This is a genomic window from Nocardioides marmoraquaticus, assembly GCF_054777915.1.
Genome location: NZ_BAAHAA010000014.1, coordinates 56,249 through 103,717 on the forward strand (window position 1 = coordinate 56,249; position 47,469 = coordinate 103,717).

Genomic DNA, 47,469 nt, shown 5'->3' on the forward strand with positions numbered 1-47,469 from the left:
GATCCAGGCCGAGGTGATGTTCTGGCCGGGCGCGAAGATGTCGACGCAGGAGCCGAAGTTGGAGAACGACGCGCGCGCGTCGGTGTTGGTCGTCGCGCCGACCGTGATCGCCGAGGGGGCGCGGGCCGGGGAGACGTTGCAGGCGTTCTGGTTCTCGTTGCCCGCCGCGACGACGGTGGTGACACCGGCGCCGGTCATCCGGGCGATCGCCTGGTCGGTGGCGGTGTTGGCGCCGCCGCCGAGGCTCATGTTGGCGACGCCGCCGCCACCCTGGCCGGCGACCCAGTCCATGCCGGCGACGACGCCGGCGTTGGAGCCGGAGCCGTTGCAGTCGAGCACGCGGACCGGGATCAGCGTGACGTTCTTGGCGACGCCGTAGCGCGAGCCGCCGACGGTGCCGGCGACGTGGGTGCCGTGGCCGTTGCAGTCGGCCGTGCCGCGGCCGTCGCTGATCGAGGTGGCGCCGGCGCCGACGCGGCCGCCGAAGTCGGAGTGCGAGGCGTTGATGCCGGTGTCGATGATGTAGGCCTTCACGCCCGAGCCGGTGGCGTTGTAGGTGTAGCTGCGGCTCAGCGGCAGGTTGCGCTGGTCGATGCGGTCGAGGCCCCAGGTGGGGTTCGACTGGGTGGCCATCGTGGTGACCTTCTGGTCCTCCGCGACGAACGAGACCCGCGGGTCGTTGCGCACGTCGTCGAGCTCGGCCTGCGACAGCTCGGCGGAGTAGGCCTTGAGGTTGGTGAACCGGTCCTCGACCTGGCCGCCGCTGGCCTCGGCGGCGTTCGCCGAGCCGTTGACCTGCTTCGTGGTGGCCTTCGCGTCGAGGAAGACGAGGTACTGCCCGGAGATCGCCTGGCCCTCGGCCTGCACCAGCGGCGCAGCGGTGTCGTCGGAGGGAGCCGCGGTGGCGGCGGTGGAGCCGACGGTGGAGAGCGCGGCACCGGTGAGGGCCAGCGCGGAGAGGGTGGCGATGCCGGCGCGACGGGTGGAGCGCCGGGTGGTGTGGGTGGTCATGCGGTGGCAGTGCCTTTCGTTCCGACCCCGGGAGGTCACGGTTGGTCACCGTCCCGAGAAGGACGATCGGCGAGCTCGGCGTGCGTCGCTGTCGACGATCACAACCCAGCCCGTCCGATCTGGGGAGGCTCAGACTTGGTCGTTGCACGAACCTGCAGATGTGATCTTCGCTGCAGGAACGTGACTTGTCGGTGGTCGACGGCAGCATCCAGCCATGTCCTCCCTCGACGTGCTCGCCGACTGGTCGCCGTGGGTTGCGTACGCCGACGCGCGCGCCCACGCCCCGCGCGAGCCGGGGGTGTTCCTGCTGCGGGAGCCGACCGGCGAGGTGCGGTACGTCGGCACGGCCGGCGAGCGCGCCGGGGCCGGCCGGCCGCAGGGCCTGCGCGGTCGGCTGACGGTCTACTGGACCGGGCGCGGCCCCGTCTCCGGGCTCGGCGAGGCCGCCCTCGACCGGGCGCTGGCCGACCCCGGCTTCGTCGAGCAGCAGCTCGCGCTGCTGCGCGACGGCGACGCGCGCACAGCCCGGCACTGGGCGCAAAGCGCCGTGCTCCACCTCGGGCTCGAGGTCAGCTGGGCCGTCACGCCCGAGCGCGACGACGCATCGTACCTCGAGAAGCAGGTGGTGGCGCTGCTCCGGCCGCAGGGCACGCTGTGGTGAGCCTCAGGTCTCGCCGGCGAAGCGCGAGGCGAGGGCGAGCAGGTCGCCGTCGCGACCGGCCGGCCCGACCAGCATAAGCCCGGCGGGCATGCCGTCGTCGGCGGAGAGCCCCATCGGCACCGACAGCGACGGCACCCCGGCCAGGCTCGTCACCACGGTCCAGCAGTCGGTGTAGGGGCGGGCCAGCGGGTCGGTCAGCTCCTCGGGGCTCGCCGCGCCGAAGAGCATGGGCGCCGTCGTCGGCATCGTGGGCGAGACGAGCAGGTCGACCTCGGCGAGCGCCGCCGCGACCTCGCCCCGCAGCCGGTCGCGCGCCTCGGCGGCCGACGTGACCAGGTGCCCGCCCTCGCGCAGCAACCGGTCGGCGTACTCGTGACGACGCACCACCTCGGCGCCGGCGTGCGGCGTCTGCACCCGGTGCCGCAGCACGGGCAGCGCCGCGACCGAGGTCAGCACCATGTAGGTCTCCAGGGCGCCCGGCGCGCTCGGCAGCCGCACCCGCCGTACGTCGCAGCCCAGCGCGCGCAGCCGGTCGAGCGCGGCGTCGAGCAGCGCGAGCACGCCGGGGTGGTTGGCCGGTCCGCGCAGCTCGTCGGGCACCCCGACGACCAGGCGCTCGCGGCGCTGCGGCCGCAGCCGTCGGCCGGCCAGCACCTCGGTGGTCACCCAGGCGTCGGCGACGGTCCGGGCGAGCGGTCCGACGGTGTCGAGGTCGGGGTCGAAGGGCAGCACGCCGCGCCGGCTGACGAGGCTGCGCGACGGTGCCACGCCGACCAGGCCGCACTGCGAGGCGGGCTCGCGGATCGACCCGCCGGTGTCGGTGCCGAGCGAGACCGGGGCCATGCCCGCAGCGACCGCGGCCGCCGACCCGCCCGAGCTCCCGCCGGGGCTGCGGCGCGGGTCGAGTGGGTTGCGGGTGGGGCCGAAGGCCGAGGTCTGGGTCGAGGCACCCATGGCCAGCTCGTCCATGTTGGCCCGGCCCAGCACCACGGCGCCTGCCGCCCGCAGCCGGGTGACCGCGGTGGCGTCGCGGGCGGCGGTGACGGGGGAGCGCCCGGCCGAGCCCGCCGACGTGACCTGCCCGCCGACGTCGATGTTGTCCTTGACGACCACGGGCACGCCGGCCAACGCCCCGACGTGGGCACCTGCCGTGACCCGCTCGTCGAGCGCCCGCGCCTGCGCCCGGGCGCCCTCGGCGTCGACGTGGACCAGGGCGTTGATCTCCGGGTTGTCGGCCAGCACCACCGCGAGGTGCGCCTCGAGCACCTCCTCGGCGGTGCGCTCGCCACGGCGTACGGCGCGGGCCACCGCGAGAGCGCTCTCCTCCACGGCGAGATTGTGGGGGACGCCCCGGTCGGGCGCGCCGGTGAGGTCAGTACGTCGGCAGCGCCGGGTCGTCGGTGGTGCTCGCGCCGATCCGGGCGGCCGCCGACTGCCGGCCGCGCCGTACCGGCACCGACGCGGTCGCGGCGGCGAGGCCCGCGACCGGCATGTTGCCGTAGATCGACTCGATGTCGGCGGTGCGGACGCGGTAGGTCTCGTGCCAGATGCCGACGTCGCCCGAGGCCCCGACGCGGCGGTTGAACTGCCGCCACGGCTCGAGGTGAGGGTCGTCGCTGTCGCGGGCGAAGCGGGCGAGGTCGTCGAAGGAGCGCCAGTACTGCACGAGCATCGGCGACGGTGCGAGCGCCTGCCGGTAGCCGAGCAGACCCTTCTCCGGGTGCTGCTCGAGGTGGCGGAGCATCCGCGGCATCGCGGTGAAGACCGGCCACCACTGCCGCACCTTCCACGGCTTGTTGAGCCGCACCCCGATCAGGAACACGACGACCTCGTCGCCGGCGTCGCTCAGGTCGGCCGTCCACCGACCGTGCTGCACTGCTGCCACCACTGCCTCCTCCGGGTCGCTCGCGACGCTACGCCCGCCAGCGATGGATCCGCGCCGGTCGCGGGGTCAGGTCAGGTGACGTCGGGAGGAGCAGTGATGGGACAGCAGGTCAGGGTGCACAACTTCTCGGTCTCGCGCGACGGCTACGCCGCCGGCGAGGGGCAGAGCCTGGAGCGACCCTTCGGCCACGCGAGCCCGGTCGAGCTGATGTCGTGGGCGTTCGGCACGGCGAGCTGGCCGGGGCGCACCGACGGCGGGGGCAGCCGGGGGTTCGAGGACCACCTCGTGCGGGAGTTCCACCGCGACGTCGGCGCCGAGATCATGGGCCGCAACAAGTTCAGCCCCCACCGCGGACCGTGGACCGACCACGCGTGGCAGGGCTGGTGGGGTGACGAGCCGCCGTTCCACACCCCCGTGTTCGTGATGACGCACCACGAGCGGCCGTCGTTCACCCTGGGCGACACTACCTTCCACTTCGTCGGGGGTGAGCCCGCCGATGTGCTGGCGCTCGCGCTCGAGGCGGCCGCCGGTCGCGACGTACGGCTCGGGGGCGGGGCGCAGACCGTTCGGCAGTTCCTCGACGCCGGCCTCGTCGACACCCTCCACGTCGCAGTCGCACCGCTCGAGCTGGGCGGTGGCTCACGGCTCTGGACCTCGCCCGACGAGCTCGACGACCGCTACCACCACGACGTCGTTCCGCGCCCCGACGGCGTCGAGCACCACCTGTTCTGGCGCGACTGAGGTTGCTAGATCGGCAACAGGAGTTGTCATCCCGCGCGTCGTCGCGCCATGGTCTGGGCATGAGCGAGCACGAGCACCACCACGACCCCTCTCCCGAGACCGACCCCGACTACTTCGAGCCCGCGGGCTGGGAGGAGCGGTACGCCGGGGAGGGCGCCACGTGGAGCGGGCGGCCCAACCCCGCGCTCGTCGAGGAGGCGGCGAAGCTCGAGCCGGGCACCGCGCTCGACGTCGGCTGCGGCGAGGCCGGCGACGTGGTGTGGCTCGCGCAGCAGGGCTGGCGCGCGACCGGCGCCGACTTCTCCGCGAACGGGCTCGCCCGCGCCGCCCGCCACGCCGACGAGGCCGGGGTGGGCGACCACTGCGACTGGTGGCAGGTCGACGCCCGCACCTTCGACCCCGCCGGTCGTGAGTTCGACCTCGTGACCACCCACTACCTGCACCCGCCCGACGGCGGCATCGTCGACGTCGTACGACGCCTCGCCGCGGCCGTCGCGCCCGGCGGCCACCTGCTCGTGGTCGGCCACGAGCCGTCTGAGCACTTCACGAAGCTCTCGACCGCCCGCCGCAACGCGATGTGGTTCGCCGCAGACCTCCCGGCCGGTCTGCCCGACGGCTTCGAGGTCGTGGTCAGCGAGCAGCGCACCCGCCTGCACGGCCACGAGGGCGAGCAGATCGAGGTCGGCGACTCGGTCTTCCTCGCCCGCCGCACCGCCTGAGCCCGAGTCGTGTGCCTGAGAGGGCGCCATGGCGCCCTCTCAGGCACACGACTCCTGGCAGGATCGGCGGCGTGGAGCGTGACGAGCTGGCGGCCCGTCACTCTGTGCTCTACCACGTGGCCGCAGCTGAGTCGTGGCCGTCGATCGAGCGCCACGGGCTGCTGAGCGTCGAGCGGCTGCTCGACCTGCACGGCGTCGACGCGATCACCCGGGCCGCGCTGCTGACAAGGGTGAGGCGGCGCACGCACACGCTCGAGTCGTCCGAGGGCGTCGCCTGGGTCCGCGACCAGAAGCCGCTGAAGTTCATCGAGCGGCGGCTCGACCCCGGGGCGACGCTCGAGGGATTCCTGGAGGAGCTCAGCTCTCGTGTCTTCTTCCACCCGACCCGGGAGCGGCTCGAGCGGTTGCTCGGGGCGCGGGAGTATCGCGGGAAGCCGCAGGTGGTCCTGACCGTGCGCACCGCCGAGCTCGTCCGCCGCCACGGACCTCAGATCGGGTTGTGCCGCTTCAACAGCGGAGCCGTGACGCAGCTCAACCATCCCCTGCGAGGCCCCGGGTCCTGGCTGCCGATCCGGGACTACCCCTACGACGACTTCCGCCGCCGCTACTCAGCGGCGCTCGTCGAGGTCACCGTGCCCCATGCCGTGCCCGACGTCCTCGAGATGGCGGAGGACGTCGCGTTCGTGACGCCGCCGGCTGGCTAGACGTCGGCGACGAGCGGGGCGACCTCGGTGCCGAGGAGCTCGATGCCGCGGAGCAGGTCGTCGTGGGCCAGGCGCGGGTTGGTCATCTGGATCGAGATGCGGTCGACGCCGCCGAGCTGCTCGGAGACGCGGCGCAGCTTGTCGGCCACGGTCTGCGGGTCGCCCATGAAGAACGCGCCGTCGGGGCCGGAGGTGGTGTCGAACTGAGCCCGGGTCGGCTGGCGGAAGCCGCGCTCGCGGGAGATCTTGGCGAACATCTCGTGCCAGCCCGGGTAGATCGTGTCGGACGCCTGCTGGGTGCTCTCGCCGACGAACCCGAAGACGTGCAGGCCGACCTGCAGCTTCTCGGGGGCGTGGCCGGCCTGGGCGCCGGCTCGGCGGTAGAGGTCGACGAGCGGGCCGAACTGCCGCGGCTCGCCACCGATGATCGCGACCATGAGCGGCAGGCCGAGCAGGCCGGCGCGGGCGAAGGACTCGGGCGTGCCGCCGACGCCGACCCAGATCGGCAGCGGGTCCTGCAGGGGGCGGGGGTAGACGGTCTGCGCCTGCAGTGGCGGCCGGTGCCGGCCGGACCAGGTGACCGACTGCTCGTCGCGCAGCCGCAGCAGCAGCTCGAGCTTCTCGCTGAACAACGAGTCGTAGTCGGCGAGGTCGAGGCCGAACAGCGGGAACGCCTCGGTGAAGGAGCCGCGGCCGACCACGAGGTCGATGCGCCCCTTCGAGATCAGGTCGAGGGTCGCGAACTGCTGCAGCACCCGCACCGGGTCGGCCGCGCTCAGGACGGTCACGGCGCTGCCGAGGCGGATGTTCGTCGTACGCGCAGCGGCGGCGCCGAGGATCACCGGGGGAGCGGAGTCGTAGTACTCGGCCCGGTGGTGCTCCCCGATGCCGAACGAGTAGAGGCCGACCCGGTCGGCGAGCTCGATCTCCTCGAGCAGGTGGGCCATCCGCTCCTCCGGCCCGACCTGGTGGCCGGTGCGCGGGTCGGTGACGGCGGCGACGAAGCTGTCGATCCCTACGTGCATGTTGAATATTCAACCATTGGAGTGGCCATCGCGCCAAGGGGCTGGATGGTCTCGACAAGCTCGACCAGCGATGGCGCCGAGGTCGTCGTCGGTCGAGCCTGTCGAGACCCGTGGGAGCCGTCACCCCAGCAGGGCACGGAGGGTGGCGCGGTGTCGCTGGTACGCCGCCCGGCCGGCCTTGGTGACCTGGAACGAGGTCGTGCCGCCGCGGCCGCGGCCGCTCTTGTGCACGGTCAGGTAGCCGGCCTGCTCGAGCGCGGCGGCCTGCTTGGACAGGTCGGAGTCGCTGACCTGCAGGTGCTGGCGCAGGAAGCCGAAGTCGGTCGACGACGACCCGGCGAGCACGGCCATGATGGCCAACCGCTTCGGGGCGTTGAGGACGGGGTCGAGCCCGGAGAGGGCTGAGTCCTGGGCCGAGTCCGGCGAGGTCACGCGAGTCGCTCCCGGACCTCCGCGGCGGCGCGGTCGTAGGCGGTGCCGTACCACCACACGAGGGCGGTGACGGCCCCGGCGGCGAGGAGGGCCGCCGGCAGCACGCCGACGGTCTCGCCTACCAACCACGCGACCAGGGCCACCACGGCGGCCCCGCCGAAGAGCCCCGTCATGAGCCGTCTGATCTCGCGCGGCGCGTGCCCGCTGGGCCATGCGCCACGGCGACGCCGCTCCCAGGCGATGACGCCGATCATGACAAGGGCCAGGGCGAACGTCGCGCCGGCCTGCGCGAGCCCCTCGAGCCAACCGATGGACCCGGCGTAGGCGAAGGTCCAGGCGCCGAAGAGGAACGGCCACCACCAGGGCGACGGCGGGTACGTCAGCCAGGCGGCCGCCTCGCCCCGCTCGGTCTCGCGCAGCTGGGCGGCCAGCTGGTCGCGCTCGTCGGTGCTCATCGCGCGACCTCCTGGCCCGAGGAGAGGCGCGCCCGGACGCGCTCGGCAGCTCGGTGGTAGGCGAGGCGGTAGGCCTCCATCACGGCGTACGTCGCCACGGCCCCGCCCAGGGCGGCCACCCACCACGGGACGACCACGACCAGCGCCCACGAGACCAGCACGACCGCGCCGAAGACCGTCATGGCGACGACGACCGGCCAGCGCAGCTCAGGTGGCTGCGATCCGGTCGGGTAGGCGCCGACCTCGCGGCGCTGCCACCACAGGTGGGAGAGCGCGACGAAGGTCAGCACGAGGTAGGCCTGGCTCGAGCCGATGAACCCGTCGTCGGCGAGGCCGCCGTTGGCGACGAAGGCGAAGGTCCAGGCGGCGAAGAAGGCGCCGTACCACCGGCGCGGCTCCCATGAGAGCCAGGCCGCGACCTCGCCGCGCTCGCTCTCGCGCAGCTGTGCCAGGATCTGCTCGCGTTCGCTTTCCATGTCGGAAACCTTAGGCAGAAGGTTTCCGGATTGGCAAGCACTGGTAGCGGGTACGAAGCGCCTCGGCCCGGAACCACCCACCCGAGAGGACCCCATGGACGACGACAAGGCACGTCAGCTGCTCGCCGCCGAGCGCGAGGAGGTCGAGGGCCTGCTGCGCGACCTCGAGGGCAACGACGGCGACGAGCCGCGCCGTGACGACGCGGGCGACTCCGTCGACATGGCCCAGCCCATCGAGTACGGCGAGCGCGACGAGGCCGTCGAGGCGGGTCTGCGCGAGAAGCTCGAGGCCATCGAGCGCGCCGAGCAGCGCCTCGCCGACGGCACCTACGGCCGCTCCGTACTCAGCGGCGACCCCATCCCCGACGCCCGGCTCGAGGTGCAGCCGACCGCCGAGCTGACGGTCGAGGAGGCCCAGGCGCAGCGACGCGGCTGAGGCCACCGTGACGTTGCCGGCCGAGGTCCTCGCCATGGCGGCCCGCGGGCCCGACTGGCAGGCCTGGGTCGAGGGGCTGCCGGCGCTGCGCGACGACCTGGTCGCGCGGTGGGCGCTGGTGCCCGACGGCGAGCCGATGCACGGCCAGGCCTCGCTCGTGCTGCCGGTGCGCGACGCCGACGGCCAGCCGGCGGTGCTGAAGCTCGCCTGCCCCGACCCCGACGTCGAGCACGAGCACCTCGCGCTCCGCGACTGGAACGGCCGCGGCGCCTGTCGGCTGCTGCGCGCCGACCCCCGAAGGCGTGGCCTCCTGCTCGAGCGGATCGGTCCCGAGGACCTGTCGCAGCGCTGGGACGAGGAGGCCTGCGAAGTCGTGGCCGGGCTGTACGCCGCCCTGCACGTGCCCGCCGCGCCGCAGCTGCGCCTGCTCAGCGAGGCCGCCGCCCGCTGGGCCGACGAGCTGTCGGCACTGCCCCGGAGCGCCCCGCTGCCGCGGCGCCTGGTCGAGCAGGCCGCCTCGCTGGCACGCGACCTGGCCGCCGACGACGCCACCGACGGCACCACGGTGCACGGCGACCTGCACTACGACAACGTGCTGGCAGCCGAGCGTGAGCCCTGGCTGGTCATCGACCCCCAGCCCCGCTCCGGCGACCCGCACTACGAGCCCGCCCCGATGCTGTGGAACCGGCTCGAGGAGCTGTCGTGGCCCGGCTCGCTCGGCGTGCGCGACGGCGTACGGCGCCGCCTCTTCCTGCTGGTCGACGGCGCGGGGCTCGACGAGGCCCGCGCCCGGGCCTGGGTCGTGGTGCGGATGCTCGTCAACGCGCTGTGGGAGCTGCAGGACCACCCGGTCGGTGGCGACAGCGCGCCCGACCGCACCTGGTTGACGACCTGCGTCACCGTGGCCAAGGCCGTGCAGGACTGACTAGCGTCGGCCCATGGGACAGGGGCCGGGGTGCGAGGGGGCTGAGCCCGTCCCCACGGTCGTGCTCGTCGAGGGGGAGAGCGACCGCGTCGCGCTGCTGACCCTGGCCGAGGCGCTTGGGGCGCCCGGCGCGCTCGGCGTCGAGGTGCGGGCGATGGGCGGGGTGACCAACCTGCGGGCGCACCTCGCGCGGGTCCAGGGCCCCGTCGTCGGCCTGTACGACGCCCCGGCCGCCGACTGGGTGCGTCGGGTGCTCGTCGACGCGGGCGTGCCTGTCGAGCGGTTCCACGCCTGCCACGACGACCTCGAGGACGAGCTGCTGCGGGCGCTCGGCCCCGACGCGGTGGAGCGGGTCGTCGCCGAGGCGGGGGAGTCTCGGGCGCTGCGACGGCTGGCCGCGATGCCGGCCCAGCGGGGCTGGTCGCGCGAGCGGGTGCTGCGCCGGTTCCTGACGTCGCGAGGCGGCCGCAAGGCCCGCTACGCACGGCTCTTCGTCGAGGCGCTGGTCGCTCGCGACGGGTCCGACGGGGTGCCCGCGCCGCTGCGTGCGGTGCTGGCCGAGGTGGGTATCGGTCCGGTCGTCCGCGGGCCGACCGGCGGACACGCGTAAGCCGATCGACCAGGTAGGGTTTGAGTCATGGAGCGTCGCCCACCCGACTTCTTCCTCATCGGGGCCCCCAAGGCCGGCACGAGCGCGCTGCACAGCGCCCTGGCCCTGCACCCGCAGCTGTTCCTGAGCAGCCCCAAGGAGCCGAAGTACTACATGTGCGGCGACTCGCCGCCGCCCGCCTACCGGGGCCCGGGCGACGCCCACTCCAACCAGGAGTGGATCTGGCAGCGCGAGCGCTACCTCGAGCTCTTCGACGGCGCCGGCGACGGGCAGCTGACGGGCGAGAGCACGCCGTTCTACCTCTACAACCGCGACGCGCGCCGCCGCATCGCGGTCGACCGGCCCGACGCCAAGCTGGTCGCCGTGCTGCGCGACCCGGTCGACCGGGCCTACTCCAACTGGATGCACCTGTGGATGGACGGCCTCGAGCCGCGCGCCGACATCGTCGAGGCCGTGCGCCGCGAGCCGCGACGCGTCGACGACGGCTGGGCGCCGTTCTGGCACTACCAGCGCCTCGGCATGTACGGCCGCCAGCTGGCCGACCTCTACGACCACTTCCCGCGCGAGCAGGTGCTGCTGCTGCGCTACCGCGAGCTCGTCGAGACCCCCGACGCCGCGCTCGGTCGGGTCTTCGCCTTCCTCGGCGTGCGCGGCGAGGACGTCGACCGGCTGCCGTCCGACAACTCGCGCCCCTTCGTCAAGGACGGCGTGCGCGCCCGCACCGTGGGGCCCGTGATCCGCGCGGGGGCCGCCGTGGGGCAGCTCCTGCCGCCGCAGGTGTGGCGCCGGGTCAGCAGGCCGCTGATCACCCAGCTGCAGAAGGGCGGCGAGACCGGCCGGCCCAGGCTGACGCCCGAGCAGCGCAACATCCTGCTCAAGCCGCACCTCGAGGACATCGCGCTGCTCGAGGAGGTCACCGGCGAGTCGTTCGCCGACTGGCGCACCTACCGCGAGGGCGGCTCGTACGCCTCTCGGCAGGCCGAGCACGTCGGCCGGCAGACCCTCAGCGTGCCGCCGCGCTGAGGCTGGTGACGAGGTCGTGCGCCCCGTCGGGGCGGGCGAGCTCGTGGAAGAAGCGCACCGAGCCGTCGGGCAGCGGCACCGCCGCGGCGTAGCGCAGCGCGCCGTCGGAGTCGGGCGAGCGCAGCACGCCCGCGTCGTCGTCGGCGACCAGTCGACCGTCGACGCCCGCCCGGGCGACGCCGGTCGTCTCGTGCCAGTTGTCGGCCGCCGTCGCCCGGCCGTCGTAGAGCACGACCAGCGGGTCGTGCGAGAGCACGGTCGTGACGCGGGCACCCCGGGCGTCCCAGGCGCCGGCCCGCGGGCCGAGCACGGTGCCGTGGCGCGTCCAGGCGAGGCCGTCGTCGCTGGTGAGGTACGACGTCGACATCCGGTCCTCGTGGCCCGCGTCGGTCAGCGGGTGCTCGCACAGCCACATCTCCCAGCCGCGCTCCGGGCCCACGGTGACGACGGGGTCCTTGACCGCGACCCTCTCGTCGCCGGGGAGCACCACGGTGCGTCGCCCGCCGGGCAGGTCGGCCGGGTCGCCGGCGTCGAGCGCCTCGATCCACCAGTGCTTGGAGCCGGGGGTCGCGCACGACAGGTAGAGCCGCCAGCCGTCCTCGGGCCGACGCACCAGCACCGGCCGCTCGAAGGACTCCGCCCCGAACGCGTCGCGGTGCACCGCGCACACGGTCTCGAAGTGCACCCCGTCGCCCGAGCGGGCCACCACGGTCTCGACGCCGCGGCCCTCGGTGAGCGGGCGGCGTACGCGGTAGGCCAGCCAGAACTCGCCGTCGACGAGCACGGCGGACGCGGCGCCCGACCAGTTGCCCGGGCCCGACCCGGGCGCGGGGACCACGACGATGGTGTCGTCGGCGGAGGGCAGTGGCAGGTCGAGGACGGGCACCCCCGAAGTCTAGTCGGCCGGTGTGGTTAGCCCGGGGTGCCCGGGCGCTCCGGAGCGGCGAGTGGTTGCACGGGCGCAACGGACCGCGTCGTACGGCGGAAAACGGGACCGATTCGTGACGGGGTCGACTGTCCCCGCCCCCGGCTGTGACATAAGTTACTGCCACGTACTCGCCGCCTTCCACGCCCAGGAGGCGGCTTCGCCGACCTAGGAGCCGCACCCCATGCCGGTCACCACCGACACCTCCTTCATCGACACCCGACCGGCCAACGTCGCGGTGCAGTTCCGCGACCGGGTTGCCGCGTCGCCGGACCGCGAGGCCTACCGCTACCCGGAGGGCGACTCCGAGACGTGGACGTCGGTGTCGTGGGGCGAGACGGGCGAGAAGGTCGAGCGGCTCGCCGCCGGCCTGCTCTCGCTCGGTCTCCAGGCCGAGCAGCGCGTCGGCATCGCGTCGGGCACGCGCGTCGAGTGGATCTTCGCCGACCTGGCCATCATGTGCGCCGGCGGCGCCACCACCACGGTCTACCCGACCACCATCGACGAGGACGTCGCCTACATCCTGGCCGACTCCGAGTGCCGGGTCGTCTTCGCCGAGGACGCCAGCCAGGTCGAGAAGCTCGTCAAGCACCGCACCGAGCTCCCGGCCCTCGAGAAGGTCGTCGTCTTCGAGGCCGCGGCTGCGGAGGGCGCCGACGGCGACTGGGTGATCTCCTTCGCCGACCTCGAGGCGCTGGGCGAGAAGCTCCTCGCCGAGCAGCCCGACGTCGTCAAGAGCACCGTCGACACCATCACCGGCGACCAGCTGGCCACCCTGATCTACACCTCCGGCACCACCGGCAAGCCCAAGGGTGTGCGGCTCAAGCACTCCTCGTGGACCTACGAGGGGGCGGCGATCCAGGCCCAGAACATCCTCTCCGAGGACGACCTGCAGTTCCTGTGGCTGCCGATGGCCCACTCCTTCGGCAAGGTGCTGCTCTCCACGCAGCTGGCCTGCGGCTTCGCCACCGCGGTCGACGGTCGCGTCGAGAAGATCATCGACAACCTGGCCGTGGTCAAGCCGACCTTCATGGGCGCCGCCCCGCGGATCTTCGAGAAGGCCCACGCCCGCATCGTCACCATGACCGCCTCCGAGGGCGGCGCCAAGGAGAAGATCGCGACCAAGGCGTTCGAGGTCGGCAAGAGGGTGAAGGCCCTCGAGCTCGCCGGCAAGCCCGTGCCGATCGGCCTGAAGCTGCAGTACGGCCTGTTCGACAAGCTCGTCTTCAGCAAGGTCCGCGACCGCTTCGGCGGGCGGGTGCGCTTCTTCATCTCGGGCGCGGCCGCGCTCAACAAGGACATCGCCGAGTGGTTCCACGCCGCCGGCATCCTCATCCTCGAGGGCTACGGCCTGACGGAGACCTCGGCCGGCTCGTTCGTCAACCACCCCGACGACTACCGCTTCGGCACCGTGGGCCCGGTCATGCCGGGCAGCGAGGTGCGGCTCGGCGACAACGACGAGATCCAGATCAAGGGTCCCGGAGTCATGGACGGCTACCACAACCTGCCCGACCAGACCGCCGACACCCTGACCGACGACGGTTGGCTGCGCACCGGCGACAAGGGCGCGCTCGACGCCGACGGCTACCTCACCATCACCGGCCGCATCAAGGAGCTCTTCAAGACCTCCGGCGGCAAGTACGTCGCCCCGCCCGCCATCGAGGCGAAGTTCAAGGCGGTCTGCCCCTACGCCAGCCAGTTCGTCGTCTTCGGCAGCGAGCGCAACTACTGCGTCGCGCTCGTGACCCTCGACCCCGACGCGATCCAGGGCTGGGCCGAGGAGAACGGCCTCGGCGGCAAGTCCTACACCGAGATCGTCTCCGACCCGAAGACCGTCGAGATGGTCGACAACTACGTCGTCACGCTCAACGGCGCGCTCAACCGCTGGGAGACGATCAAGAAGTTCCGCCTCCTCGACCACGACCTCTCGGTCGAGTCCGGCGAGATGACCCCCTCGATGAAGGTCAAGCGCAACGTCGTCGAGTCCAACAACGCCGCGGTCATCGAGGAGATGTACGCCTGACCCTTCGCGGCTCGCTCCGCTCGCACCTCAGGGAGCGGTCCTCCGGGACCGCTCCCCGAGGCGTTCTCTGCGGAGCCCGCTGGCGACGGAGTCCGCGCCGCTCGCTCCCTGAGGAGCCCCGCGAGGGACGAGCGGGGCGTCTCGAAGGGGCCGGCCCCGCCCCTTCGTGGCTCGCTGCGCTCGCACCTCAGGGAGCGTGCGCAGCGTCGCCCGTCCGGGAGCCGGGGGCAGCGCGGCCCGCTCCCTGAGCAGGGTCACGGGGGACGAGCCCGCGTCCACCGGTCCCTGAGGAGTCCCGCGAGGGACGAGCGGGGCGTCTCGAAGGGGCGGAGGGGTCCGGTCCCGCCCCTTCGAGGCTCGCTGCGCTCGCACCTCACGGAGCGGAGGGCGGTGTCAGTCCTCGACGCGGGTGGCCCAGTACTCCGTGGTCGGGGTGGCGGGCGTGGTGAAGCGGGCGTTGGGCAGGTAGAGCGCGTCGCGCCAGCGGGCCACCGTGGTCGGCACGTCGAACTCCGGGCTGGTGATCGTCTGCACCAGCCGTCCGCTGCGGCCGTCGGTCGACAGGCGCAGCTCGGCCACCTGGTTCAACCGGTTCTGCACGGCGAAGAGCGTGCGGCCCTCCCGCAGCAGCCCGTCGCCGTTCGTCAGCACGGCGCCGCCGAGGTCCACCTGCTCGGCCTCGCCCGTGCGGCGGTCGACGCGGTAGAGCAGGCCGTTGCTGCTGTTGACGACCAGCAGGGCGCGGCCGTCGGGCGTGGTCTCGATGCCGTTGGCGTTGTTGACGCCGGGCGTCTGCACCCAGTCACCGGTCAGCGGCACCGACGTCACGCGCGCGGGGTGCGTGCTTCCCCCGGCCCGCGTCGACGCGGTAGAGCACCGCCCGCAGCGAGTCGGTCACCCAGGCCGTGCGGCCCACCACGACGACGTCGTTGACGAAGGTCGGCGCGCCCGCGGCGGCCAGGTCGTACGTCGCCTTCGTGCGCCCGGTACGCACGTCGACGACCTTCACGTCGCCGTCGGCGCCGCCGACGACCCACAGGTCGCGCCCGCGGCCGAGCTCGAGCCCGATGGCCGGCGTGCCGTCGCCCTGGTTGATCACCCGGCCGGCACCGGTGCGGAGGTCGGCGGCGTACACGTCGCCGTCGACGCGGGAGCCGAACCACGCCACCGGCCCGCGCGCCTCGATGCCCTCCGGCTGGAAGCCGTCGGGCAGCGCGATGCGGCTCGGCGGCTCCTGCCGCGGTGGCCTCGCGGTCGCGGCGGGGGCGACCAGGGTCGCGGCGAGGACGGCGGTGAGCAGGGTGGCCGAGAGGCGTCGGGAGGTCATGGTGGCAGGTCCTTTCGTCGTCGGTCAGGTACCCAGGCGACACTGGGGACGTGCCAGGGGTGTCGTTCGGGGTCTACGTCCACGTCCCCTTCTGCGCGACCCGCTGCGGCTACTGCGACTTCAACACCTACACCGCGACCGAGCTCGGGGGCGGCGGTGCGCAGGCCGAGTGGGCCCGCTTCGCCGCGGCCGAGGCGGCGTACGGCGCCTCGGTGACGGGTCCGCGCAGCGCGTCGACCGTCTTCTTCGGCGGCGGCACGCCGACGCTGCTGCCGGCGGCCGACCTGGTGGCCGCGCTGCGGGCGGTCGGGTCGGCCTGGGAGCTCGCGCCCGACGCCGAGGTGACGACCGAGGCCAACCCCGACAGCGTCACGCCGGCGTCGCTGGCCGAGCTGCGCGAGGGCGGGTTCACCCGAGTCTCGTTCGGGATGCAGTCGGCGGTGCCGCACGTGCTGCAGGTGCTCGAGCGCACCCACGACCCGGCGAACGTGCCGCGGGCGGTGCGATGGGCGCGGGAGGCGGGCTTCGAGCAGGTCAGCCTCGACCTGATCTACGGCACGGCGGGGGAGTCGCTCGACGACTGGCGCACCTCGCTGGAGGCGGCGCTCGCGTGTGAGCCGGACCACGTGTCGGCGTACTCCCTCATCGTCGAGGGCGGCACCCGCCTCGCCCGGCAGGTGCGGTCGGGACAGGTGGCGGCGCCGGAGGAGGACGACCTCGCGGAGAAGTACGAGCTGGCCGACGCGATGCTGACCGGAGCGGGGCTGTCCTGGTACGAGGTGTCGAACTGGGCGTCGTCGCCGGCCGCCCGGTGCCGGCACAACGAGCTCTACTGGGCCTCTGCCGACTGGTGGGGCATCGGCCCCGGCGCCCACTCCCACCTCGACGGCGAGCGCTGGTGGAACCTCAAGCACCCCACCGCCTGGTCGGGCCGGCTCGCCCGAGGGGAGTCACCCGCGGGCGGGCGCGAGACGCTGACCGCCGACGACCGGCACCTCGAGCGCGTCATGCTCGAGCTGCGCCACGTCTCCGGCCTGCCGGTCTCGCTCGTGCCCACCTCCCGCGTCGACGCCGTCGTCTCCCGCGGCCTCGCCTTTGTCTCCGGCGACCGCGTCGTCCTCACCGACCCCGGCCGCCTGCTCGCCGACGCCGTGGTGCGGGAGCTGGTGGGCTGAGCGGCCCCTGATTACCCGCCCAGGCGGGTAATCGGTGACTTGTCGGCCGCCGCAACAGTCACGAAGTCACCGAGAATGTCGCCCAGTCAGGCGTCGGGGGCGGTGACGAAGTCGATCAGCTCCTCGACGCGACCAAGGAGCTGGGGGTCGAGGTCCTGGAAGCCGCGGACGCCGCCGAGGATGTGCTTCCAGGCGCGGGCGATGTCGGCCTGGTCGCGGTGGGGCCAGCCCCACTGCTGGCAGACGCCGTGCTTCCACTCGACGTCGCGCGGCACCGTCGGCCACGCCTTCTTGCCGAGCCGCTCGGGCTTCACGGCCGCCCAGATGTCGACGAACGGGTGGCCCACGACGAGCACGTGCTTGCCGACGGGGGAGCGGCGTACCGACTCGGCGATGCGGCTCTCCTTCGACCCGCGCACCAGGTGGTCGACGAGCACGCCGACGCGGCGGCCGGGTCCGGGCTGGAAGTCGCGCAGGTGCTCACCGAGGTCGTCGACGCCGTCGAGGTACTCCACCACCACGCCCTCGATACGCAGGTCGTCGCCCCACACCTTCTCGACCAGCTCGGCGTCGTGGCGGCCCTCGACGTAGATGCGCGACGCCCGGGCGACGCGGGCCTTGACCCCGGCGACGGCGACCGAGCCGGACGCCGTACGGGTCGGGGCGGCGGGCCCTTTCCGGGTCGGGGCGACGAGCACGACCGGCAGGCCCTCGAGCCAGAAGCCCGGGCCGAGCGGGAACGTGCGCCGCTTGCCGCGCCGGTCCTCGAGCGTCACCGTGCCGAGGTCGCGCTCGACCTGCACGATCTCGCCGCACCAGTCGGTGCTGACCTCCTCGACGACCAGGCCGAGGTCGGCGTCGATCTCGGTGGCACGGCCCTTGGCGGTCGCGCGCCAGTCGCCGGCCAGGACGTCGGTGCCGTAGCGGTCGTTCCCGGGGAAGGGGGGAGTCACCGGGCGACGGTACGGCGGCGCCGGGGCACGGCGGCGTACCGACACGGGGCGATCTCTTGCGCCGCCGATCATCGCGATATATCGTCGATACATCAAGAACTTCGCGGCGTGACACGACCGCCGCCAGACCAGAGGAGGACGACCTGCACGGCATGTGGAACGACGAACCGCGCCGGCGCCAGCACGGCGGCCGACGCAACGACATGGGGTGGGGCGCCTGGGGTGGCCAGGCCGGCCCGATGGGCCCGCCCCCGTGGCTGATGCAGATGTTCGGGCCCGAGATGGGGGGTCGACGGGGTCGCCACGGTGGCGGTCGTCCGCGGGTACGCCGCGGCGACGTGCGCTCGGCGATCCTCGACGTCCTCGCGGGCGCCGACGAGCCGGTCAACGGCTACCAGGTGATCCAGCAGATCGCCGAGCGCACCGGTGGGCAGTGGAAGCCGAGCCCCGGCTCGGTCTACCCGACCATCCAGCAGCTCGAGGACGAGGGGCTCGTCGAGGACGCGCCCACGGGACGCAAGGCGCTGCAGCTCACCGCCGAGGGCCGCGACCACGTGCGCGACCACGCCGACGAGATGGCCGCGTTGTGGAAGCCCTTCGAGACCGAGGACGACGTCGACGAGGTCAACTTCAAGCAGGTGATCGGCCAGACCGTCGGCGCCATCGTCCAGGTGATGAGCTCCGGCACGCCGGACCAGCGCGACAAGGCGCTGGGCATCCTCAGCGACACCCGACGCCGGCTCTACGGCCTGCTGGCCGACGGGCCCGAGGGCGACGACGCCGATCCGGAGACCGACGCGGCCGACGAGCTCGACGGGCACGAGGGGCGCTGACGCGTGCCCGGCATGCGGATCGGCGACGCCGAGCGCGAAGTCGCGCTGACGGCCCTGGGCGAGCACTTCGCCCAGGGCCGCATCACCCGTGACGAGTACGACGAGCGCTCCGACGCCGTCTGGACCGCCAAGCACGCCGACGACCTGGCGCCGCTGTTCGCCGACCTGCCCCAGGGCTCGCCGCTCGGGCCGGTGCGGACGGCCGTGCCCGGCCGGGTGCGGGCGTCGCGCGGCTTCGGTGACCGCTTCGGTGACCGCTTCGCCGGCCTGCCCACCCCGGTGCAGGTCGTGCTGGTGGTGCTGGCGGCGGGCTTCGTGGTCTCCAACCTGCCGTTCGTCCTGCTCGCCGGCCTGCTGTGGTTCGTGCTGGCCCGGCACGGGGTCGTCGCCCGCCCGCCGTGGGCGGGGCGCCACGGCCCGCGGAGGGGCTGCGCGCGGTAGCGCCACGCCCTAGGTTGTCTCGCGACCCAGCAGCGGGACCAGGGAGGCGACCGTGGCGAGTGCCAGCACGTCCGAGACCCAGGAGCGGGGGCTGGCGCGGCTCGCGCAGCGCTCCGCCGCGTGGACCGAGAAGTGGTTCCCCGACGCCTACGTCTTCGCCCTCGCCGGCGTCGTCGTGGTCGTCGCGGCGGCCCTGGTCAACGGCAGCTCGCCAGCCGCGGTCGCGCGCGCCTTCGGCGGCGGCTTCTGGGACCTGACGGAGTTCACCCTCCAGATGGCGATGGTCGTGCTGACCGGGTACGTCGTCGCGACCTCGCCGCCGGTGAGCAGGCTGATCGAGCGCATCGCCGTCGTACCGAGCAGTCCACGGGGCGCTGTCGCCTTCGTGGCGCTGCTCAGCTGCCTGGTCTCGATGCTCAACTGGGGCCTGAGCCTGGTCTTCAGCGGCCTGCTCGCCCGCGCCATCGCGCGGCGCCCCGACCTGCGGGCCGACTACCGCGCACTCGGCGCAGCGGCGTACATGGGTCTCGGCGCGGTCTGGGCGCTCGGCCTGTCGAGCTCGGCGGCGCAGCTGCAGGCCACGGCGGCGTCGCTGCCGCCCGAGCTGCTCGAGATCACCGGCGTGCTCGACTTCGGCGACACGATCCTGACCTGGCAGTCGCTGGTCATGGCGGCGGTGCTCATCGTCATCACCGTCGCCATCGCGTGGTTCTCCGCGCCCGAGGGTCGCGCAGTCAGGACCGCCGAGGACCTCCGCATCGACCTCGACGACACGGTCCCCACGCCGCCGGAGCGCACCCGGCCGGGGGAGTACCTCGAGCGCAGCCCCGTGCTGCCCGCCTTCGTCGGGCTGATCGCGCTGCTGTGGCTGGTGCTCGAGCTCGTCGACAAGCCCTTCCTGACGGTCATCAGCAGCCTGAACACCTACCTGCTGGTCTTCGTGGTGCTCGGCCTCGTGCTCCACGGCACGCCGCGCAGCTTCCTCGACGCGGTTTCCAAGGCAGTGCCGACGACGGCCGGCGTGCTCGTGCAGTACCCCCTGTACGCCGCCATGGCCGCGGTGCTGACCCGCGCGACCGGCCGGGGCGGCGAGACCGTCTCGGGCCACCTCGCCGAGCTCTTCACCAGCCTCGGCGGCGGGGGTGGCTTCGCGATCGTGATCGCGATCTACACCGCCCTGCTCGGTCTGCTGGTGCCCTCGGGCGGCGGCAAGTGGCTGGTCGAGGCGCCGTACGTCATGCAGTCGGCGACCGACGTCGGCATGAACCTCGGCTGGACGGTGCAGATCTACAACGCCGCCGAGGCGCTGCCCAACCTCGTCAACCCGTTCTTCATGCTGCCGCTGCTCGCCGTCCTCGGCCTGCGGGCGCGCGACCTCGTGGGCTTCACCTTCCTGCAGTTCGTCTTCCACCTGCCGGTGGTGCTGCTCCTGCTGTGGCTGCTCGGGATGACGTTCCAGTTCGAGCCGCCGGTGGTGCCGTAGGCGGCGTGGGTCGGTGCCGGGTGGGCTCTGCGGCACGGAAGAGGAAAAACGCAAAGAGACCTTTGCAAAGAGACCTTTGCAGTCGTAGGCTGTTCCGCTTGGACCAGCTCGACGAAGCCCTCGCCCGCACCCGCCAGGCCGACCTCGTCGCGGCGAGCGCCGTGCGCCGCAGCCGCCCCGTGCGACGACGCCGGCACGACGAGCCGTGAGCGGCCACGCCGTACGCCGCCTCGACCGGGGGGCGCTGCTGGGGCTGGCGCACCCGCTGCGGGTGCAGCTCTACGACGCGCTCAGCTCGCAGGGGCCGGCGACCGCGAGCGAGCTGGCCCGGCGGCTGGGGGAGTCGAGCGGCTCGACGAGCTACCACCTGCGCCAGCTCGAGCGGCACGGCTTCGTCGAGACCGACCCCGACCGCGGCAACCGCCGCGAGCGCTGGTGGCGCGCCACGCGCGAGTTCATCCAGACGCGCAGCCGCGACTACGCCGACGACCCGGCCACGGCGCAGGCCCACCGGTTGCTCAGCGACGAGTGGGTCCGCACCCGACGCGCCCGCCAGGACCACTGGCGCGCGACGCGGCGGCAGTGGCCCGAGGCGTGGCAGGCGGCCGCGGGCGACAGCATCAGCCACCTGTGGCTGACCACCGAGGAGGCCGACGAGCTGCAGCAGCAGCTGGTCGCGACCGTGACGGCCTGGGTCGAGCGCGCCGCCGACCGCGAGGGCGAGGCGGCGTACCAGCCCGTCGAGGTGCAGCTGTCGGCCTTCCCCGTGGGTGACCCGCCCGCCACGTGAGTCGTGTGCCCGAGGGGCCGCCATGGCGCCCTCTCAGGCACACGACCCGGGTCAGAGCAGCGGGAGCCGCTTCTGCGAGCGCGGCAGGTGGGCGTAGCCGCGGGCGACGGCGTGGGTGAGCGCCTCGGTCGGGTAGGGCCACGAGGCGGCGCCGAGCGCCTCGGCCGCGGGCACCCCGCGGGTGGCCAGGTCGCGGATGGTCTCGGCGACGACGCCGATGGCGGCGCGCTGCTCGGTGACGAAGTCGAGGTCGACCGGCGCGCCGTGACCCGGTACGACGACCGTGCCCGGCCCGCACAGGCCGGTCGCGAGGTCGAGCGTCAGCGGCCACTCCATCGGCCAGCTGTCGTCGCCCCACACGGGGTGGCCGGACTCCTCGACGAGGTCACCGGCGAGCAGCACGTCGACGTCGGTCAGCCGCACCACCAGGTCGCCGGCGGTGTGGCCGCGGCCGGGGTGCACCAGCTCGACCGCCCGGTCGCCGAGGTCGACGACCGCGACCGACGAGAAGGTGCGGTCGGGCGGCGAGACGACGGCCGCCCGGGCCTCGTCGGCGCGGGGCCCCTCGGCCCGCGCGGCGTCGGCAGCCACCGCCACGAAGTCGGCCGCGTCGTGGGCGGTGACGACCACGCCGTCACCGGCGGCCCGCGCCGCGGCGTTGCCCAGCACGTGGTCGAGGTGGGCATGGGTGTTGACGACCTCGACGAGCGGCGCGCCGGTGGCGCGTCGCACGGCGTCGAGCACCTCGCCCAGGGCCGCGTCGGAGGTGTGGGTGTCGACGAGCAGGAGGCCGCGGTCGCCCTCGACGGCCGTGACGTTGACGTCGTACCAGGGGTGCCGCACGACCCAGACCCGGTCGGCGACCTCGCTGAGCGTGGGGGTGTCGGGCACGTCACGACCCTACGGCCGCCGTGACCGCGCAGTAGACTTGGCACTCGGTGCGCTGGAGTGCCAGCGTGGCCCCGAGACCTGCCCCTAGCACCCGACCAGAACGCCCGACCCGGCACCCGCAGAGGAGGAGACATGAGCGAGGCCCGTCGCCTGGCCGTCCTCCGCGCGATCGTGGAGGACTACGTCTCGACCCGCGAGCCGGTGGGCAGCAAGGCCCTGGTCGACCGGCACCACCTCGGCGTCTCGCCCGCGACCGTGCGCAACGACATGGCCGCGCTCGAGGAGGAGGGGCTGATCGCCCAGCCGCACACCAGCGCCGGGCGGATCCCGACCGACAAGGGCTACCGCTTCTTCGTCGACCGGCTGACCGAGGTCAAGCCGATGTCGGCCGCCGAGAAGCGCGCGATCCACCGCTTCCTCGAGGGCGCCCACGACCTCGACGACGTCGTCACCCGGTCGGTGCGGCTGCTGGCGCAGCTGACCCAGCAGGTCGCGATCGTGCAGTACCCGTCGCTGGTGCGCTCGACGGTGCGCCACGTCGAGCTGGTCCCGCTCACGGCGAGCCGGGTGCTGCTCGTGCTCATCCTCTCGACCGGCCGCGTCGAGCAGCGCGTCGTCGAGCTGCCCACCGAGGTCGGCGGCGACACCCTGGCCGCGCTGCGCTCGCGACTGCTCCTCGCCGCCGTCGGGCAGCGCCTCGGCGACGCTGCGACCGCGATCGGCGACCTCACCGAGCAGGTCGAGCCCGACGACCGCACCGTGGTCGCCGTCATCGGCGCCACGCTCGTCGAGGCGATGTCGCAGGAGGCCGCCGAGGGTCGTGTCGTGGTCGGCGGCACCGCCAACCTCGCCCGGTTCGGCGACGGCTTCGACGTCGCGGTCAAGCCGCTGCTCGAGGCGCTCGAGGAGCACGTCGTGCTGCTCAAGCTGCTCGGCGAGTCGACCTCGCCCGACGCCGTGACCGTGCGCATCGGCCACGAGGGCCCCTACCAGGAGCTCGCGACGACGTCGGTCGTCGCCACCGGGTACGGACCCGGCAGCGAGGTGATGGGCTCGCTCGGCGTCGTCGGCCCCACCCGCATGGACTACCCCGGCTCGATGGCCGCCGTGCGCGCCGTCGCCCGCTACGTCTCCACCATCCTCGACCAGGCCTGACCCGGTCACCCGCCCGAAGCCCGCTCCGCACCAGCCCGTCAGACAGAAGGAAGGCACGTGCCCCAGGACCCCTACGAGATCCTCGGCGTCTCCCGCGAGGCGACCGCCGACGAGATCAAGAAGGCCTACCGCCGACTGGCGCGCCAGCTGCACCCCGACGTCAACCCCGACCCGGCCACGCAGGAGAAGTTCAAGGAGGTCTCCGCGGCCTACGAGGTGCTCTCCGACCCCGAGAAGCGCCGGATGTACGACCTCGGCGGCGACCCGTTCGGTCGCGGCGGCATGGGCGGTGGCGGCGGTCAGGGCGCCGGGTTCTCCTTCACCGACATCATGGACGCCTTCTTCGGCGGTGCGGCCGGCCAGCCGCAGGGCCGTGGCCCGCGACCGCGGGCGCGCCGCGGGCAGGACGCCCTGGTGCGCATGGAGGTCAGCCTCGCCGAGGCCGCCTTCGGCATCACCGAGGAGCTCAAGGTCGACACGGCCGTGCTGTGCGGGGTCTGCGAGGGCTCCGGCGCCGCGCCGGGCTCGCAGCCGGTGACCTGCGAGACCTGCCACGGCCGGGGCGAGGTGCAGCAGGTGCAGCGCTCGTTCCTCGGCGAGGTGCGCACGCTGCGGCCGTGCTCGGCGTGCCGCGGCTACGGCGAGATCATCCCCGAGCCGTGCCGCGAGTGCTCCGGCGACGGCCGGGTCCGCTCGCGCCGCACCCTGACCGTCAAGGTCCCGGGGGGCGTCGACACCGGCACCCGCGTGCAGCTGCCCGGCGAGGGCGAGGTCGGGCCCGGCGGCGGTCCCGCCGGCGACCTCTACGTCGAGGTGCAGGTCGTGCCGCACGACGTCTTCACCCGCGACGGCAACGACCTGCGCGCCCACATCACGGTGCCGATGACCGCGGCCGCGCTCGGCACCACGGTCAAGCTGCCGCTGCTGGAGGCCGACGTCGCCGAGGAGGACTCCGACACGGAGCTCTGGACCGACGTCGACATCCCCGCCGGCACCCAGTCCGGCACCGAGCGGGTGCTGCGCGGGCGCGGCGTGCCCGCGCTGCGCTCCGGGGTGCGCGGCGACCTCAAGGTCACCATCGAGGTCGAGACACCGTCGCGGCTCGACGACCGGCAGTCCGAGCTGCTGCGCGAGCTGGCCAGGCTGCGCCGCGAGGAGTCGCCCGACGGCCGCATCAACCAGCCGCACAAGGGCATGTTCGGCCGGCTGCGCGACGCCTTCAAGTGAGTGCCTCGCCCGGCGCGGGCCTGCCCGTGCTGTGGGCCGAGGTCACCGGTCTCGCGGCCGGTGCCACCGTCGCGCTGACCCCGGAGGAGGCCCGGCACGCCGCCGTACGCCGCCTCGGCCCCGGCACCGAGCTGCTGCTGACCGACGGCGACGGTACCGGTGCCCGCGCCGAGGTGGTCGAGGCGTCGAAGACCTCGCTCACCGCCCGGCTCACCGACGTCTGGGCCGCTGAGCCGCCGCGCCCGCGGCTGACGGTGGTGCAGGCGATCCCCAAGGGCGAGCGCGCCGACCTCGCCGTCGAGGCGCTGACCGAGGTCGGCGTCGACCGTGTGGTCGCCTGGCAGGCCACCCGCTGCGTCGCCGTCTGGCGCGGCGAGCGGGCCGCCAAGTCGCTCGCCCGGTGGCGCACCACCGCGCGCGAGGCGGCCAAGCAGTCGCGCCGGCTGCGCTGGCCCGCGGTGACCGGCCCTGCCTCGCTCGACGACGTCGTGCAGCTCGTGCGGGCAGCCGACCTGGCAGTCGTGCTGCACGAGTCGGCACGGCTGCCGCTCGCCGAGCTCGCCGTGCCCCTCGACGGCGACGTGCTCGTGGTGGTCGGCCCCGAGGGCGGCCTCACCGACGACGAGGTCGCCGCGCTCGCCAACGCCGGCGCCAGCACCTGCCGGCTCGGCGACACCGTGCTCCGCACCTCGACCGCCGGCCTCGCCGCCTGCGCCGCCCTGCTCGCGCAGACGACCCGCTGGGTGTGAGGCCTCACTCGGCGATCGTCAGCCGGCTCCGGGCGACGTACGGCGCGGTGCCCTCGCCGTCGGACGGGTCGGTCTCGCCGACCTCGAGCACGTAGTCGCCCGGCGGAGCGTCGAGCTCGAAGGAGTACGGCGACGGGGTGCAGCACTGCTCGGCGGTGGTGAAGCCCTCGCGCACCACCTCGTCGCCGTCGAGCAGCCGCCAGGTCACGGTGCCCTCGAAGGTCGCCGCGAGTCCCGTGACGGTGACGGGCGACGGGACGGCCGCCCCGTCTGCGACCGTCTCCACCGTCACCGGAGCGAGGGCGGCGCCGTCGGCGAGCAGGGGGGTGTCGGCGCCGGGCACGAAGGACGCGTCGGCCCGACCGCCCGAGGTCATGCGCACCTGCACGTCGGGGTCGTCGAGCGCGGTGGCGACGGTCCACGCCACCGCCTGGCCTAGGAGCGGCACGTCCTTCGGCGCCTCGGACAGGTCGACGGCGCTGCCGAGCCCGAGGTCGACGGTGACGACGCCGGACGACCCCGAGACGGAGACCTGGGCGACCCACCCTGGGGTCTCGTCGAACCACACCGGCCGCAGGCTGCGCGCCTCGGGCGCGACGAGCAGCGTCTGCTCGACGGCCGCCTGCAGGGGGTCCTCCCCGGTGTCGACCTCGCGAGGGTCGGCCGTGAGCCGGGGCCCTGCCGGGGTGTCGACGACGGCGTAGGCGACGACCGTGGTGGTGCGGGCGGCCGCCGCGGGCGGGGCCTGCGAGCCGCCGCGCTGCACCAGCCACACCGAGCCCGTCAGGGCGAGCACGGTCGTGAGCGCGGCGGCCACGGTGACCGGCGCCCAGTGGACTCCGCGCCGGGGTCGCGGCCCGAGCTCGAGGTCGCGGGTGGGCTCGACGTCGGCGACGGCGTCGTGCAGCAGGTCGTGGAGGTCGCGCTCGTTCATCGGGTCTCCTGACGGCTGGGGTCGAGGCGCTCGCGGAGGGCGGCCGCGGCGCGGGAGGCGTGGGTCTTGACCGTGCCGGGGCTGATGTCGAGCACGCGGGCGATCTCGCGCTCCGGCAGGTCGAGGTAGTAGCGCAGCGCCAGCACCTCGCGCTGGCGGCGGGGGAGGGTGGCGAGGGCGTCGAGCACCTCGCGCCGCCGCTCGCACGCGGCGAGGTCGTCGTCGGGCGCCTCCCGGACCACCGGGGGCGGCTCCTCGTGGCGACGCGCCAGGCTCAGCCGCCGGCCCGCGGAGCGGGCGCCGTTGACCACCGCCCGGGTGAGGTACGCCGCGGGCTCGTCGAGGCCCTGCGTGCCACGCCGGTGCAGCGCGACGAAGACGTCCTGCACCACGTCCTCGGCGCGGCTCGCGTCGCCGAGGAGCAGCGTGCCGAGCCGGAGCAGGCGGCGCCGGTGGGCGTCGTACAGCTCCTCGAGGGTCGTCGTCCCCGAACGCGTCACGGTGGTCACGCTAGGAAGACGCACCAGCGACCCGATCGGTTGACACGCCGGCGGACCAGGTCAGTCGACGGCGAACCTGGTCGTCTCGACGTACGTCGCCCCCGTGCGCGGGTCGGTCACGCTCACCCGCAGCAGGTGCTCGCCGCGGCCCGCCCGGGCCTCGGCCGCGAACGGCGACGGCTGGCCGGGTCGCTCGGTCCTGGCCACGCCCCGGTCGACCACCTCGGTGCCGAGCAGCAGCTCCCACGTCACGGCCCCGGTCGCCAGACCGGCGACCGGCACCGGCGACTCGACCGGCTCGAACTCGCCCACGCTGGTCAGCACGACGGGCGCCAGCACCCGCGCGTCGCGGGCCGGCTTCACGGGCCCGGTGACGCCAGGCAGCAGTCGCCGCGGGTCGCCGCCGTCGACCGTGAGGTCGACGACGAGGAACTCGTTGCCCGTCGCGCTCGCGACCGTCCACGCCAGCGCCTGCCCCACCTCCGGTGGGGCCGGCGTCGCCGAGCCGTCGAGCCCGTCGGGGGTGCGCAGGGCGACCTCGACGAGGTCGCCCTCGACCGTGACGTCTACGTCGAGGTCGGGCGCGTCGGGCCACACCGGCTCGTGGGTGCGGTCGTCGACGGTGCCGTCGAGCGTGGCGAGCAGGGCGCTGCGCAGCACGCTGCCGACGTCGGGGACCGTACGACGCTCGGCGACCAGCCGCGGGCCCGACGACGTGCTCGCGAGGGCGTAGGCGATCACCGAGACGTCTGCCGGGGCCTCCTCGCGCAGGCCGGGGCCGCGGTCCAGGTCGCGACCGGGTGGGCCACCGGCCTCGCGCGCGACCCACGCCGTCCCGGCGAGCACGGCGGTCGTGGCCAGCGCCGCGGCGAGCACCCCGAGAGCGGCTCGCAGCCGGGCCGTCGCGCTCACTGCCGCACGCCTGCCGGGTCTGCGAGGCTGGCCGCATGAGCGACTGCCTCTTCTGCTCGATCGTGGCCGGTGACATCCCTGCGGAGGTCGTGCACCGCACCGAGACCACCGTCGCCTTCCGTGACGTCAACCCCCAGGCACCGACCCACGTGCTGGTGGTGCCCGTCGCGCACCACCGCGACGCGGCCGCGCTCGCGCAGGCCGACCCCGCCGGCGTCGCGGCCCTCGTCGGCGCGGCGAGCGAGGTGGCCGAGGTCGAGGGTCTCCAGGGCTACCGGCTCGTCCTCAACACCGGCGCGGCCGCCGGCCAGACCGTGTTCCACGTCCATCTGCACGTCCTCGGGGGCCGCGAACTGTCCTGGCCGCCCGGCTGACCTCAGCCGGCCATCAGGTTGAGCAGGCTGATGCCGAGCGGCACGAGGAACATCGCGCCGATGACCACCCAGGCGACGGCCCGATGCAGGCCGCTGCTGGTGAAGAACCGGGTGGCGGCGCGGTCGGAGGCCGAGCCGTCGTCGTGCGCCTGGCGCAGCTCGGGCGGCAGCTGGTCGGGGGTCGGCATCGGGCCTCCTGCGGGGCTCGTGGGGTGCCCCCATGGTGCCCGACGGCGGGTCGCGCCAGGTCGCCTCAGGGGGGAAGGAACCCGGGTGACCGGGCGTTGGGGAGCACGTAGGCTGGACGAACCAGACACCGCACGGAAGTGACACCACCCCGCCGCATGAGCGAACCCACCGACATCACCCCCACCACCGACCCGCGTCAGGGTCACGTCGTGAGGTTGCCGCAGAGCATCAACCCGGTGGCGCTGCTGGGCCCGGCCGACGAGCACCTGCGTCGCATGGAGCAGGCGTTCAGCGCCGACATCCACGTGCGCGGCAACCAGGTCACGCTGACCGGTGAGCCCGCCGACGTAGCGCTGGCCGAGCGGGCCCTCGACGAGCTGGTGACGATCATCCGCACCGGTCAGGGCCTCACGCCCGAGACCGTCGAGCGGGTGATCGCGATGCTCCAGACCGAGACCAACGAGCGCCCGGCCGACGTGCTGAGCCTCAACATCCTGAGCAACCGCGGCCGCACCATCCGGCCCAAGACGCTCAACCAGAAGCGCTACGTCGACTCGATCGACAAGCACACCATCGTCTTCGGCATCGGCCCCGCCGGCACCGGCAAGACCTACCTGGCCATGGCGAAGGCCGTGCAGGCGCTGCAGGCCAAGAAGGTCAACCGCATCATCCTGACCCGTCCGGCGGTCGAGGCGGGCGAGCGGCTGGGGTTCCTGCCCGGCACGCTGAGCGAGAAGATCGACCCCTACCTGCGGCCGCTCTACGACGCCCTGCACGACATGCTCGACCCCGAGACGATCCCCAAGCTGCTCGCCGCCGGCACCATCGAGGTGGCGCCGCTGGCCTACATGCGCGGCCGCACGCTCAACGACTCCTTCATCATCCTCGACGAGGCGCAGAACACCACGCCCGAGCAGATGAAGATGTTCCTGACCCGGCTCGGCTTCGGCTCCAAGATCGTCGTCACCGGCGACGTCACGCAGGTCGACCTGCCCGGCGGCACCAAGTCGGGCCTGCGGGTGGTCGAGGGCATCCTCGACGGCGTGGAAGACCTCGCCTTCAACCGCCTGACCAGCAGCGACGTCGTCCGGCACCGCCTCGTCGGCAGGATCGTCGCGGCGTACGACGAGTTCGACGCGCGGCAGCAGGCCCGCGGCCCCGCCGGCGCCCGGTGACCCGGTCGTGAGCATCGAGGTCCTCAACGAGTCCGGCACCGAGCTCGACGAGTCGCGGCTGCAGCGGCTCGCGCGCTTCGTCATGGACCAGATGCGGGTGCACCCGCAGGCCGAGCTGTGCGTGACGGCGGTCGACGAGGCCACCATCGCCGAGCTCAACCAGCGCTGGATGGACAAGTCCGGGCCGACCGACGTGCTGGCCTTCCCGATGGACGAGCTGCGTCCCGGGCTGGTCAACGCCGAGCCCGAGGAGGGCGTGCTGGGCGATCTGGTGCTCTGCCCGGAGGTCGCCGCCCGACAGGGCGCCGCGGCGGGCCACGCGACCGAGGTCGAGCTCGACCTGCTCACCACCCACGGCATCCTGCACCTGCTCGGCTACGACCACGCCGAGCCCGAGGAGAAGCAGGAGATGTTCGCGCTGCAGGCGCGGCTGCTGACCTCGTGGCTGGCCGACCTCGCCGAGCGCACCGGCGGCTCGCCCGACCAGGTGCGCCCGCCCACGCCGACCGAGGGCTGAGAGACTGCGGCCCGTGACCGCGCCCGACCTGTCTGCCCTGTCCGCGGAGGACAAGAAGCTGCTCGTGCTCGCCAAGGCGACCCGCGTGCGCGCCGGCGCGAGCGAGGGGGCCGCCGTACGAGACCTCGACGGCCGCACCTACGCCGCCGCCACCGTCGACCTGCCCTCGCTGCAGGTCTCGGCGCTCGGCGCCTGCGTGGCGATGGCGGTCGCCAGTGGGGCACGTGGCCTCGAGGCGGCCGTCGTGCTGGGCGACACCGTCGAGGCGCGCGAGGCCGACCTGGCCGCGCTGCGCGACCTCGCGGGCAGCGGCGTGCCCGTGCTGCTGGGCGACGTCCAGGGCCGACCCGTGGGCGACACGACCACCTAGAACCTGCGTGACAGCCGACCCCCGTTGGTGGTCTGCTGGCGCCAGGAGCACACTGTGGTTGTCTGAAGACAACTACTCGGCGTGGAGGTGTGAGGTGCGGTTCCCGGGGCTGTTGGGTCAGCCGGCGCGTGTCGGCGAGCCGTCCGGGTCGTCGGTGGTGGGACGCGAGGCCCACGAGGCTGCCGTCGAGCGCCTGCGGGCGTCGTACGCCGCCCTGCCGCAGGGCGCCGCGGTGCGGCTGGCCAAGCGCACCTCCAACCTGTTCCGCCCGCGCGAGGTGCTGCAGGGCACCGGTCTCGACGTGACCGGGCTGACGGGCGTCATCACGGTCGACCCCGTCGCGCGCACGGCCGACGTGCAGGGCATGTGCACCTACGAGGACCTCGTCGACGCCACGCTGCCCCACGGGCTGATCCCGCTCGTGGTGCCGCAGCTGCGCACCATCACCCTCGGCGGGGCGGTGACCGGGCTCGGCATCGAGTCGACGTCGTTCCGCAACGGCCTGCCCCACGAGTCGGTGCTCGAGCTCGACGTCTTCACCGGCGCCGGCGAGGCCGTCACCGCGACCGACGACAACGAGCACGCCGAGCTGTTCCGTGCCCTCCCCAACTCCTACGGCTCGCTCGGCTACGCCACCCGGCTGCGCATCGAGCTCGAGCCGGTGCCGCCGTACGTCGCGCTGCGCCACGTGGCCTTCACCGACACCGGTGCGCTGCAGGACGCGATCGCCGCGATCTGCGCGGAGTGGGCCTGGGAGGGCGAGCGGGTCGACGGGCTCGACGGCACCTCGTTCGAGCCCGGCCACCACGTGCTGACGCTCGCGCGCTTCACCGACGAGCCCGGACCCACCAGCGACTACACCGGCCAGGAGGTCTACTGGCGCTCGGTCGGCGCGCGCGCCACCGACCGGCTGACCGTGCACGACTACCTCTGGCGCTGGGACACCGACTGGTTCTGGTGCTCGCGGGCCTTCGGCGCCCAGCACCCCGTCGTACGACGCCTCTGGCCGCGGCGCTGGCGCCGCTCCGACGCCTACCACCGGCTCGTGGGGCTCGACGAGCGCTTCCGCCTCGTCGAGCGGCTCGACGCCCGCGCCGGCCGCCCGCGGCGCGAGAAGGTCGTGCAGGACGTCGAGGTGCCGGTCGAGCGGCTGGGGGAGTTCCTCGACTGGTTCGACGACGCCGTCGGCATGCGGCCGGTGTGGCTGTGCCCGCTGCGGCTGCGGCCCTCCGGGGCCGAGCGCGGTGCGCGACCCTGGCCGACGTACCCCCTCGAGGCGGGGCGCACCTACGTCAACGCCGGCTTCTGGGGCGCCGTACCCGTGGGGCCGCAGGCGCCCGAGGGGCCGCTCAACCGGGCGATCGAGGAGCGCGTGGCCGGGCTCGAGGGCCACAAGTCGCTCTACTCCGAGGCGTTCTACGACCGCGAGACCTTCGACGCGCTCTACGACGGTCCGCACCTCGCGGCCGTCAAGGCGCGCTACGACCCCGACGACCGGCTGACCAGCCTCTACGACAAGGTGGTGCGACGACGATGACCCAGCTCGACACGCGCCCGGCGGACACCCCGCCCGGACGGCTCTCCATCGCCGAGATGTTCGAGACGCTCCTCCAGCGTCCCGTCGACATCCGGTTCACGGCGTACGACGGGTCGTCGTACGGCCGTCCCGACGCGCCGTTCGGCCTCGACCTCAAGACCGAGCGCGGCCTGGCCTACCTCGTGACCGCGCCCGGCGACCTCGGCCTCGCTCGCGCCTACGTCTCGGGCGACCTCGACGTGCGCGGCGTGCACCCCGGCGACCCCTACGACGGCATGGTGACGCTGCTGCGCGCGATGCGCTTCCGGCGGCCCTCGGGAGCCGACGCGCTCGCGATGGCGCGCTCGATCGGGCTCGCGCGGCTGGTGCCGCCGCCCCCGCCGCCGCAGGAGCACCTGCCGCGCTGGCGTCGCGTGGTGGAGGGGCTGCGTCACAGCCCCGAGCGCGACGGCGCGGCGATCAGCCACCACTACGACGTCTCCAACCGGTTCTACGAGATGGTCCTCGGGCCGTCGATGACCTACACGTGCGCGGTGTTCGCCTCGGAGGAGACGACGCTCGAGCAGGCGCAGCACGCCAAGTACGACCTCGTCGCCCGCAAGCTCGCACTGCAGCCCGGCCAGCGGCTGCTCGACGTCGGCTGCGGCTGGGGCGGCATGGTGCGCCACGCCGCCCGTGAGTACGGCGTCCGCGCGCTCGGCGTGACCCTGTCGCGCGAGCAGGCCGAGTGGGCGCAGGAAGCGATCGAGCGCGAGGGGTTGTCGCACCTGGCCGAGGTGCGCTTCATGGACTACCGCGACGTGCAGGAGACCGGCTTCGACGCGGTGTCGTCGATCGGGCTGACCGAGCACATCGGCATCGGCCAGTACGCGTCGTACTTCGGGTTCCTGCGCGGCAAACTCGTCCCCGGCGGCCGGCTGCTCAACCACTGCATCACCCGGCCGACCAACAAGCCGACCCAGACCGGGGCGTTCATCGACCGCTACGTCTTCCCCGACGGCGAGCTCACCGGCTCGGGCCGCATCATCACCGAGGCGCAGGACGCCGGCCTCGAGGTGCAGCACGAGGAGAACCTCCGCGTGCACTACGCCATGACCCTCGCCGGCTGGTGCCGCAACCTCGAGCAGCACTGGGACGAGGCCGTCGCCGAGGTCGGCGAGGGCACCGCCCGCGTCTGGGGCCTCTACATGGCCGGCTCCCGGATGGGCTTCGAGCGCAACGAGATCCAGCTCCACCAGGTCCTCGCCACCCGCACCGCCGACGACGGCGCCTCCTCCTTCCCCCTGCGCCCCAACTGGACCCCCTGACCCCCGCCCCCGCCGAGGAGTCACTCCCTGACGGCCGAGGAGTCACTCGCGGACAGCCGAGAAGTCACCCCCTGACGCCCGAGGAGTCACTCGTCGACGGCCGAGGAGTCACTCCCTGACGGCCGAGAAGTCAGTGCCTGACGGCCGAGAAGTCAGTGCCTGACGGCCGAGAAGTCAGTGCCTGACGGCCGAGGCGTCACTTCCGCGCACGGCGGCCTGACAGTGAGTGACTCCTCGCGTGTCAGGGAGTGACTCCTCGCGTGTCAGGGAGTGACTCCTCGCGTGTCAGGGAGTGACCCCTCGCGTGCCAGGGAGTGACTCCTCGGCGGGGTAGATTGGCGGGCGATGTCTGCCCCGCCCAGCCGTACGGCGCCGCACCACGCGAAGGTCTCCAGCAAGGAGCGGCTGAGCGACCACCTCGTGCGGCTGCGGCTCGAGACCGACGGCACCCTGACGAGCACCGGGGTGGCCGACGAGTGGCTGGCGGTGACGGTGCCGGGGCAGTTCCAGCACCGCTACTACACCGTCCGCGCTCTGCAGGGTCGCGAGCTCGTGCTCGACGTCGTGGTGCACGACGAGGGTCTCGTCACCGGGTGGGCCCAGACCGACTGCGTCGGCGACGAGGTCGGGCTGTCGACGGCCAAGGGGTCGTTCGCGCTCCCCGACGACGCCGGCTGGGTCGTGCTCGCCGGCGACCTGACGGCGCTGCCGGCGATGGCCCGCATCGCCGAGGAGACGACCCACCTGCCGGTCACGGTGCACGCGGAGTCGCCGGACGGCGAGGTCACGGCGTACCTGCCCGACGACACCACCTGGTACGACGCCGTCCCCGGCGAGAGCCACCTGGCCGAGATCGTGGCCGGTCTCGACTGGCCGGCCGGCCCGGGCTACTTCTGGATGGCGGGGGAGTCGGCGCAGATGCGCGACATCCGCCGCCACTGCAAGCGCGACCTCGGCTGGGACACCCGCCACCACGAGGTGATGGGCTACTGGAGCGGCAGTCGCGGCCGCCAGGCCCGCCGCGTCGACCCGGGCCCGATCTACGCCCGCGGCAAGGCGCAGGGCAAGACCGACGAGCAGATCTGGGCCGAGTACGACGAGGAGCGCACACGTGGCTGAGCAGCAGGACGTCCACCGCTCGGGGTTCGCGTGCTTCGTGGGCCGCCCCAACGCCGGCAAGTCGACGCTGACCAACGCCCTGGTCGGCAGCAAGATCGTCATCACCTCGTCGAAGCCGCAGACGACCCGCACCGTGGTGCGCGGCATCGTGCACCGGCCCGACGCCCAGCTCGTCCTGGTCGACACCCCGGGGCTGCACCGGCCCCGCACGCTGCTCGGAGAGCGGCTCAACGACCTCGTGACCGCCACCTGGGCCGAGGTCGACGTCGTCGCGGTGTGCTTCCCGGCCGACCAGAAGATCGGTCCGGGCGACCGGTTCATCGTCGACGAGCTCGCCAAGGTGCGGCGTACGACGAAGCTCGCCGTCGCGACCAAGACCGACCTCGTCGGTTCCGAGCGACTGACCGAGCACCTGCTCGCCATCGATGCGCTCGGTCGCGACACCGGCACGGAGTGGGCCGAGATCGTGCCGGTCTCGGCCACCGCGGGACACCAGGTCGAGCTGCTCGCCGACCTGCTCGTCGGACGGCTGCCCGAGGGGCCGCAGCTCTACCCCGACGGCGACCTGACCGACGCCCCCGAGGAGCAGCTGGTCGCCGAGCTCATCCGGGAGGCCGCGCTCGAGGGGGTGCGCGACGAGCTGCCGCACTCGATCGCGGTCGTGGTCGAGGAGATGGGCCTGCGGGAGGGCCGCCCGGCCGACAAGCCGCTGCTCGACATCCACGCCAACGTCTTCGTGGAGCGGCAGTCGCAGAAGGGCATCGTCATCGGTCACAAGGGCTCGCGCCTGAAGGAGGTCGGCAGCACCGCCCGCCAGGGCATCACCAAGCTGCTGGGCACGCCGGTCTACCTCGACTTGCACGTCAAGGTCGCCAAGGACTGGCAGCGCGACCCCAAGCAGCTGCGCCGGCTGGGCTTCTAGCCCGGTCCCACCCTTGCGACACGTCACGGGGGCGTACGTCGCTCCCGGGCACGATGGGCGCACGACCCGACCGCCGTTCCGTCGACCCGCGTGGCGGACGACTTCTCGACCGATCCGCTCCCGTCCCCTCGGCGTGTCGGGTGCGGATCGGTCGGATCCCCGGCGCCAGAGGTGCTTTTCGTTCGAAAAGCACCGGCGACCGACGGCCCCGGCCACGACCCGCCGTGGGCGCGGGCCGGTAGCGTCCGGGCCGTGGTCACCTGGGACGAGCGCTACTCAGACCACGACCGCGAGCGCTGGGTCGAGGAGCCGGTCAAGCGGGTGGTGGCGCCGTCGCGCACGGCGTTCGAGCGCGACCGGGCCCGGGTGCTGCACGCGGTGTCGCTGCGGCGGCTCGCCGCCAAGACGCAGGTGCTGGGCCCCGGCACCGATGACTTCGCGCGCAACCGGCTCACCCACAGCCTCGAGGTCGCGCAGGTCGCCCGCGACCTCGCGCACCCGCTCGGCTGCCACCCCGACCTCGCCGAGACCGCCGCGCTGGCGCACGACATGGGCCACCCGCCCTTCGGGCACGGCGGCGAGGCTGCCCTCGACGCGCTGGCCGCAGACTGCGGCGGCTTCGAGGGCAACGCCCAGACGCTGCGGCTGCTGACGCGCCTCGAGGCCAAGGCCGTCGACGCCGACGGCCGCTCGGTCGGACTCAACCTCACCCGCGCCACCCTCGACGCCTGCACCAAGTACCCGTGGCGTCGCGGCGAGACCTCCGGCCCCAAGTTCGGCGTCTACGACGACGACGCGCCCGTCTTCGGGTGGCTCCGCCAGGGCGTCGACGGCCGGCGCCGGTCGGTCGAGGCGCAGGTGATGGACGTCGCTGACGACATCGCCTACTCCGTGCACGACCTCGAGGACGGCGTGGTGGGCGGGCGCATCGACCTCTCCCGTCTGGAGTCGGGGGCCGAGCGGGCGCGGGTCTGGGAGGTGGTGCGCGAGTGGTACCTCCCCGACGCCGACGACGCCCGGCTCGACGCCGCCTGGAAGCACCTGCACGACGTCGCCGCGTGGCCCGGGGCGGCGTACGACGGCACCCGCCGCGGCCTGGCGGGGCTTAAGAACCTCACCAGCGACCTCATCGGCGTCTTCTGCGGCGAGGTGCACGCCGCCACCGTGGCGCGCCACGGCGACGGGCCGCTGCGACGCCACGACGCCGACCTGGTCGTACCGCAGGAGACGCAGGAGGCCATCGGGGCGCTCAAGGGCGTGGCCGCCCACTACGTCATGCGGGCCCCCGAGCGGCTCGAGCTGCTGGGTCACCAGCAGCAGCTGCTCACCGACCTCGTGCTCGCGCTGGAGCACCACGGCGCCGCCGCGCTCGAGCCGGCGTACGCCGACGACCTCGCGGCCGCCGCTGACGTTGCTGACGCCGGGGCCCGTCGCCGTGTCGTGCTCGACCAGGTGGCCAGCCTCACCGACGCCTCGGCCGTCGCCTGGCACGCCCGGTGGTGCCGGTGAGCACGCCGCTGCCCCGCGAGGGCGAGCCGGGCCACCAGGGCCCGCGCCTACGACCGCCGCGCAAGCGCTCGCCGAAGGGGCCCGGGCTGCTCGCCGTCGCCGTCGGGGTGCTGGGGGCGATCGGGGTCCGCACCGGCGAGATCGCCCTCGGGCCGGTGCTGCTCGTGCCGCTGCTGCTGCTCGCGGCTGTCGCCGGTTGGCACGGGTCGCGGCAGCTGCCGTCGCAGGCCACCCGCGGCGTCCGGGCCGCCTCCGGCGCCCCGCTCGGTGCGGGCGCGATGCTCTCGGTGCTCCTCGGCTACGCCCTCGCCACGGTGCTCGGGCTGGGGGGCGAGGTCGGCGACGTGCTGACGAGCCTCGGCGACCCCGTCGTGACCGTGCTGGTCGCGATGGCCTCGGGGGCGGCCGCCGGAGCGGTCGGGTCACAGCTGGTCGCACCGCGGGACCCCGACGCCCCGCCCGCCGCCTGGTGAGCCCGGCCCGGCGGGCAGGATGGCCACATGGACCGACTCGTCTGGCTGCCCTTCGACCCCGCCGAGCTCGGTGACCTGCCCGAGGGGCTGAGGGTCGAGCACGTCGACCCCGACGCGGTGCACGCCGGGCAGGTGCCCGACGGCATCGAGGACGTCACGTTCCAGGTGATGCACTACCGCTTCTCGCAGGCCGACGGCGAGCTGCTCGCCCGGATGCCCCGGCTCGAGGTGGTGCAGACCCAGACCGCCGGCGTCGAGCACGTGACGCCGTACGTGCCCGACGGCGTGACGCTGTGCAACGGCGGCGGCATCCACGACACCTCCACCGCGGAGCTCGCGGTCACGCTCGCCCTGGCCAGCCTGCGCGGCCTCCCCGAGTTCGTGCGCGCCCAGGACCGCGGCGAGTGGGAGCCCGAGCAGCGGGCGTCGCTCGCCGACAAGCAGGTGCTGGTCGTGGGCTACGGCCGCATCGGCGAGGCCATCGAGCGCCGGGCCGTCGCCTTCGAGGCCGAGGTGGTGCGCGTGGCCCGCAGCGCCCGCGACGGCGTGCACGCGATCGACGACCTGCCCGACCTGCTGCCCCACGCCGACGTCGTGGTCCTGGTCGTGCCCGCCACCGACCAGACACGAGGCCTGTTCGACGCCGCGATGCTCGGCCGCATGAAGGACGGCGCGCTGCTCGTCAACGTCGCCCGGGGGCCCGTCGTCGACACCGAGGCACTGCTGGCCGAGCTCACCGTCGGGCGGCTCCGCGCCGCCCTCGACGTCGTCGACCCCGAGCCGCTGCCGGCCGGCCACCCGCTGTGGTCGGCCCCCGGCCTGCTGCTGTCGCCGCACGTGGGCGGTGCCTCCGACGCCATGGCGCCCCGGGCGCGCCGACTGGTGCGCGAGCAGCTGCACCGCTACGCCGCCGGGGAGCCGCTGGCCAACGTGATGACCGGCGACTACTGACCGGGCGACTACTGACCGGGCGACTACTGACCGGGGGACGCCGCAGGGGCGGCCCCCGGCGCACCGGGAGCCGCCCCTGCGGGCGTCGTACGACGGGTGGCTAGGGCAGCGTGCCCTTCGGGCCGGTGTCGTCGGTCAGCTTGAGGCGGTCGGGGTTGAGGTCGTCGCCGACCGACTCCTCGGGACCCGACGAGCCGACCTTGTCCTTGGCGGCGCCAGCCGCGGCCCCGGCCTTGTCCTTGACCGCCTCGGCGACCTGGGGGGCCTGCTCGCGCACGGTGTCGGCCGCCTGCTGGGCCTTCTGCTGCACCCGCGGGTCGTTGCGCACCTTGTCGAACTGCAGGCGCATCTGCTCGTAGCGCTCCCGTCCGGCGCGGGCGCCGAGCACGTAGCCCACGCCTCCTGCGGCCAGCAGCATCAGCTTGCTCGTCATCAGTGGTCCTCCTCCTGCTCGCGGCGTGCCGCGGAGCGACGGATGCGGCGCCCGAGCGCGACGTCCTTGTCGTGCTGGGCCCGCGCCTTCTTGATCTGGGCGGTGTCACGCGGAGGCAGCTGGAGCTCCTCCTCGGCTGGCATACCCGCTTGGAGCTGACGTCCACGCTCGAGCTCGGCATCGAGCTCGGCGCCGAAGAGCAGCGCCAGGTTGGTGATCCAGACGTAGAGCAGCGCGATGGGCAGCGCCGCCAGGCTGCCGTAGGTCGCGCTGTAGTTGGAGAAGTTGGCGACGTAGAACCCGAACAGGGCCGAGGCGATGACCCAGGTGCCGATGGCGACGGCCGCGCCCACCGAGATCCAGCGGAACTTCGGCTGCTCGACGTTGGGCGAGACGTAGTAGAGCAGGCCGACCAGCACGATCACGACGCCGAGCAGCAGCGGCCACTTCACGATGCCGAAGACCGTCACGGCCGTGTTGCCGATGCCGATCGCGTTGCCGACCGAGGTCAGCAGCGGGCCCGAGAGGATCAGCAGCGCGAGCGCGGTCGCGGCGAGCAGCACCGAGACCAACGTCAGCGCGAACATCGTCGGGCGCAGCTTCCAGATCGGCCGACCCTCCTCGATCTCGTAGATCGTGTTCATGGCCCTGCTGAACGCGCCGACGTAGCCGGACGCGGAGAACAGCGCGAGCGCAAGACCGATGACGAGACCGAAGCCGGCCGCCCCGGAGCCCGCCAGGCCCTCGAGCACGCCCTGCACCGGCTCCAGCACGGAGTCCGAGACGAGCGGGCGCAAGATGCCCATCACGGTGTCGACGGTCTGCTGCGGGTCGCTGAACAGGCCCATGATCGACAGCAGCGCGACCATGGCGGGGAAGATCGCGAGGATGGCGTAGTAGGTCAGCGCGGCCCCGAGGTCGGTGCAGTTGTCGGCGGTGAACTCGCGCAGCGTCTTGCGCAGCACGTACTTCACCGACCGGGCGTCGAGGTCGGTCGGGGAGTCGGGCTTGGCCTGGTCCTCGGGGTCGGGCCGGCCACGCCCCTCGTCGGTGCGTACGTCGCTCATGGCGCCATCCTCGTCCTCGGACCTGCCGGGCCGCTGCTCATGAGGCGGCGCGGTGGCGCCACCACACGAGCAGCGCCACGACCACGACCGCACCGGCGGCCGCGCCGAGCACCTCGGGTCGCGGCTTGCCGTCGTCGGTGGTGGCGCGGTCCTTGAGCTCTGCGGCCTTCTCGCCGGCGCGCGACTTCACGTCGAGCTTGCCGGTCAGCTCGTCGACGGTGGCGGCCAGCGCCTCGCGCTGGCGCTCGATGTCGGCCTGGATCTGCTCGGGTGTCTGCTTCTCGTCGCTCACGAGCGGGCTCCCTTCACGGTCGCGATGTCTTCCTTGACGCCCGCCTGGGCGCGCTCGGGGGCCAGCGGGGTCGCCTGCTGCACCTGCCCCTTGCCGACGAGCGCCAGCACGCCCGCGACCACGAACAGCACCACCGTCACGATCAGCGCGGCGAGCCAGAGGTCGAGCAGGAGGGCGAGCGCGATGATCGCGGTCGCGACGAGGGCACCGCCGCCGTACAGCGCGACGATGCCGGCCGCGCCGAACATGCCGATGCCGACGCCGGCGCGCTTGCCTTTCTCGGCCAGCTCGGCCTGGGCGAGCTTCATCTCGGAGCGGATCAGCTCGGGCACCTGGGTGGTCAGGTCGTGCACCAGGGCACCCAGCGTGGGGTCGGGCTGCGCGGCCGCGGGCACGCGGCCCGGCTCGCGCTCCGGCGACGCGGAAGATGTGTGACTCATGAGGTGCCGTGTTCCCGAAAGTACCGCGCGTACGCGTGCCGGAACGCCACCGCGGCTGTGGGCGGTCGGTCGGGGGCGTCGCTGCCCCGACGTAGACTCCGCCGCGTGGCGGGCAGGATCCGGGAGGAAGACATCGCGGAGGTCCGCGAGCGCGCCCGCATCGACGACGTGGTCTCGGCGTACGTCACCCTCCGCAACGCGGGCGGCGGGTCGCAGAAGGGCCTGTGCCCCTTCCACGACGAGAAGTCACCGTCGTTCCAGGTGACCCCGAGCCGGGGCCTCTACTACTGCTTCGGGTGCGGGGCGGGTGGCGACGTCATCAAGTTCGTCATGGAGATGGACGGCCTGGGCTTCACCGAGACCGTCGAGCGGCTGGCCGACAAGGCCGGTGTGCAGCTGCGCTACGAGGAGGGCGACGCGCCGCGCGAGCGCTCGGCCGGCTCGATGCGGCCGCGCCTCCTGGCCGCCAACGCTGCGGCCGAGGCGTTCTACGCCGAGCAGCTGCACGGCCCGGCAGGCGCCGCGGCGCGGCAGTTCCTCGACGAGCGCGGCTTCGACGCCGAGGCGGCCGCCCGGTTCGGCATCGGCTTCTCCCCGCGCGGTGGGGAAGACCTGTTCCGCCACCTCAAGGACCGTGGCTACACCGACAAGGAGCTCGTGGCCTCCGGGCTGGTGCGCGAGGGCCGCGGCTACTACGACTTCTTCCGCGGCCGCGTGATGTGGCCGATCCGCGAGGCCAACGGCGACACGATCGGCTTCGGAGCGCGCCGGATCTTCGACGACGACCGCACCGCGGCCAAGTACCTCAACACCGGCGAGACGCCGGTCTACAAGAAGTCGCGCGTGCTCTACGGCCTCGACCTCGCCCGCGCCGAGATCGGCCGCAGCAGCCAGGCGGTGATCGTCGAGGGCTACACCGACGTCATGGCCTGCCACCTCGCCGGCGTGACGACGGCGGTCGCCAGCTGCGGCACCGCCTTCGGCGACGAGCACGCCAAGGTGGTGCGCCGGCTGCTGAAGGACCACGACGAGTTCCGCGGCGAGGTGATCTTCACCTTCGACGGCGACGCGGCCGGGCAGGCGGCGGCGCTCAAGGCGTTCCAGGGCGACCAGGTCTTCGCCGGGCAGACCTACGTCGCCGTCGAGCCCGGCGGCCTCGACCCCTGCGACCTGCGGCTGAAGGAGGGCGACGCGGCGGTGCGCGAGCTGGTGGCGCGCCGTACGCCGCTCTACCGCTTCGTGCTCGCCAACGTCGTGCAGCGCCACGACCTCGACCGGGCCGACGGCCGCATCGACGCGATGCGCGAGGCGGCCAGGCTGGTGACCGCCATCCGCGACCGCTCCAAGGTCGACGCCTTCGCTCGCGAGCTGGCCGGCATGATCGGCGCGGAACCCGCCGACGTGCAGCGCGCCGTGCGGCAGGCGGCGGCCCGGGGCGAGGCTCCGGTGGCCGCGGCGCCGACACGGCGGGCGGAGCCCCGGTCCGACGACGGGTCGGCCGAGCAGCCCCGGGCCACCCTGCCCGACCCACGTGACCCCCGGCTCTACCTCGAGCGCGAGACGCTCAAGCTCGTCGTGCAGTGGCCCGGACGCATCGGGCGCACCACGGACGACGTCGACGGCAACGACTTCACCAGCGGCGCCTACCGCGCCGTGTGGGACGCCGTGGTCGCCGCCGGTGGCACCGGCGCCGCCGACGACGGCTGGGCCGCACGACTGCGTGACCGGGTCGAGCACGAGGCGCTGAAGCTGCTGGTCACCCAGCTGGCCGTGGAGCCGATCCGGCTCGAGGGCGAGCCCGACGACGGCTACGTGCGCCAGCACGTGCTGCGGTTGCGCGAGCTGACCGCGCAGCGACGCATCGCCGAGGTGAAGTCGCGGCTGCAGCGCACCAACCCGGTCGAGCACGCCGCCGACTACAACCGGATGTTCGGCGAGCTGGTCGCGCTCGAGCAGAAGCGCCGCGAGCTGCGCGAGAAGGCGCTGGAGAGCGACGAGTGAGGCGCTTCGGGCGCCGAGCCCCGGACGGGCCCCCCGCCGACGTGCTCGCCGCTGCCGGCGTACGTGCCGGTGAGGTGCTCGGCAGCGCGCGGGGCGACGACGGCACCTGGCTGCTCGGCACCCGTGGCCGGCTCGTGGTGGCGACGCCGTCCGCCGACGCGGTGTCGCTGCCGTGGGAGGAGGTCGAGGACGCCGGCTGGGACCGCGACGCCGAGGCCGTCCGCGTGCGCGCGCTGGCGCCGTACGGCGAGCCCCGCCGCGAGTGGCGCGTCGTGGTGGACGACACCGAGCCAGCGCTCTTCCTGCAGCTGCTGCGCGAGCGGGTCACCGCCAGCGTCGTGGTGCAGCGCAAGGCCACGCTCCGCGGCCGGCGCGGTGTCGTCGTGGCCTGCCGTCGCAGCCCGCTGGGCGGGCCGATGCGCTACGACGTGGCCTTCGACCCCGGCGTCGAGCCCGACGACCCCGAGGTGCGTCGGCTCGCCGAGGACCTGCTCGCCCGGGTCCGCGCCGAGCTGGGCGAGGTCGCCGACGGCCCCGGCGCCGCCCCGGCGTACTGACCCCGCTCCCGATTGGCCCGCCGGTCGTGCGCGTTGCTAGTCTTGCCCGCGCTGTTCCAGCGATCCCCTGTAGCTCAATTGGCAGAGCATTCGGCTGTTAACCGGAGGGTTGTTGGTTCGAGTCCAACCGGGGGAGCAGCGACGAGGGCCCGACCGCCAGGTCGGGCCCTTGCTGCGTCCTCGGGGCCGGGTGGTCGAGGTGCGAGCGGAGCGAGCCGTCCGCTCCCTGAGGTGCGAGCGGAGCGAGCCACGAAGGGGCGGCCCTGCGCTCGGCCCTTCGTGACGCCCCGCTCGTCCCTCGCGGGGCTCCTCAGGGACCTGCTGCTGCGGTGGGTGCGAGGTGTCCGCTCCCTGAGGTGCGAGCGGAGCGAGCCACGAAGGGGCGGCCTGCGCTCGGCCCTTCGTGGCGCCCCCGCTCGTCCCTCGCGGGGCTCCTCAGGGACCGGCTGCTGCGTGGGTGCGAGGTGTCCGCTCCCTGAGGTGCGAGCGGAGCGAGCCACGAAGGGGCGGCCTGCGCTCGGCCCTTCGTGACGCCCCGCTCGTCCCTCGCGGGGCTCCTCAGGGACCGGCTGCTGCGTAGATGCGAGCCGTCCGCTCCCTGAGGTGCGAGCGGAGTGAGCCGTCCGCTCCCTGAGGTGCGAGCGGAGCGAGCCACGAAGGGGCGGCGTGCTCGGCCGTTCGAGACGGTTGCTGCGCAACCTGCTCAGGGGGCAACGGGTTGGAAGCAGCTCGACGAGCTGCGAGCGACCAGGACGTCATACGTCCTGGTCGCTCGGGCGACTGCGACGCATGACGTCCGGGGTCGGCGGGCACCCCACCGGGTCTCGCGGCTCGTCGACCAGAGGCCCCTCGCCCATCGCCCACCCCTGCGCTACTCGCCCCAGCCCATCGGGAAGACCTCGAAGGGGGCGGCGAGGGGGACGCCGAGGCGCTGGCCGGCCTGGCGGGCGACGCCCTCGAGGAACTCACGAGGGTCGAAGTCGTCCCAGCCGAGCCCGTCGATGTAGGCGCCGTGGGCCTCCAGCGAGGCGACGCCGGCGTCGAAGGTCGCGGTGGTGTCGACGGCGTGGGTGGAGTCGGGGGACCCGAAGGCCCACACCTCGCCGACCCCGCCCCAGGGCTCGAGCGAGCCGCCGCCCCCGGTCAGCTGCTCGGGGAAGACCCAGCGGTTGCCCGCGTCGCGCACGGCGTCGACGACGGCGCGCCCCACCGCGATGTGGTCGGCCTGGTTGAGCGTGCGTCCGCCCCAGGTCTCGCGGAAGTTGCCGGTCACGCCGACGTCGGGGCGGTGGCGGCGTACCTGCTCCGCGACGAGCCGCCGCAGCGGTACGCCGTACTCCAGGACGCCGTCGGGCTGGCGCAGGAACTCGACGTCGTCGACGCCGACGATCCGGCACGACTCGACCTGCTCGGCCTCGCCCAGCGCCTGGCAGCGCCCGGGCTCGACGGCGTCGATGCCGGCCTCGCCGCTGGTGACGAGGACGTAGCCGACCCACTTGCCCTGGCCCGTCCAGCGGGAGACGGCGGCGGCCGCTCCGAACTCCATGTCGTCGGGGTGCGCGACGACGCACAGCGCGCGCTGCCAGTCCTCACGCAGCGCTTCCAGAGGTGACGGGGTGCTCATGGCAGCGAGCGTAGGCGCGTCAGCGAGCGGCGTACGTCGTGAGCGTGATGCCGCTGCCGAAGCCCTTGACCTCGAGCCGCTCGAGCCGCCCGGGGGCCGTGCCGTCGGGGAAGAGCCGGCGGCCGCGGCCCTGCACCACCGGGTAGGTGAAGAAGCGGTACTCGTCGACCAGGTCGGCCTCGATCAGGGCGTGGCAGAGCCGGATGCTGCCGGTGACCACGATGTCGCGGCCGGGCTGGTCCTTCAGCTCGCGCACGGCGTCGAGCGGGTCGCCGGACAGCACGGTGGTGCGCTCCCACTCCGGGTCGCCGAGCGTCGAGGAGACGACGTACTTCTGCACGCCGTTGAGGTAGTCGCTGACGCCGGTGCGGTCGTCGGTGAGGTCGCGCCAGTAGCCGCGCAGGTCGAGGAAGGTCTGACGCCCGCACAGGAAGGCGTCGGCGGCGGCGTCCTGCCGGTGGTTCTCCTCGACCAGGTCGGCGTCGTCGCCCTGTCCCTGGGCGTCGAACCAGTCGTCGAGCATCTCGACGCGGCCGTCGACGGTGAGGTTCTGCGTGATCGCGAGCGTGCGCATGGGGTCCTTCCCGAGAGGGTGCGGTCGAGGTGTCGACCCGCGCTGCGACGTCGACTCATCGGAGGCGCCCTTCGAGACGCCCCGCTCGTCCCTCGCGGGGCTCCTCAGGGAGCGGTGGCTTCGCGCGGCTCTCCTGGGCGCGACGCGCGAGGCTCTCCTGAGAGCGGCGGGCGACGCGCGAGGCTCCCGGGGGGGCAGGCGACGCGTCCGTGCCTCGGGTGGGGCGGTCGGCCCGTCCGCTCCCTGAGGTGCGAGCGCAGCGAGCCACGAAGGGGCGGGCCACGAAGGGGCGGGCCAGCAGGGCGCTCGTAGGATGGGCGGGTTGCCCGTCCACGAGGAGGACCCGTGCCCGTCCGGCCGATCCGGCTCTTCGGCGACCCGGTGCTGCGCACCCCGGCGACCCCCGTCGTCGACTTCGACAAGGAGCTGCGCACGCTCGTCGCCGACCTGACCGACACCATGCTCGACGCTCCCGGCGGCGGCCTCGCGGCCCCCCAGATCGGCGTCGGTCTCCGGGTCTTCACCTGGAACGTCGACGGCGAGCTCGGTCACCTCGTCAACCCCACCCTGGTGCTGTCGGAGGACCTGCAGGACGGCCCCGAGGGCTGCCTGTCGATCCCCGAGCTGCGCATCGACTGCGTGCGCGCGGCGTCGGTGGTGGCCCACGGCTTCGACATGCACGGCGAGCCGCTCCTGATCGAGGGCAGCGACTACCTCGCCCGCGCGATCCAGCACGAGACCGACCACCTCGACGGCATCCTCTTCGTCGACCGGCTCGACAAGGAGCGCCGCCGCGAGGCGATGAGGGCGATCCGGGAGGCCGACTGGTTCGGCCCCGACACCCAGGTGAAGGTGTCGCCCCACGCCACCCGCGGGCTGGGGATCTAGGGCGTGCGGGTCCTGTTCGCCGGCACCCCGGAGGTCGCGCTGCCGGCGCTCGAGGCGGTCGCCGCGAGCGACCACGAGCTCGTCGGGGTGCTGACCCGGCCCGACGCACCCGCTGGGCGGGGTCGACGGCTCACCCCGTCGCCCGTCGCGGCGCGCGCCGAGGAGCTCGGCGTACCCGTGCTCAAGCCCGACACCGCCAAGGACCCCGCCCTGCTCGAGCAGGTGCGCGCCCTGGCGCCCGAGTGCTGCCCGGTCGTGGCGTACGGCGGCCTGCTCCCCGCGCCGTTGCTCGACGCGGTGCCCCACGGCTGGGTCAACCTGCACTTCTCGCTGCTCCCCGCCTGGCGTGGCGCCGCGCCCGTGCAGCACGCCCTGTGGGCGGGCGACGAGATCACCGGGGCCACCACGTTCCGCATCGTCGAGGCGCTCGACGCCGGGCCCGTCCTCGGCGTGATGACGCAGGCGGTCGGGCCCGACGACACCGCCGGTGACCTGCTCGACCGGCTCGCCCGCGGGGGAGCGCCGCTGCTCGTCAGCACCCTCGACGGTCTGGAGACCGGGCAGGTGGAGGCGCGGCCGCAGCCGTCCGACGGCGTCAGCCTCGCGCCCAAGATCGAGGTCGCCGACGCCGAGGTCGACTGGACCCGTCCCGCGGTCGCGATCGACCGGCAGGTGCGCGCGTGCACCCCCGCGCCGGGCGCCTGGACGACCCTCGGGGGCGAGCGGCTCAAGCTCGGCCCGGTGCGCCCCGTCGGTCGGCCGCGCCTCGATCCCGGGACGCTCGAGGTCACCAAGAACGCCGTCTTCGTCGGCACCGGCTCCGGTCCCGTGCAGCTCGGCGTCGTTCGCGCGCACGGCCGCAAGGAGATGGACGCCGCCGCCTGGGCCCGCGGCGCCCGGCTCCCCGACGGCGCCGTGCTCGGCACGTGACCCGCGGCGGCTCCCGGTCGCCGGGCCGGGTCGACGTCGCACGACTGGTGGCGTACGACGTGCTGGTCGCCGTGCGCGAGCAGGACGCCTACGCCAACCTGCTGCTGCCGCGGCTGCTGCGCGAGCACGGGCTCTCCGGCCGCGACGCCGGGTTCGCGACCGAGCTGGTCGGCGGCACGCTGCGCGGGCTGGCGGCGTACGACGCCGTGCTCGACCACCTCGCCTCCCGCCCGCCCGACCCGGCCGTGCGCGACGCGCTGCGCCTCGGCGCCCACCAGCTGCTGGCGATGCGGGTGCCGTCGCACGCGGCGGTGGCAACGACGGTCTCGCTCGTGCGCGAGCGGGTCGGTCACCGCCCGGCCGGCTTCGTCAACGCGCTGCTGCGGAAGGTCGCGGCCCACTCGTCGGAGGAGTGGTTCGACCTGCTCGACGCCGACCTCGCGACGCGGACGTCGCACCCGGCCTGGGTCGTCGACGAGCTGGCCCAGGCGCTCGGACGACCCGACGAGCTGCATGCGCTGCTCGCCGCCGACAACGCCGCGCCGCAGGTGACGCTGGTGGCCCGACCCGGGCTCGCCTCGGTCGACGAGCTGCCCGGAGAGGCGACGGTCTCGCCGATCGGGCGGGTGCTGCCCTCGGGCGACCCCGCCGCCGTGCCTGCCGTCCGGGAGGGCCGCGCCGCCGTTCAGGACGCCGGCTCGCAGGTCGTCGCGCTGGCGCTCGCCCGCGCACCGCTCGACGGCCCCGACGCCCGCTGGCTCGACCTGTGCGCCGGGCCGGGCGGCAAGGCCGCGCTGCT

General features: G+C 73.8%; 55 protein-coding genes and 1 tRNA gene (1 of these 56 running past the window's edge). 34 read left to right on the top strand and 22 right to left on the bottom strand.

Going from position 1 to position 47,469, the window contains the following annotated elements:
- Window positions 1-1,011: the 5' portion of a S8 family peptidase gene (locus ACYU8I_RS11915; RefSeq protein ID WP_460840989.1), read on the bottom strand. It extends 201 nt beyond the left edge of the window; only the first 1,011 of its 1,212 coding nucleotides appear in the window; its start codon is at window positions 1,009-1,011; the stop codon falls past the left edge of the window.
- Between the two features lie 214 nt (window positions 1,012-1,225).
- Between ACYU8I_RS11915 and ACYU8I_RS11920 the strand changes: the two genes are divergently transcribed.
- Window positions 1,226-1,672 carry a hypothetical protein gene (locus ACYU8I_RS11920; RefSeq protein WP_460840991.1) on the top strand — a complete coding sequence of 149 codons (447 nt, stop codon included), beginning with the start codon at window positions 1,226-1,228 and terminating at the stop codon, window positions 1,670-1,672.
- Window positions 1,673-1,675: 3 nt separating this feature from the next.
- On the opposite strand, the gene ACYU8I_RS11925 is transcribed toward ACYU8I_RS11920, so the two are convergent.
- Together ACYU8I_RS11925 and ACYU8I_RS11930 are read right to left on the bottom strand one after the other, a co-directional pair.
- A complete protein-coding gene (locus ACYU8I_RS11925) occupies window positions 1,676-3,001 on the bottom strand; it encodes an amidase (RefSeq protein ID WP_460840993.1) in 1,326 nt (441 codons plus the stop codon).
- Window positions 3,002-3,044: 43 nt separating this feature from the next.
- Window positions 3,045-3,557 carry a DUF4188 domain-containing protein gene (locus ACYU8I_RS11930; protein WP_460840994.1) on the bottom strand — a complete coding sequence of 171 codons (513 nt, stop codon included), beginning with the start codon at window positions 3,555-3,557 and terminating at the stop codon, window positions 3,045-3,047.
- Between the two features lie 96 nt (window positions 3,558-3,653).
- Between ACYU8I_RS11930 and ACYU8I_RS11935 the strand changes: the two genes are divergently transcribed.
- From ACYU8I_RS11935 to ACYU8I_RS11945, 3 genes are all read left to right on the top strand, one after another.
- On the top strand, window positions 3,654-4,298 hold the full coding sequence (locus tag ACYU8I_RS11935) for a dihydrofolate reductase family protein (RefSeq protein WP_460840997.1): 645 nt from the start codon (window positions 3,654-3,656) through the stop codon (window positions 4,296-4,298).
- Between the two features lie 59 nt (window positions 4,299-4,357).
- Window positions 4,358-5,017: a class I SAM-dependent methyltransferase gene (locus tag ACYU8I_RS11940; protein WP_460841000.1), complete on the top strand. Its 660-nt coding sequence runs from the start codon at window positions 4,358-4,360 to the stop codon at window positions 5,015-5,017.
- Between the two features lie 71 nt (window positions 5,018-5,088).
- Entirely contained in the window at window positions 5,089-5,721 is a 633-nt protein-coding gene (locus ACYU8I_RS11945; protein ID WP_460841002.1) for a DUF7002 family protein, read from the top strand.
- Here the strand turns inward: ACYU8I_RS11945 and ACYU8I_RS11950 are convergent.
- The 4 genes from ACYU8I_RS11950 to ACYU8I_RS11965 form a co-directional block, all read right to left on the bottom strand.
- Window positions 5,718-6,746 carry an Atu2307/SP_0267 family LLM class monooxygenase gene (locus tag ACYU8I_RS11950; protein ID WP_460841004.1) on the bottom strand — a complete coding sequence of 343 codons (1,029 nt, stop codon included), beginning with the start codon at window positions 6,744-6,746 and terminating at the stop codon, window positions 5,718-5,720. The two genes, ACYU8I_RS11945 and ACYU8I_RS11950, sit on opposite strands and share 4 nt — an antisense overlap.
- A gap of 120 nt (window positions 6,747-6,866) precedes the next feature.
- A complete protein-coding gene (locus tag ACYU8I_RS11955) occupies window positions 6,867-7,178 on the bottom strand; it encodes a transcriptional regulator (RefSeq protein ID WP_460841006.1) in 312 nt (103 codons plus the stop codon).
- Window positions 7,175-7,633, bottom strand: a complete 459-nt coding sequence (locus tag ACYU8I_RS11960) for a hypothetical protein (RefSeq protein WP_460841008.1) — start codon at window positions 7,631-7,633, stop codon at window positions 7,175-7,177. Before ACYU8I_RS11960 ends, ACYU8I_RS11955 begins: the two co-directional genes overlap by 4 nt.
- Window positions 7,630-8,109 carry a hypothetical protein gene (locus ACYU8I_RS11965; RefSeq protein WP_460841010.1) on the bottom strand — a complete coding sequence of 160 codons (480 nt, stop codon included), beginning with the start codon at window positions 8,107-8,109 and terminating at the stop codon, window positions 7,630-7,632. The genes ACYU8I_RS11960 and ACYU8I_RS11965 overlap by 4 nt, the downstream gene beginning before the upstream one ends.
- A gap of 94 nt (window positions 8,110-8,203) precedes the next feature.
- Here ACYU8I_RS11965 and ACYU8I_RS11970 point away from each other — a divergent pair, with 94 nt between their 5' ends.
- From ACYU8I_RS11970 to ACYU8I_RS11985, 4 genes are read left to right on the top strand one after another with little or no spacing between them, the layout of a single operon-like run.
- Window positions 8,204-8,545, top strand: coding sequence for a TraR/DksA family transcriptional regulator (locus ACYU8I_RS11970; RefSeq protein ID WP_460841013.1), 342 nt, complete (start codon window positions 8,204-8,206; stop codon window positions 8,543-8,545).
- 7 nt (window positions 8,546-8,552) lie between these two features.
- A complete protein-coding gene (locus ACYU8I_RS11975; protein ID WP_460841015.1) occupies window positions 8,553-9,470 on the top strand; it encodes an aminoglycoside phosphotransferase family protein in 918 nt (305 codons plus the stop codon).
- Window positions 9,471-9,483: 13 nt separating this feature from the next.
- Window positions 9,484-10,080 carry a toprim domain-containing protein gene (locus tag ACYU8I_RS11980; RefSeq protein WP_460841017.1) on the top strand — a complete coding sequence of 199 codons (597 nt, stop codon included), beginning with the start codon at window positions 9,484-9,486 and terminating at the stop codon, window positions 10,078-10,080.
- 27 nt (window positions 10,081-10,107) lie between these two features.
- Window positions 10,108-11,103, top strand: a complete 996-nt coding sequence (locus ACYU8I_RS11985) for a sulfotransferase family protein (RefSeq protein WP_460841020.1) — start codon at window positions 10,108-10,110, stop codon at window positions 11,101-11,103.
- Here ACYU8I_RS11985 and ACYU8I_RS11990 read toward each other — a convergent pair.
- A complete protein-coding gene (locus ACYU8I_RS11990) occupies window positions 11,084-11,989 on the bottom strand; it encodes a glycoside hydrolase family protein (protein WP_460841023.1) in 906 nt (301 codons plus the stop codon). The genes ACYU8I_RS11985 and ACYU8I_RS11990 overlap by 20 nt on opposite strands.
- A 223-nt stretch (window positions 11,990-12,212) precedes the next feature.
- Here ACYU8I_RS11990 and ACYU8I_RS11995 point away from each other — a divergent pair, with 223 nt between their 5' ends.
- The gene (locus ACYU8I_RS11995; protein WP_460841025.1) at window positions 12,213-14,051 is read left to right on the top strand and encodes an AMP-dependent synthetase/ligase; all 1,839 of its coding nucleotides are present in this window, start codon (window positions 12,213-12,215) and stop codon (window positions 14,049-14,051) included.
- A gap of 393 nt (window positions 14,052-14,444) precedes the next feature.
- Here ACYU8I_RS11995 and ACYU8I_RS12000 read toward each other — a convergent pair whose 3' ends face one another.
- Together ACYU8I_RS12000 and ACYU8I_RS12005 are read right to left on the bottom strand one after the other, a co-directional pair.
- The gene (locus tag ACYU8I_RS12000) at window positions 14,445-14,879 is read right to left on the bottom strand and encodes a hypothetical protein (RefSeq protein ID WP_460841027.1); all 435 of its coding nucleotides are present in this window, start codon (window positions 14,877-14,879) and stop codon (window positions 14,445-14,447) included.
- Window positions 14,854-15,378 carry a hypothetical protein gene (locus ACYU8I_RS12005; protein WP_460841029.1) on the bottom strand — a complete coding sequence of 175 codons (525 nt, stop codon included), beginning with the start codon at window positions 15,376-15,378 and terminating at the stop codon, window positions 14,854-14,856. Before ACYU8I_RS12005 ends, ACYU8I_RS12000 begins: the two co-directional genes overlap by 26 nt.
- 50 nt (window positions 15,379-15,428) lie before the next feature.
- On the opposite strand from ACYU8I_RS12005, the gene hemW reads away from it, so the two are divergent.
- The gene (hemW, locus tag ACYU8I_RS12010; RefSeq protein WP_460841031.1) at window positions 15,429-16,553 is read left to right on the top strand and encodes a radical SAM family heme chaperone HemW; all 1,125 of its coding nucleotides are present in this window, start codon (window positions 15,429-15,431) and stop codon (window positions 16,551-16,553) included.
- 86 nt (window positions 16,554-16,639) lie between these two features.
- Here hemW and ACYU8I_RS12015 read toward each other — a convergent pair whose 3' ends face one another.
- Window positions 16,640-17,506 carry a DUF3097 domain-containing protein gene (locus tag ACYU8I_RS12015; protein ID WP_460841033.1) on the bottom strand — a complete coding sequence of 289 codons (867 nt, stop codon included), beginning with the start codon at window positions 17,504-17,506 and terminating at the stop codon, window positions 16,640-16,642.
- 152 nt (window positions 17,507-17,658) lie between these two features.
- Between ACYU8I_RS12015 and ACYU8I_RS12020 the strand changes: the two genes are divergently transcribed.
- The 4 genes from ACYU8I_RS12020 to ACYU8I_RS12035 all read left to right on the top strand — a co-directional run bounded on the left by ACYU8I_RS12020 (window position 17,659) and on the right by ACYU8I_RS12035 (window position 21,053).
- Window positions 17,659-18,339: a PadR family transcriptional regulator gene (locus tag ACYU8I_RS12020; RefSeq protein WP_460841036.1), complete on the top strand. Its 681-nt coding sequence runs from the start codon at window positions 17,659-17,661 to the stop codon at window positions 18,337-18,339.
- A gap of 12 nt (window positions 18,340-18,351) precedes the next feature.
- On the top strand, window positions 18,352-18,780 hold the full coding sequence (locus ACYU8I_RS12025) for a DUF1707 SHOCT-like domain-containing protein (RefSeq protein ID WP_460841111.1): 429 nt from the start codon (window positions 18,352-18,354) through the stop codon (window positions 18,778-18,780).
- Between the two features lie 52 nt (window positions 18,781-18,832).
- Window positions 18,833-20,263 carry a short-chain fatty acid transporter gene (locus ACYU8I_RS12030; protein WP_460841038.1) on the top strand — a complete coding sequence of 477 codons (1,431 nt, stop codon included), beginning with the start codon at window positions 18,833-18,835 and terminating at the stop codon, window positions 20,261-20,263.
- Window positions 20,264-20,468: 205 nt separating this feature from the next.
- Entirely contained in the window at window positions 20,469-21,053 is a 585-nt protein-coding gene (locus tag ACYU8I_RS12035; protein ID WP_460841040.1) for an ArsR/SmtB family transcription factor, read from the top strand.
- A gap of 51 nt (window positions 21,054-21,104) precedes the next feature.
- Here ACYU8I_RS12035 and ACYU8I_RS12040 read toward each other — a convergent pair whose 3' ends face one another.
- The gene (locus tag ACYU8I_RS12040) at window positions 21,105-21,944 is read right to left on the bottom strand and encodes an MBL fold metallo-hydrolase (RefSeq protein WP_460841042.1); all 840 of its coding nucleotides are present in this window, start codon (window positions 21,942-21,944) and stop codon (window positions 21,105-21,107) included.
- A gap of 132 nt (window positions 21,945-22,076) precedes the next feature.
- Between ACYU8I_RS12040 and hrcA the strand changes: the two genes are divergently transcribed.
- From hrcA to ACYU8I_RS12055, 3 genes are read left to right on the top strand one after another with little or no spacing between them, the layout of a single operon-like run.
- Window positions 22,077-23,099 (top strand): heat-inducible transcriptional repressor HrcA, encoded by a 1,023-nt coding sequence (hrcA, locus tag ACYU8I_RS12045; RefSeq protein ID WP_460841044.1) that lies wholly within the window; start codon window positions 22,077-22,079, stop codon window positions 23,097-23,099.
- A gap of 57 nt (window positions 23,100-23,156) precedes the next feature.
- The gene (gene dnaJ / locus ACYU8I_RS12050; protein WP_460841046.1) at window positions 23,157-24,326 is read left to right on the top strand and encodes a molecular chaperone DnaJ; all 1,170 of its coding nucleotides are present in this window, start codon (window positions 23,157-23,159) and stop codon (window positions 24,324-24,326) included.
- Window positions 24,323-25,075, top strand: a complete 753-nt coding sequence (locus tag ACYU8I_RS12055; protein ID WP_460841048.1) for a 16S rRNA (uracil(1498)-N(3))-methyltransferase — start codon at window positions 24,323-24,325, stop codon at window positions 25,073-25,075. The genes dnaJ and ACYU8I_RS12055 overlap by 4 nt, the downstream gene beginning before the upstream one ends.
- Window positions 25,076-25,079: 4 nt before the next feature.
- Here ACYU8I_RS12055 and ACYU8I_RS12060 read toward each other — a convergent pair whose 3' ends face one another.
- The 3 genes from ACYU8I_RS12060 to ACYU8I_RS12070 are packed head-to-tail and all read right to left on the bottom strand — an operon-like array spanning window position 25,080 to window position 27,421.
- On the bottom strand, window positions 25,080-26,009 hold the full coding sequence (locus ACYU8I_RS12060) for a Gmad2 immunoglobulin-like domain-containing protein (RefSeq protein ID WP_460841051.1): 930 nt from the start codon (window positions 26,007-26,009) through the stop codon (window positions 25,080-25,082).
- On the bottom strand, window positions 26,006-26,509 hold the full coding sequence (locus ACYU8I_RS12065; protein WP_460841052.1) for an RNA polymerase sigma factor: 504 nt from the start codon (window positions 26,507-26,509) through the stop codon (window positions 26,006-26,008). The genes ACYU8I_RS12060 and ACYU8I_RS12065 overlap by 4 nt, the downstream gene beginning before the upstream one ends.
- A gap of 60 nt (window positions 26,510-26,569) precedes the next feature.
- Complete coding sequence (locus ACYU8I_RS12070; protein WP_460841054.1) at window positions 26,570-27,421, bottom strand: hypothetical protein; 852 nt, start codon at window positions 27,419-27,421, stop codon at window positions 26,570-26,572.
- Window positions 27,422-27,456: 35 nt separating this feature from the next.
- Here ACYU8I_RS12070 and ACYU8I_RS12075 point away from each other — a divergent pair, with 35 nt between their 5' ends.
- Window positions 27,457-27,795: an HIT domain-containing protein gene (locus ACYU8I_RS12075; RefSeq protein WP_460841055.1), complete on the top strand. Its 339-nt coding sequence runs from the start codon at window positions 27,457-27,459 to the stop codon at window positions 27,793-27,795.
- Between the two features lie 2 nt (window positions 27,796-27,797).
- Here ACYU8I_RS12075 and ACYU8I_RS12080 read toward each other — a convergent pair whose 3' ends face one another.
- A complete protein-coding gene (locus ACYU8I_RS12080) occupies window positions 27,798-27,983 on the bottom strand; it encodes a hypothetical protein (RefSeq protein WP_460841057.1) in 186 nt (61 codons plus the stop codon).
- Between the two features lie 156 nt (window positions 27,984-28,139).
- Here ACYU8I_RS12080 and ACYU8I_RS12085 point away from each other — a divergent pair, with 156 nt between their 5' ends.
- From ACYU8I_RS12085 to ACYU8I_RS12130, 10 genes are all read left to right on the top strand, one after another.
- Entirely contained in the window at window positions 28,140-29,159 is a 1,020-nt protein-coding gene (locus ACYU8I_RS12085) for a PhoH family protein (RefSeq protein ID WP_460841059.1), read from the top strand.
- Between the two features lie 7 nt (window positions 29,160-29,166).
- On the top strand, window positions 29,167-29,676 hold the full coding sequence (gene ybeY, locus ACYU8I_RS12090) for an rRNA maturation RNase YbeY (protein WP_460841060.1): 510 nt from the start codon (window positions 29,167-29,169) through the stop codon (window positions 29,674-29,676).
- 13 nt (window positions 29,677-29,689) lie between these two features.
- Complete coding sequence (locus tag ACYU8I_RS12095) at window positions 29,690-30,046, top strand: cytidine deaminase (protein WP_460841062.1); 357 nt, start codon at window positions 29,690-29,692, stop codon at window positions 30,044-30,046.
- 154 nt (window positions 30,047-30,200) lie between these two features.
- A complete protein-coding gene (locus ACYU8I_RS12100; protein ID WP_460841065.1) occupies window positions 30,201-31,583 on the top strand; it encodes an FAD-binding oxidoreductase in 1,383 nt (460 codons plus the stop codon).
- On the top strand, window positions 31,580-32,890 hold the full coding sequence (locus tag ACYU8I_RS12105; RefSeq protein WP_460841067.1) for a class I SAM-dependent methyltransferase: 1,311 nt from the start codon (window positions 31,580-31,582) through the stop codon (window positions 32,888-32,890). The genes ACYU8I_RS12100 and ACYU8I_RS12105 overlap by 4 nt, the downstream gene beginning before the upstream one ends.
- 345 nt (window positions 32,891-33,235) lie before the next feature.
- Window positions 33,236-34,009, top strand: a complete 774-nt coding sequence (locus ACYU8I_RS12110; RefSeq protein WP_460841069.1) for a siderophore-interacting protein — start codon at window positions 33,236-33,238, stop codon at window positions 34,007-34,009.
- Complete coding sequence (gene era, locus ACYU8I_RS12115) at window positions 34,002-34,931, top strand: GTPase Era (protein ID WP_460841072.1); 930 nt, start codon at window positions 34,002-34,004, stop codon at window positions 34,929-34,931. The genes ACYU8I_RS12110 and era overlap by 8 nt, the downstream gene beginning before the upstream one ends.
- Before the next feature lie 252 nt (window positions 34,932-35,183).
- Window positions 35,184-36,440: a deoxyguanosinetriphosphate triphosphohydrolase gene (locus tag ACYU8I_RS12120; RefSeq protein ID WP_460841075.1), complete on the top strand. Its 1,257-nt coding sequence runs from the start codon at window positions 35,184-35,186 to the stop codon at window positions 36,438-36,440.
- Window positions 36,437-36,913, top strand: coding sequence for a hypothetical protein (locus tag ACYU8I_RS12125; protein WP_460841077.1), 477 nt, complete (start codon window positions 36,437-36,439; stop codon window positions 36,911-36,913). The genes ACYU8I_RS12120 and ACYU8I_RS12125 overlap by 4 nt, the downstream gene beginning before the upstream one ends.
- A gap of 27 nt (window positions 36,914-36,940) precedes the next feature.
- Window positions 36,941-37,864 carry a 2-hydroxyacid dehydrogenase gene (locus tag ACYU8I_RS12130; protein ID WP_460841079.1) on the top strand — a complete coding sequence of 308 codons (924 nt, stop codon included), beginning with the start codon at window positions 36,941-36,943 and terminating at the stop codon, window positions 37,862-37,864.
- A 100-nt stretch (window positions 37,865-37,964) separates the two neighbouring features.
- Here the strand turns inward: ACYU8I_RS12130 and ACYU8I_RS12135 are convergent, their stop codons facing one another.
- From ACYU8I_RS12135 to ACYU8I_RS12150, 4 genes are read right to left on the bottom strand one after another with little or no spacing between them, the layout of a single operon-like run.
- Window positions 37,965-38,297 carry a hypothetical protein gene (locus ACYU8I_RS12135; RefSeq protein ID WP_460841082.1) on the bottom strand — a complete coding sequence of 111 codons (333 nt, stop codon included), beginning with the start codon at window positions 38,295-38,297 and terminating at the stop codon, window positions 37,965-37,967.
- A complete protein-coding gene (locus ACYU8I_RS12140) occupies window positions 38,297-39,364 on the bottom strand; it encodes a YihY/virulence factor BrkB family protein (protein ID WP_460841086.1) in 1,068 nt (355 codons plus the stop codon). Before ACYU8I_RS12140 ends, ACYU8I_RS12135 begins: the two co-directional genes overlap by 1 nt.
- Window positions 39,365-39,401: 37 nt before the next feature.
- Window positions 39,402-39,656: a DUF3618 domain-containing protein gene (locus tag ACYU8I_RS12145; protein WP_460841088.1), complete on the bottom strand. Its 255-nt coding sequence runs from the start codon at window positions 39,654-39,656 to the stop codon at window positions 39,402-39,404.
- Entirely contained in the window at window positions 39,653-40,096 is a 444-nt protein-coding gene (locus ACYU8I_RS12150; protein ID WP_460841090.1) for a phage holin family protein, read from the bottom strand. The genes ACYU8I_RS12145 and ACYU8I_RS12150 overlap by 4 nt, the downstream gene beginning before the upstream one ends.
- 105 nt (window positions 40,097-40,201) lie before the next feature.
- Between ACYU8I_RS12150 and dnaG the strand changes: the two genes are divergently transcribed.
- The 3 genes from dnaG to ACYU8I_RS12165 all read left to right on the top strand — a co-directional run bounded on the left by dnaG (window position 40,202) and on the right by ACYU8I_RS12165 (window position 42,790).
- Window positions 40,202-42,097 carry a DNA primase gene (gene dnaG, locus ACYU8I_RS12155; RefSeq protein WP_460841091.1) on the top strand — a complete coding sequence of 632 codons (1,896 nt, stop codon included), beginning with the start codon at window positions 40,202-40,204 and terminating at the stop codon, window positions 42,095-42,097.
- Window positions 42,094-42,654: a hypothetical protein gene (locus tag ACYU8I_RS12160; RefSeq protein ID WP_460841093.1), complete on the top strand. Its 561-nt coding sequence runs from the start codon at window positions 42,094-42,096 to the stop codon at window positions 42,652-42,654. Before dnaG ends, ACYU8I_RS12160 begins: the two co-directional genes overlap by 4 nt.
- A 63-nt stretch (window positions 42,655-42,717) precedes the next feature.
- Window positions 42,718-42,790 (top strand) — tRNA-Asn (locus ACYU8I_RS12165).
- A 735-nt stretch (window positions 42,791-43,525) separates the two neighbouring features.
- Here ACYU8I_RS12165 and ACYU8I_RS12170 read toward each other — a convergent pair.
- Complete coding sequence (locus ACYU8I_RS12170) at window positions 43,526-44,278, bottom strand: PIG-L deacetylase family protein (RefSeq protein ID WP_460841096.1); 753 nt, start codon at window positions 44,276-44,278, stop codon at window positions 43,526-43,528.
- Window positions 44,279-44,297: 19 nt separating this feature from the next.
- Window positions 44,298-44,852: a dihydrofolate reductase family protein gene (locus ACYU8I_RS12175; protein ID WP_460841098.1), complete on the bottom strand. Its 555-nt coding sequence runs from the start codon at window positions 44,850-44,852 to the stop codon at window positions 44,298-44,300.
- A gap of 345 nt (window positions 44,853-45,197) precedes the next feature.
- On the opposite strand from ACYU8I_RS12175, the gene def reads away from it, so the two are divergent.
- From def to ACYU8I_RS12190, 3 genes are all read left to right on the top strand, one after another.
- Window positions 45,198-45,740, top strand: a complete 543-nt coding sequence (gene def / locus ACYU8I_RS12180) for a peptide deformylase (RefSeq protein ID WP_460841100.1) — start codon at window positions 45,198-45,200, stop codon at window positions 45,738-45,740.
- Between the two features lie 3 nt (window positions 45,741-45,743).
- The gene (fmt, locus tag ACYU8I_RS12185; protein ID WP_460841103.1) at window positions 45,744-46,670 is read left to right on the top strand and encodes a methionyl-tRNA formyltransferase; all 927 of its coding nucleotides are present in this window, start codon (window positions 45,744-45,746) and stop codon (window positions 46,668-46,670) included.
- On the top strand, window positions 46,667-47,469 hold an 803-nt coding region (locus ACYU8I_RS12190), incomplete at its 3' end, for a transcription antitermination factor NusB (RefSeq protein WP_460841106.1). The genes fmt and ACYU8I_RS12190, both read left to right, overlap by 4 nt.

Excerpts from the sequence above, each read along its gene's own strand:
- ACYU8I_RS11920 (WP_460840991.1), top strand. The coding sequence starts at position 1,226 with ATGTCCTCCCTCGACGTGCTCGCCGACTGGTCGCCGTGGGTTGCGTAC.
- ACYU8I_RS11935 (WP_460840997.1), top strand. The coding sequence starts at position 3,654 with ATGGGACAGCAGGTCAGGGTGCACAACTTCTCGGTCTCGCGCGACGGC.
- ACYU8I_RS11940 (WP_460841000.1), top strand. The coding sequence starts at position 4,358 with ATGAGCGAGCACGAGCACCACCACGACCCCTCTCCCGAGACCGACCCC.
- ACYU8I_RS11950 (WP_460841004.1), bottom strand. The coding sequence starts at position 6,746 with ATGCACGTAGGGATCGACAGCTTCGTCGCCGCCGTCACCGACCCGCGC.
- ACYU8I_RS11960 (WP_460841008.1), bottom strand. The coding sequence starts at position 7,633 with ATGAGCACCGACGAGCGCGACCAGCTGGCCGCCCAGCTGCGCGAGACC.
- ACYU8I_RS11965 (WP_460841010.1), bottom strand. The coding sequence starts at position 8,109 with ATGGAAAGCGAACGCGAGCAGATCCTGGCACAGCTGCGCGAGAGCGAG.
- ACYU8I_RS11970 (WP_460841013.1), top strand. The coding sequence starts at position 8,204 with ATGGACGACGACAAGGCACGTCAGCTGCTCGCCGCCGAGCGCGAGGAG.
- ACYU8I_RS11980 (WP_460841017.1), top strand. The coding sequence starts at position 9,484 with ATGGGACAGGGGCCGGGGTGCGAGGGGGCTGAGCCCGTCCCCACGGTC.
- ACYU8I_RS11985 (WP_460841020.1), top strand. The coding sequence starts at position 10,108 with ATGGAGCGTCGCCCACCCGACTTCTTCCTCATCGGGGCCCCCAAGGCC.
- ACYU8I_RS11995 (WP_460841025.1), top strand. The coding sequence starts at position 12,213 with ATGCCGGTCACCACCGACACCTCCTTCATCGACACCCGACCGGCCAAC.
- ACYU8I_RS12005 (WP_460841029.1), bottom strand. The coding sequence starts at position 15,378 with ATGACCTCCCGACGCCTCTCGGCCACCCTGCTCACCGCCGTCCTCGCC.
- ACYU8I_RS12020 (WP_460841036.1), top strand. The coding sequence starts at position 17,659 with ATGTGGAACGACGAACCGCGCCGGCGCCAGCACGGCGGCCGACGCAAC.
- ACYU8I_RS12025 (WP_460841111.1), top strand. The coding sequence starts at position 18,352 with ATGCGGATCGGCGACGCCGAGCGCGAAGTCGCGCTGACGGCCCTGGGC.
- hrcA (WP_460841044.1), top strand. The coding sequence starts at position 22,077 with ATGAGCGAGGCCCGTCGCCTGGCCGTCCTCCGCGCGATCGTGGAGGAC.
- ACYU8I_RS12060 (WP_460841051.1), bottom strand. The coding sequence starts at position 26,009 with ATGAACGAGCGCGACCTCCACGACCTGCTGCACGACGCCGTCGCCGAC.
- ACYU8I_RS12075 (WP_460841055.1), top strand. The coding sequence starts at position 27,457 with ATGAGCGACTGCCTCTTCTGCTCGATCGTGGCCGGTGACATCCCTGCG.
- ACYU8I_RS12080 (WP_460841057.1), bottom strand. The coding sequence starts at position 27,983 with ATGCCGACCCCCGACCAGCTGCCGCCCGAGCTGCGCCAGGCGCACGAC.
- ACYU8I_RS12085 (WP_460841059.1), top strand. The coding sequence starts at position 28,140 with ATGAGCGAACCCACCGACATCACCCCCACCACCGACCCGCGTCAGGGT.
- ACYU8I_RS12105 (WP_460841067.1), top strand. The coding sequence starts at position 31,580 with ATGACCCAGCTCGACACGCGCCCGGCGGACACCCCGCCCGGACGGCTC.
- ACYU8I_RS12110 (WP_460841069.1), top strand. The coding sequence starts at position 33,236 with ATGTCTGCCCCGCCCAGCCGTACGGCGCCGCACCACGCGAAGGTCTCC.
- ACYU8I_RS12130 (WP_460841079.1), top strand. The coding sequence starts at position 36,941 with ATGGACCGACTCGTCTGGCTGCCCTTCGACCCCGCCGAGCTCGGTGAC.
- ACYU8I_RS12135 (WP_460841082.1), bottom strand. The coding sequence starts at position 38,297 with ATGACGAGCAAGCTGATGCTGCTGGCCGCAGGAGGCGTGGGCTACGTG.
- ACYU8I_RS12140 (WP_460841086.1), bottom strand. The coding sequence starts at position 39,364 with ATGAGCGACGTACGCACCGACGAGGGGCGTGGCCGGCCCGACCCCGAG.
- ACYU8I_RS12150 (WP_460841090.1), bottom strand. The coding sequence starts at position 40,096 with ATGAGTCACACATCTTCCGCGTCGCCGGAGCGCGAGCCGGGCCGCGTG.
- ACYU8I_RS12170 (WP_460841096.1), bottom strand. The coding sequence starts at position 44,278 with ATGAGCACCCCGTCACCTCTGGAAGCGCTGCGTGAGGACTGGCAGCGC.
- ACYU8I_RS12175 (WP_460841098.1), bottom strand. The coding sequence starts at position 44,852 with ATGCGCACGCTCGCGATCACGCAGAACCTCACCGTCGACGGCCGCGTC.